The organism is Bacillus sp. NPDC094106, assembly GCF_044764345.1.
GTDB lineage: Bacteria > Bacillota > Bacilli > Bacillales > Bacillaceae_G > Bacillus_A.
In genome coordinates, this window is record NZ_JBIWHY010000008.1 from 1 (window position 1) to 56,404 (window position 56,404).

At 34.8% G+C, this 56,404-nt stretch carries 60 protein-coding genes and 4 pseudogenes; 38 read left to right on the plus strand and 26 right to left on the minus strand.

What is annotated here, in order from left to right:
• Positions 1 to 124: 124 nt before the first annotated feature.
• Positions 125 to 910 (minus strand): SDR family oxidoreductase, encoded by a 786-nt coding sequence (locus tag ACIQ7L_RS13335; RefSeq protein WP_400569765.1) that lies wholly within the window; start codon positions 908 to 910, stop codon positions 125 to 127.
• A 186-nt stretch (positions 911 to 1,096) separates the two neighbouring features.
• Between ACIQ7L_RS13335 and ACIQ7L_RS13340 the strand changes: the two genes are divergently transcribed.
• Both ACIQ7L_RS13340 and ACIQ7L_RS13345 read left to right on the plus strand, forming a co-directional pair.
• Positions 1,097 to 1,276: a hypothetical protein gene (locus ACIQ7L_RS13340; RefSeq protein WP_400569767.1), complete on the plus strand. Its 180-nt coding sequence runs from the start codon at positions 1,097 to 1,099 to the stop codon at positions 1,274 to 1,276.
• Positions 1,277 to 1,389: 113 nt separating this feature from the next.
• Entirely contained in the window at positions 1,390 to 2,010 is a 621-nt protein-coding gene (locus ACIQ7L_RS13345; RefSeq protein ID WP_400569769.1) for an NAD(P)-dependent oxidoreductase, read from the plus strand.
• A gap of 24 nt (positions 2,011 to 2,034) precedes the next feature.
• Here the strand turns inward: ACIQ7L_RS13345 and ACIQ7L_RS13350 are convergent, their stop codons facing one another.
• The 3 genes from ACIQ7L_RS13350 to ACIQ7L_RS13360 form a co-directional block, all read right to left on the minus strand.
• Complete coding sequence (locus ACIQ7L_RS13350; protein WP_400569771.1) at positions 2,035 to 2,517, minus strand: DUF456 domain-containing protein; 483 nt, start codon at positions 2,515 to 2,517, stop codon at positions 2,035 to 2,037.
• Between the two features lies 1 nt (position 2,518).
• A complete protein-coding gene (locus ACIQ7L_RS13355; protein WP_400569773.1) occupies positions 2,519 to 3,826 on the minus strand; it encodes a hemolysin family protein in 1,308 nt (435 codons plus the stop codon).
• A gap of 452 nt (positions 3,827 to 4,278) precedes the next feature.
• Positions 4,279 to 5,166, minus strand: a complete 888-nt coding sequence (locus ACIQ7L_RS13360) for a hypothetical protein (RefSeq protein WP_400569774.1) — start codon at positions 5,164 to 5,166, stop codon at positions 4,279 to 4,281.
• A 341-nt stretch (positions 5,167 to 5,507) separates the two neighbouring features.
• Here ACIQ7L_RS13360 and cbpA point away from each other — a divergent pair, with 341 nt between their 5' ends.
• The 4 genes from cbpA (at position 5,508) to ACIQ7L_RS13380 (ending at position 8,860) form a co-directional block, all read left to right on the plus strand.
• Complete coding sequence (gene cbpA, locus ACIQ7L_RS13365; RefSeq protein ID WP_400569776.1) at positions 5,508 to 6,155, plus strand: cyclic di-AMP binding protein CbpA; 648 nt, start codon at positions 5,508 to 5,510, stop codon at positions 6,153 to 6,155.
• A 438-nt stretch (positions 6,156 to 6,593) separates the two neighbouring features.
• The gene (gene brnQ4 / locus ACIQ7L_RS13370; RefSeq protein WP_400570136.1) at positions 6,594 to 7,931 is read left to right on the plus strand and encodes a branched-chain amino acid transport system II carrier protein BrnQ4; all 1,338 of its coding nucleotides are present in this window, start codon (positions 6,594 to 6,596) and stop codon (positions 7,929 to 7,931) included.
• A 66-nt stretch (positions 7,932 to 7,997) separates the two neighbouring features.
• On the plus strand, positions 7,998 to 8,327 hold the full coding sequence (gene csaA, locus ACIQ7L_RS13375) for a chaperone CsaA (protein ID WP_400569778.1): 330 nt from the start codon (positions 7,998 to 8,000) through the stop codon (positions 8,325 to 8,327).
• A gap of 17 nt (positions 8,328 to 8,344) precedes the next feature.
• Positions 8,345 to 8,860: a DUF1572 family protein gene (locus ACIQ7L_RS13380; protein WP_400569780.1), complete on the plus strand. Its 516-nt coding sequence runs from the start codon at positions 8,345 to 8,347 to the stop codon at positions 8,858 to 8,860.
• Here the strand turns inward: ACIQ7L_RS13380 and ACIQ7L_RS13385 are convergent.
• Both ACIQ7L_RS13385 and ACIQ7L_RS13390 read right to left on the minus strand, forming a co-directional pair.
• Positions 8,851 to 9,147 carry a permease gene (locus ACIQ7L_RS13385; RefSeq protein ID WP_400569782.1) on the minus strand — a complete coding sequence of 99 codons (297 nt, stop codon included), beginning with the start codon at positions 9,145 to 9,147 and terminating at the stop codon, positions 8,851 to 8,853. The two genes, ACIQ7L_RS13380 and ACIQ7L_RS13385, sit on opposite strands and share 10 nt — an antisense overlap.
• Positions 9,148 to 9,167: 20 nt before the next feature.
• Complete coding sequence (locus ACIQ7L_RS13390) at positions 9,168 to 9,461, minus strand: hypothetical protein (RefSeq protein ID WP_400569784.1); 294 nt, start codon at positions 9,459 to 9,461, stop codon at positions 9,168 to 9,170.
• Between the two features lie 89 nt (positions 9,462 to 9,550).
• Here ACIQ7L_RS13390 and spoIIP (ACIQ7L_RS13395) point away from each other — a divergent pair, with 89 nt between their 5' ends.
• From spoIIP (ACIQ7L_RS13395) to ACIQ7L_RS13415, 5 genes are all read left to right on the plus strand, one after another.
• Complete coding sequence (gene spoIIP, locus ACIQ7L_RS13395; RefSeq protein ID WP_400569786.1) at positions 9,551 to 10,705, plus strand: stage II sporulation protein P; 1,155 nt, start codon at positions 9,551 to 9,553, stop codon at positions 10,703 to 10,705.
• A 270-nt stretch (positions 10,706 to 10,975) separates the two neighbouring features.
• Entirely contained in the window at positions 10,976 to 11,473 is a 498-nt protein-coding gene (locus tag ACIQ7L_RS13400) for a GNAT family N-acetyltransferase (RefSeq protein WP_400569788.1), read from the plus strand.
• 11 nt (positions 11,474 to 11,484) lie between these two features.
• Positions 11,485 to 12,225 (plus strand): M15 family metallopeptidase, encoded by a 741-nt coding sequence (locus tag ACIQ7L_RS13405; RefSeq protein ID WP_400569790.1) that lies wholly within the window; start codon positions 11,485 to 11,487, stop codon positions 12,223 to 12,225.
• 23 nt (positions 12,226 to 12,248) lie between these two features.
• Positions 12,249 to 12,695 carry an NUDIX hydrolase gene (locus ACIQ7L_RS13410; protein ID WP_400569791.1) on the plus strand — a complete coding sequence of 149 codons (447 nt, stop codon included), beginning with the start codon at positions 12,249 to 12,251 and terminating at the stop codon, positions 12,693 to 12,695.
• Between the two features lie 214 nt (positions 12,696 to 12,909).
• Entirely contained in the window at positions 12,910 to 14,385 is a 1,476-nt protein-coding gene (locus ACIQ7L_RS13415; protein ID WP_400569793.1) for an amidase family protein, read from the plus strand.
• 242 nt (positions 14,386 to 14,627) lie between these two features.
• Here ACIQ7L_RS13415 and ACIQ7L_RS13420 read toward each other — a convergent pair.
• Positions 14,628 to 15,334, minus strand: a pseudogene (locus ACIQ7L_RS13420) (MFS transporter).
• Positions 15,335 to 15,769: 435 nt separating this feature from the next.
• On the opposite strand from ACIQ7L_RS13420, the gene ACIQ7L_RS13425 reads away from it, so the two are divergent.
• The 5 genes and pseudogenes from ACIQ7L_RS13425 to ACIQ7L_RS13445 all read left to right on the plus strand — a co-directional run bounded on the left by ACIQ7L_RS13425 (position 15,770) and on the right by ACIQ7L_RS13445 (position 19,846).
• A complete protein-coding gene (locus tag ACIQ7L_RS13425; RefSeq protein ID WP_400569795.1) occupies positions 15,770 to 16,198 on the plus strand; it encodes an NfeD family protein in 429 nt (142 codons plus the stop codon).
• A 2-nt stretch (positions 16,199 to 16,200) separates the two neighbouring features.
• Positions 16,201 to 17,169 (plus strand): SPFH domain-containing protein, encoded by a 969-nt coding sequence (locus tag ACIQ7L_RS13430; protein ID WP_400569797.1) that lies wholly within the window; start codon positions 16,201 to 16,203, stop codon positions 17,167 to 17,169.
• Between the two features lie 319 nt (positions 17,170 to 17,488).
• Entirely contained in the window at positions 17,489 to 18,640 is a 1,152-nt protein-coding gene (spoIIP, locus tag ACIQ7L_RS13435) for a stage II sporulation protein P (RefSeq protein ID WP_400569798.1), read from the plus strand.
• A gap of 145 nt (positions 18,641 to 18,785) precedes the next feature.
• A pseudogene (locus tag ACIQ7L_RS13440) lies at positions 18,786 to 18,995 on the plus strand (histidine phosphatase family protein); the annotation flags it as partial.
• A gap of 74 nt (positions 18,996 to 19,069) precedes the next feature.
• Positions 19,070 to 19,846, plus strand: a complete 777-nt coding sequence (locus ACIQ7L_RS13445; RefSeq protein WP_400569800.1) for a Cof-type HAD-IIB family hydrolase — start codon at positions 19,070 to 19,072, stop codon at positions 19,844 to 19,846.
• Positions 19,847 to 19,923: 77 nt separating this feature from the next.
• On the opposite strand, the gene ACIQ7L_RS13450 is transcribed toward ACIQ7L_RS13445, so the two are convergent.
• Positions 19,924 to 20,385 carry a DinB family protein gene (locus ACIQ7L_RS13450; RefSeq protein WP_400569801.1) on the minus strand — a complete coding sequence of 154 codons (462 nt, stop codon included), beginning with the start codon at positions 20,383 to 20,385 and terminating at the stop codon, positions 19,924 to 19,926.
• A gap of 172 nt (positions 20,386 to 20,557) precedes the next feature.
• On the opposite strand from ACIQ7L_RS13450, the gene alr reads away from it, so the two are divergent.
• A complete protein-coding gene (alr, locus tag ACIQ7L_RS13455) occupies positions 20,558 to 21,736 on the plus strand; it encodes an alanine racemase (protein ID WP_400569803.1) in 1,179 nt (392 codons plus the stop codon).
• 44 nt (positions 21,737 to 21,780) lie between these two features.
• On the opposite strand, the gene ACIQ7L_RS13460 is transcribed toward alr, so the two are convergent.
• Together ACIQ7L_RS13460 and pdxR are read right to left on the minus strand one after the other, a co-directional pair.
• Positions 21,781 to 22,500: a class I SAM-dependent DNA methyltransferase gene (locus ACIQ7L_RS13460; protein ID WP_400569805.1), complete on the minus strand. Its 720-nt coding sequence runs from the start codon at positions 22,498 to 22,500 to the stop codon at positions 21,781 to 21,783.
• 386 nt (positions 22,501 to 22,886) lie between these two features.
• Positions 22,887 to 24,287, minus strand: coding sequence for a MocR-like pyridoxine biosynthesis transcription factor PdxR (gene pdxR, locus ACIQ7L_RS13465; RefSeq protein ID WP_400569807.1), 1,401 nt, complete (start codon positions 24,285 to 24,287; stop codon positions 22,887 to 22,889).
• Positions 24,288 to 24,417: 130 nt separating this feature from the next.
• Here pdxR and ACIQ7L_RS13470 point away from each other — a divergent pair, with 130 nt between their 5' ends.
• Positions 24,418 to 24,840 carry a GNAT family N-acetyltransferase gene (locus ACIQ7L_RS13470; protein ID WP_400569809.1) on the plus strand — a complete coding sequence of 141 codons (423 nt, stop codon included), beginning with the start codon at positions 24,418 to 24,420 and terminating at the stop codon, positions 24,838 to 24,840.
• Between the two features lie 85 nt (positions 24,841 to 24,925).
• Positions 24,926 to 25,108 (plus strand): annotated as a pseudogene (locus tag ACIQ7L_RS13475) (SH3 domain-containing protein); the annotation flags it as partial.
• A gap of 115 nt (positions 25,109 to 25,223) precedes the next feature.
• On the opposite strand, the gene ACIQ7L_RS13480 reads toward ACIQ7L_RS13475, so the two are convergent.
• Entirely contained in the window at positions 25,224 to 25,844 is a 621-nt protein-coding gene (locus tag ACIQ7L_RS13480; protein ID WP_400569811.1) for a DUF1648 domain-containing protein, read from the minus strand.
• A gap of 165 nt (positions 25,845 to 26,009) precedes the next feature.
• Here ACIQ7L_RS13480 and ACIQ7L_RS13485 point away from each other — a divergent pair, with 165 nt between their 5' ends.
• The 3 genes and pseudogenes from ACIQ7L_RS13485 to ACIQ7L_RS13495 all read left to right on the plus strand — a co-directional run.
• Positions 26,010 to 26,576 carry a GNAT family N-acetyltransferase gene (locus tag ACIQ7L_RS13485; RefSeq protein ID WP_400569813.1) on the plus strand — a complete coding sequence of 189 codons (567 nt, stop codon included), beginning with the start codon at positions 26,010 to 26,012 and terminating at the stop codon, positions 26,574 to 26,576.
• Between the two features lie 58 nt (positions 26,577 to 26,634).
• Positions 26,635 to 27,024 carry a cupin gene (locus ACIQ7L_RS13490; RefSeq protein WP_400569815.1) on the plus strand — a complete coding sequence of 130 codons (390 nt, stop codon included), beginning with the start codon at positions 26,635 to 26,637 and terminating at the stop codon, positions 27,022 to 27,024.
• A gap of 18 nt (positions 27,025 to 27,042) precedes the next feature.
• Positions 27,043 to 27,168, plus strand: a pseudogene (locus tag ACIQ7L_RS13495) (GNAT family N-acetyltransferase); the annotation flags it as partial.
• Between the two features lie 27 nt (positions 27,169 to 27,195).
• On the opposite strand, the gene ACIQ7L_RS13500 reads toward ACIQ7L_RS13495, so the two are convergent.
• Positions 27,196 to 27,981, minus strand: a complete 786-nt coding sequence (locus tag ACIQ7L_RS13500) for a GNAT family N-acetyltransferase (RefSeq protein WP_400569816.1) — start codon at positions 27,979 to 27,981, stop codon at positions 27,196 to 27,198.
• A 132-nt stretch (positions 27,982 to 28,113) separates the two neighbouring features.
• On the opposite strand from ACIQ7L_RS13500, the gene ytfJ reads away from it, so the two are divergent.
• The 4 genes from ytfJ to ACIQ7L_RS13520 all read left to right on the plus strand — a co-directional run bounded on the left by ytfJ (position 28,114) and on the right by ACIQ7L_RS13520 (position 30,130).
• Positions 28,114 to 28,539, plus strand: a complete 426-nt coding sequence (gene ytfJ, locus ACIQ7L_RS13505) for a GerW family sporulation protein (protein WP_335359831.1) — start codon at positions 28,114 to 28,116, stop codon at positions 28,537 to 28,539.
• A 160-nt stretch (positions 28,540 to 28,699) separates the two neighbouring features.
• Positions 28,700 to 29,476, plus strand: a complete 777-nt coding sequence (locus ACIQ7L_RS13510; protein WP_400569818.1) for an oxalate:formate antiporter — start codon at positions 28,700 to 28,702, stop codon at positions 29,474 to 29,476.
• A 51-nt stretch (positions 29,477 to 29,527) separates the two neighbouring features.
• Complete coding sequence (locus ACIQ7L_RS13515; protein WP_400569820.1) at positions 29,528 to 29,848, plus strand: hypothetical protein; 321 nt, start codon at positions 29,528 to 29,530, stop codon at positions 29,846 to 29,848.
• Positions 29,849 to 29,917: 69 nt separating this feature from the next.
• Positions 29,918 to 30,130, plus strand: a complete 213-nt coding sequence (locus ACIQ7L_RS13520; protein WP_400569822.1) for a hypothetical protein — start codon at positions 29,918 to 29,920, stop codon at positions 30,128 to 30,130.
• A 28-nt stretch (positions 30,131 to 30,158) separates the two neighbouring features.
• Here ACIQ7L_RS13520 and ACIQ7L_RS13525 read toward each other — a convergent pair whose 3' ends face one another.
• Positions 30,159 to 30,497, minus strand: a complete 339-nt coding sequence (locus ACIQ7L_RS13525; protein ID WP_400569824.1) for a permease — start codon at positions 30,495 to 30,497, stop codon at positions 30,159 to 30,161.
• A 204-nt stretch (positions 30,498 to 30,701) separates the two neighbouring features.
• Here ACIQ7L_RS13525 and ACIQ7L_RS13530 point away from each other — a divergent pair, with 204 nt between their 5' ends.
• The 4 genes from ACIQ7L_RS13530 (at position 30,702) to ACIQ7L_RS13545 (ending at position 34,976) form a co-directional block, all read left to right on the plus strand.
• Entirely contained in the window at positions 30,702 to 31,379 is a 678-nt protein-coding gene (locus ACIQ7L_RS13530) for a class I SAM-dependent methyltransferase (protein WP_400569826.1), read from the plus strand.
• Between the two features lie 99 nt (positions 31,380 to 31,478).
• Complete coding sequence (locus ACIQ7L_RS13535; RefSeq protein WP_400570137.1) at positions 31,479 to 33,167, plus strand: formate--tetrahydrofolate ligase; 1,689 nt, start codon at positions 31,479 to 31,481, stop codon at positions 33,165 to 33,167.
• 92 nt (positions 33,168 to 33,259) lie between these two features.
• A complete protein-coding gene (locus tag ACIQ7L_RS13540; RefSeq protein WP_335359832.1) occupies positions 33,260 to 33,781 on the plus strand; it encodes a hypothetical protein in 522 nt (173 codons plus the stop codon).
• A 25-nt stretch (positions 33,782 to 33,806) separates the two neighbouring features.
• Entirely contained in the window at positions 33,807 to 34,976 is a 1,170-nt protein-coding gene (locus ACIQ7L_RS13545; protein ID WP_400569828.1) for a DEAD/DEAH box helicase, read from the plus strand.
• Positions 34,977 to 35,198: 222 nt separating this feature from the next.
• Here ACIQ7L_RS13545 and ACIQ7L_RS13550 read toward each other — a convergent pair whose 3' ends face one another.
• Both ACIQ7L_RS13550 and ACIQ7L_RS13555 read right to left on the minus strand, forming a co-directional pair.
• Positions 35,199 to 35,840, minus strand: coding sequence for a zinc dependent phospholipase C family protein (locus ACIQ7L_RS13550; RefSeq protein ID WP_400569830.1), 642 nt, complete (start codon positions 35,838 to 35,840; stop codon positions 35,199 to 35,201).
• Positions 35,841 to 35,869: 29 nt separating this feature from the next.
• Positions 35,870 to 36,856: a quinone oxidoreductase family protein gene (locus ACIQ7L_RS13555; protein ID WP_400569832.1), complete on the minus strand. Its 987-nt coding sequence runs from the start codon at positions 36,854 to 36,856 to the stop codon at positions 35,870 to 35,872.
• A gap of 199 nt (positions 36,857 to 37,055) precedes the next feature.
• On the opposite strand from ACIQ7L_RS13555, the gene ACIQ7L_RS13560 reads away from it, so the two are divergent.
• The gene (locus tag ACIQ7L_RS13560; RefSeq protein ID WP_400569834.1) at positions 37,056 to 37,634 is read left to right on the plus strand and encodes a sigma-70 family RNA polymerase sigma factor; all 579 of its coding nucleotides are present in this window, start codon (positions 37,056 to 37,058) and stop codon (positions 37,632 to 37,634) included.
• Positions 37,631 to 38,320, plus strand: coding sequence for a DUF3600 domain-containing protein (locus ACIQ7L_RS13565; protein WP_400569836.1), 690 nt, complete (start codon positions 37,631 to 37,633; stop codon positions 38,318 to 38,320). Before ACIQ7L_RS13560 ends, ACIQ7L_RS13565 begins: the two co-directional genes overlap by 4 nt.
• Positions 38,321 to 38,485: 165 nt before the next feature.
• Here the strand turns inward: ACIQ7L_RS13565 and ACIQ7L_RS13570 are convergent, their stop codons facing one another.
• Complete coding sequence (locus tag ACIQ7L_RS13570) at positions 38,486 to 39,457, minus strand: MBL fold metallo-hydrolase (RefSeq protein ID WP_400569838.1); 972 nt, start codon at positions 39,455 to 39,457, stop codon at positions 38,486 to 38,488.
• Between the two features lie 89 nt (positions 39,458 to 39,546).
• Complete coding sequence (locus ACIQ7L_RS13575; protein ID WP_400569840.1) at positions 39,547 to 39,768, minus strand: DUF3925 family protein; 222 nt, start codon at positions 39,766 to 39,768, stop codon at positions 39,547 to 39,549.
• A 213-nt stretch (positions 39,769 to 39,981) separates the two neighbouring features.
• On the opposite strand from ACIQ7L_RS13575, the gene ACIQ7L_RS13580 reads away from it, so the two are divergent.
• Entirely contained in the window at positions 39,982 to 40,461 is a 480-nt protein-coding gene (locus ACIQ7L_RS13580) for a glutathione peroxidase (RefSeq protein ID WP_400569842.1), read from the plus strand.
• Positions 40,462 to 40,523: 62 nt separating this feature from the next.
• Here ACIQ7L_RS13580 and ACIQ7L_RS13585 read toward each other — a convergent pair whose 3' ends face one another.
• The 3 genes from ACIQ7L_RS13585 to ACIQ7L_RS13595 all read right to left on the minus strand — a co-directional run bounded on the left by ACIQ7L_RS13585 (position 40,524) and on the right by ACIQ7L_RS13595 (position 42,104).
• Entirely contained in the window at positions 40,524 to 41,279 is a 756-nt protein-coding gene (locus ACIQ7L_RS13585; protein WP_400569844.1) for a hypothetical protein, read from the minus strand.
• Positions 41,280 to 41,428: 149 nt separating this feature from the next.
• Positions 41,429 to 41,761: a hypothetical protein gene (locus tag ACIQ7L_RS13590; RefSeq protein ID WP_400569846.1), complete on the minus strand. Its 333-nt coding sequence runs from the start codon at positions 41,759 to 41,761 to the stop codon at positions 41,429 to 41,431.
• A 22-nt stretch (positions 41,762 to 41,783) separates the two neighbouring features.
• Positions 41,784 to 42,104 (minus strand): hypothetical protein, encoded by a 321-nt coding sequence (locus ACIQ7L_RS13595; RefSeq protein WP_400569848.1) that lies wholly within the window; start codon positions 42,102 to 42,104, stop codon positions 41,784 to 41,786.
• Positions 42,105 to 42,357: 253 nt separating this feature from the next.
• Here ACIQ7L_RS13595 and ACIQ7L_RS13600 point away from each other — a divergent pair, with 253 nt between their 5' ends.
• Positions 42,358 to 42,801: a hypothetical protein gene (locus tag ACIQ7L_RS13600; protein ID WP_400569850.1), complete on the plus strand. Its 444-nt coding sequence runs from the start codon at positions 42,358 to 42,360 to the stop codon at positions 42,799 to 42,801.
• A gap of 59 nt (positions 42,802 to 42,860) precedes the next feature.
• Here ACIQ7L_RS13600 and ACIQ7L_RS13605 read toward each other — a convergent pair whose 3' ends face one another.
• The 3 genes from ACIQ7L_RS13605 to ACIQ7L_RS13615 all read right to left on the minus strand — a co-directional run bounded on the left by ACIQ7L_RS13605 (position 42,861) and on the right by ACIQ7L_RS13615 (position 48,299).
• On the minus strand, positions 42,861 to 46,505 hold the full coding sequence (locus tag ACIQ7L_RS13605) for a multicopper oxidase domain-containing protein (protein ID WP_400569852.1): 3,645 nt from the start codon (positions 46,503 to 46,505) through the stop codon (positions 42,861 to 42,863).
• A 91-nt stretch (positions 46,506 to 46,596) separates the two neighbouring features.
• Positions 46,597 to 47,856, minus strand: a complete 1,260-nt coding sequence (locus ACIQ7L_RS13610) for a copper resistance CopC family protein (protein WP_400569854.1) — start codon at positions 47,854 to 47,856, stop codon at positions 46,597 to 46,599.
• Between the two features lie 29 nt (positions 47,857 to 47,885).
• Positions 47,886 to 48,299 (minus strand): hypothetical protein, encoded by a 414-nt coding sequence (locus ACIQ7L_RS13615; protein ID WP_400569855.1) that lies wholly within the window; start codon positions 48,297 to 48,299, stop codon positions 47,886 to 47,888.
• Positions 48,300 to 48,378: 79 nt separating this feature from the next.
• Between ACIQ7L_RS13615 and ACIQ7L_RS13620 the strand changes: the two genes are divergently transcribed.
• Positions 48,379 to 49,131: a hypothetical protein gene (locus ACIQ7L_RS13620; protein ID WP_400569856.1), complete on the plus strand. Its 753-nt coding sequence runs from the start codon at positions 48,379 to 48,381 to the stop codon at positions 49,129 to 49,131.
• Between the two features lie 468 nt (positions 49,132 to 49,599).
• Positions 49,600 to 51,273, plus strand: a complete 1,674-nt coding sequence (locus ACIQ7L_RS13625) for a ribonuclease J (RefSeq protein ID WP_400569858.1) — start codon at positions 49,600 to 49,602, stop codon at positions 51,271 to 51,273.
• Positions 51,274 to 51,487: 214 nt separating this feature from the next.
• Here the strand turns inward: ACIQ7L_RS13625 and ACIQ7L_RS13630 are convergent, their stop codons facing one another.
• Positions 51,488 to 52,378 carry an excalibur calcium-binding domain-containing protein gene (locus ACIQ7L_RS13630; protein ID WP_400569860.1) on the minus strand — a complete coding sequence of 297 codons (891 nt, stop codon included), beginning with the start codon at positions 52,376 to 52,378 and terminating at the stop codon, positions 51,488 to 51,490.
• Positions 52,379 to 52,558: 180 nt separating this feature from the next.
• Here ACIQ7L_RS13630 and ACIQ7L_RS13635 point away from each other — a divergent pair, with 180 nt between their 5' ends.
• Both ACIQ7L_RS13635 and ACIQ7L_RS13640 read left to right on the plus strand, forming a co-directional pair.
• Positions 52,559 to 52,720: an exosporium protein G gene (locus ACIQ7L_RS13635; RefSeq protein WP_400569862.1), complete on the plus strand. Its 162-nt coding sequence runs from the start codon at positions 52,559 to 52,561 to the stop codon at positions 52,718 to 52,720.
• A 118-nt stretch (positions 52,721 to 52,838) separates the two neighbouring features.
• Positions 52,839 to 53,327, plus strand: coding sequence for a GNAT family N-acetyltransferase (locus tag ACIQ7L_RS13640; protein WP_400569864.1), 489 nt, complete (start codon positions 52,839 to 52,841; stop codon positions 53,325 to 53,327).
• A 351-nt stretch (positions 53,328 to 53,678) separates the two neighbouring features.
• Here ACIQ7L_RS13640 and ACIQ7L_RS13645 read toward each other — a convergent pair whose 3' ends face one another.
• Positions 53,679 to 54,323 (minus strand): GNAT family N-acetyltransferase, encoded by a 645-nt coding sequence (locus ACIQ7L_RS13645; RefSeq protein ID WP_400569866.1) that lies wholly within the window; start codon positions 54,321 to 54,323, stop codon positions 53,679 to 53,681.
• A 325-nt stretch (positions 54,324 to 54,648) separates the two neighbouring features.
• A complete protein-coding gene (locus tag ACIQ7L_RS13650) occupies positions 54,649 to 56,301 on the minus strand; it encodes a pyridoxal phosphate-dependent decarboxylase family protein (RefSeq protein ID WP_400569868.1) in 1,653 nt (550 codons plus the stop codon).
• Between the last annotated feature and the right edge of the window lie 103 nt (positions 56,302 to 56,404).

Sequence of the window (56,404 nt, forward strand, 5' to 3'; positions counted from 1 at the left end):
CCATAAAAACAGCCATCCTTTCATGGAGTATCCATGAAAGGATGGCTGTTTTTGTTTGAAATTATACATAGATAACCTTAACTTGATGGCTATGGGCTGCTATGCCGTCTTTTTTCTATAGAAATTATAAACTTTTCACCATTCCGCCATCCACAAGGAAAGATTGGCCAGTCATATATGTATTTGCATCAGATGCAAGGAATGTAGCAAATGCTGCGAATTCGCTAGGGCGGCCATATCTGCTGAGAGGGATAATGGCTTCATATTGTTTTTGAACATCTTCTACTGTAATTCCACGCTTTTCAGCAGCTGTTTCATCTAAAGAAGCAATGCGATCTGTAGCGATACGTCCTGGTGCAATGGTATTAATTAAAATGTTGTATGGAGCAAGTTCAGATGCTAATGTTTTTGCTAAGCCTGTAATGCCGACGCGGAACGTATTTGATAATAATAATCCAGGAATAGGCTCTTTAATAGAAGATGAAGCGATATTGATAATTTTACCGCCTTGTTCTTTCATATATGGAAGTACTTCACGAATTATACGGACATAACTTAATAAATTGAGCTCAAATGAATGATACCAATCTTCATCTGTTAGTTGTTCAAATGTACCTGGTTTAGGACCGCCAGCATTGTTAACTAAAATGTTAATTGTTCCAAAAGTTTGTACAGTATATTCTACCGCTTGTTTGATATTTTCTTTGTCTGTAACATCACAAACTGTATACATAACATTTCCTTTGTTTAGAGCAGTCAGCTCTTTTTGTAAGGACAATAGTTTTTCCTTATTACGGCTCAGTAGCATAACATTTGTTCCTTCTTTTACAAGCTCTGTAGCAATTGCTTTTCCTAAACCTTGACTAGAAGCAACAATAAGGGCTGTTTTTCCTGATAATCCAAGTTCCATATGTATCAACCTTTCTTTTTTATATTCCTTTTATTATAGATGAAAATGTTTCAAAAGAAAAATATACGATTTTGTTATCGGAAATTTTACAAATATTTACGGTATGTTTACTGTTTTCTAATATTCTCTTTAAAAATGAGAAGTAATATGAGATTGTACATATTCTATCAAAAGGAGGATAAGCAAATGAATAAATGGGTTAAGTCATTAACTGCTATGGCACTTGCGAGCTCTTTATTTATGGTAGGGTGCAGTAAAGATGAAGGTAAAAAGAAGGATGAGGATACAACAACGCAGCAAGACGAAAAGAAAGATCAGGGAACGAGCAAGGATAGCAATTCTTCAGATTCAAAAGAAAAGAAATAAGTTTGTTTTATAGTATATAGCAGAGCTTCCTCAATCAATGAGGAAGCTTTTTAGTTGTATATTTTCTGTTTGTACGAAAAAATAGAAGAAAAGAAATAGCAAGGAGAACACAGATGAGAGTATGTATATTTGGAGCAACGGGTAGAGTTGGATCGCGATTAATGAAGCTAGCATTACAAGCTTCATATCATGTTACAGTATTAGTTCGTGATTCAAATAAGCTTGAGATATCCCATGAAAATCTACAAATAGTAGAAGGGAATGTATTACATGAAGATGATATAAGAAAGGCATTAAAGAACGCTGATATTGTTATAAGTGCTCTTGGAACCGACGGTAATGGAACATTGTCAAAAAGTATGCCAAACATTATTAAACATATGGAAGAAGAGGGGATTGAGAGAATATTTACAATTGGAACAGCGGGTATTTTACAGGCTCGAATAGATCCGAATGCATATCGATTTCAATCAGAAGAGTCGAAAAGAAGATCGGCAAAGGCTGCTGAAGATCATTTAGCCGTGTATATGCTGCTTAAAAATAGTAGACTATGCTGGACGATTGTTTGTCCGACACATTTGCTTGATGGAGAAGGGACGAGGATATATCGAACGGAACGGGATATGTTACCGGTAGATGGATCACAGATTACAGTTGGGGATACTGCTCATTTCACGTGGGCCTTACTGAATGAAAAAACGTATGAAAATAGCCGTGTAGGCATTGCTTATTAAAAAACCATCCCTGAAAAGGGATGGTTAGAAAATAATATAACAAATAAAGATGATAATCATAATGATTTGTAAAATGGCTTTTGCTACTGTGCTGCTTAAAAATCCAACAACTGTCGCAATTCCGACCATAAAGGCTTCTTTTGGTGTCTTTTTATGCATCCTTTCTGTTATAAAGACAGACAAGAATGGGATGATAATGAGACCAAATGGCGGGAAGAAAAAGGAGCCGACAATAATGGAAAGCATCCCAACACGTTCGCCCCATTTTGTACTCCCATATTTTTTTAAGAAATATCCATTTGCAATGAAGTCAGCAATGAAAATAATAATCGTAAAAATGATTTGAATGACCCAAAAAGAAGTTGTTAATTCTTCAGCGTTTATACCAAAATGATAAATCAAATATCCTGCCCATAGAGCAAGTATGCCAGGGATAATCGGATAGATAAACGCGATAAATGATACGATAAAACAAGCAATAATACAAAGTGTTAATAAAACAGTCACCTTATAGCTCCTTTATACTATCTAGTTTATGTACAGCAATTTTTTTAATTTGATGGCCATCAAGCTCCAATGCTTTAAATTGAAAACCTGCGTATTCAATTGAATATCCAGGTTCAATATTTAAATCAATTGCTTGAGAAAGAAGCCAACCACCAATTGTATCTAAATCACTATCATCAATATGTAAGCCGAACATATCATTTACTTCAGAGATGAGCACTTTTCCATCTAGTACGGTGAGCTTAGGTGTTCGTTTTTCAATCATTGGTGATTCATCAGCGTCAAATTCATCTTGAATTTCTCCAATAATTTCTTCAATAATATCTTCCATTGTTAACAATCCAGCAGTTCCACCATATTCGTCCATTACAATTGCCATTTGGACACGATTCTTTTGAAGATGAATTAAAGTTTTGCGAATTGGAACGGTTTCAAAGACAGTTAAGACAGGATGAATGTATGCTTTTAACGGCTTGTGAATGCCTTTCGTTTGATCGTGAAAAATTTCTTTTGTATTTATCATCCCGATAATATCATCTTTATCTTTTTCAATAATTGGATACCGTGTATATTTTTCAGATGCTACGATGTCCATATTTTCTTCTAATGTGTTTTCAGTAGATAAACAAACCATTTCTGTACGAGGTACCATAATTTCTTTGGCAACACGATCATCAAATTCGAAAATATTATTTACATATTTATATTCAATCTGATTAATTTCGCCACTTTTAAAGCTTTCCCCTAAAATAAGTCGTAATTCTTCTTCTGAGTGAGCAAGCTCATTTTCCTTTGTTGGTTCTAAGCCGAATAGTTTTGTAAAGAATACAGCTGTACTATTAAGTGACCAAATGAAAGGATACATGATTTTATCAAACCAGATGAGTGGCTTGGCAAATTTCAATGTAATTGCTTCTGCTTTTTGAATCGCAAAAGATTTTGGAACAAGCTCACCTAATACAACATGGAAAAAGGTAATGACACTAAATGCAATGATAAAAGATAATGTGTTAGCCATTGTACCGGTAATATTTATTCTTTCAAATAATGGACGTAGTAAGTGTTCTACAGTTGGTTCACCAAGCCAACCAAGTCCTAAAGAAGTGATAGTAATACCGAGCTGACAGGCCGATAAATAAACATCTAAGTTAGAAATAACGCTTCTGGCAGCTAGTGCTTGCTTATTTCCTTCATTTGCAAGCTGATCAATTCGACTTTTCCGTACTTTTACAACCGCAAATTCGGATGCAACGAAAAAGCCAGAAATGAGAATGAGTACAAAAATGAGAAAAATATTTAATATGTCCAAGTGTGCTCTCTACCCCGAAGTGGGAATAAAGATGTCACCTCCTGCAAGTATGTTATACTTTTATAATAAATCGAAACGAAAATAATAGTCAAAGAAAATAAGTAAATATTAGCATGTTTTGTTAATTGTTTATAATTTTTTGTGTTATTTTGCCCTGATATACAAGAAATAACTCTTTACTTTAAGTTTTTAGAATGGAAGATTAAAGTGTATTTTCATTCTGTTATTTGTGCAATAATACGCCTATTTTAAAATTCAGTGGAAGCAAAGAAGTTTATTAGAAAAAAACTACAGTAAAAATTATGCTGCTGAAAAAGTGTCTATTTTGAGTAAATAACATAATTTTTACTAATATAAAGAAATCAAAAAGAAGATAACCCCTTATATATGGTAGGCAGTTATCTTCTTTTTTTAGGGACTTTTTCAGTGGCCTCTAAAAATTAGCATTTATTTTACTTTAACAGCGTTCTAGTGACAGCGTATGTTTGTTGTTTTGAATGGTTTGTTCTCCAAAGAGATTGGAAAAAAGAAAGAACGATGTATGGAATATAAAGAAGTAACAGACCAATTGTGACAACAGTTGGTGAATTTCCTCCAAATTGGATCATAAATTGCAGTAATCCATGCGTATGGAAAATACATTCCATAAAACAGAACGAAAGAATAATGGAGCTTAAAATAGATTTATGATTGGAGGCAAGCTCCATAAACAATGTGTTTACAAGAAAAGAAGAATCTCGTATTTCATGATCCTCTGTTTTACTTAAAAATGGTAACCATTTTTTTATTGCTTGCATAACGATAATCATTGATGTGCTAAATATGATGATAAGAGAAGAAAAGAATGGAACTGTTATGTATTTTGCTATGTAGAGAGAAAATAGTATGATTGAGCATTGTAATACAACGGTGCTAAATGAGTACGGTACCCAGTGTAATAACAAAATGTATTTCTTTAAAGATTTCGGTGCCTTTAAAAAAACACGGCCAATGGCTAAGCTAATGAAAAAACCAATTGCAAGCGTGAGTGTGAAACGAGTAATTGAAAAAAAATAAACTTCCCATATGTAAGGAAACAAAGGTGTAGAATGCCCTGAGGCATGTAATGCGGTCTTTGAGCTCATAATTGGCTGGGGTGAAAAAAGAATAGATTCATGCATCCAATCAATCATTGGAATCGATATAGAAGGAAAATGAACAGAATTATAAAAAATCCCAAGTAAGCCTTTCAAATAAGAACTTTCATGAGTTAATAATAAAGCGGGAATGGGACTTATAATAAGAACGATAAGAAATCCTATGAAAAAGCGAAATATGTAAGAACGGAATAAAGAAGTCATAAAAGCTCACCTACTCTTTGAATATTCAGAAAATTCTTATTCTTATTTTAACGCTTTTTCGAAGAACTTACAATATCTTTTTCTTTACATATTGGTATAAGCTGTAATCTCATATCATTTTTTCGTTTTCAACCTAAAGAAGGTATTGAGATATAATGGAGACTCCCCCCTTTACGTTGTAATAAGATGAAATTTCTCCATCTCTAAAAGTGAATCATTCATGGATAAATTATGACAACAATATGAAGAGTTTTCAGAAAAGTAAAATAAAATGTTTCTTTTTTTCTTAAAATATAATATAGTTATGGCACAGAAAGTATTTTAACATAAGGAGGCTTTTTATGAGAATAAGGGGAAATTATGTGCCAAAAAGAGAAGTTTTATATTGCTCTATTTCATTTACAATAGGTGAAGCATTGGATCATTTGAATAAAACTGGTTATCGCTGCGTTCCGGTTTTAGATGAAAAGAAAGAGAAATTTTTAGGAAATGTATATAAAGTAGATATTTTAGAATATAAAGGTTCATTAGAAGATGATTTATCAGAATTATTAAATGATAAAGAAGGCTATGTGAGAGAAGACTCTTCTTTCTTTAAGGTGTTCTTTACAATTAAGAAGCTACCATATTTGTCCGTTATTGATGAGAAAGGAACGTTTCTTGGCATCTTAACTCATAAAAAGGTATTTGAGCTATTAGAGGATGCATGGGGTGTTCATTCTAGCAAGTATTCCGTTATGGTAGGAACACAAGATTATAATGGAGCGATTCAAAAGCTATCTACAGTTTTGAAAAAATATAGTGGTATCCAAAGTTTAATGACATTTGATAATAATGCGTTATTAGTACGTAGAATTATGTTTACTTTGGGTGAAGAATTTAAGGCAGAAGAGCTAGAGAATTTATTAAAGGATTTAGAAGATCATGGATTTCGTGTTGTATATGTGGAAGAAATGAATAATCCACGTGAAGTAGAGATCATAGAGTAAACACGAAAAAGCCATCCGTTTTGATGTAGATGGCTTTTTCAATATATCAGTTAAGAAAGGATAAGCTTATTTTAGAATAACGAAATAAAGATGTGGGATTATTCTTTAGAAATATTTTTGCAAAAGAATAAAATGAAAGATACGTACATACTATTTCGTTTTTTGAAAAATTCCATATAAAAAATATGTTTCTATTTTTCAACTAAATGTGTTACTATATTTGTGACCAAAGTAAAGAGGTCTGACTTATTAACCCCAAGTTATAACACTCCTATGTTTTTAAAATTCAGAAAAAACAAATTATTAGTCAGAGTAAGAAAAATGGAGAAAAATATTGCCTTTTGAGGGCATATTTTATCATTATGAGCAGAGAGGAGGAGCATAGCATATTGTGAAAGAGAAAGAAATGATAAAGAACATGCTATGCAAAATAAAGAGATGAAGGGACGATTAAGGCCAGGAGATACGCTAGCGATTGGTTTAATGTTATTTGCATTATTTTTAGGAGCAGGAAATTTAATTTTCCCACCAGTATTAGGTCAACAAGCAGGTGAAAATGTTTGGATTGCCACAATTGGATTCCTTGTGACAGGAGTCGGACTTCCTCTATTAGCTGTAACCGCTGTAGCTTTTGTAGAGGGGGACTTGAAAGCGTTATCCTCTAGAGTGCATCCTATATTTGCGTTTGTTTTTCCACTTATTAGTTATTTAGCAATTGGACCATTCTTTGCAATTCCGCGTACAGGAGCAGTTTCATTTGAAATGGGAATGAAGCCATTTCTATCAGAAGCGTTTGTGTCAGAATGGTACATGCTGTTTCTTTACACAGCAGTTTTCTTTGGTGTTACTTGGTATTTATCATTAAATCCATCTAAATTAATTGATTGGTTTGGGAAGTTTCTTACTCCATTATTAGTATTAATTGTTGCTATAATTGTTGGGAAAGCGATTATTGATCCAATTGGGGTACCGGCTACGCCGTTAGATGCGTATAAAGATAATGCATTTTTTGGTGGATTTATTCAAGGGTATTTAACGATGGATGCTATTAGTGCTCTTGTATTTGGAATCGTTGTTGTACAAGTTATTCGTTCAAAAGGGATAAAGGAAAGTGGACAAATTGCGAAAACAACAATTGTATCTGGAATTATAGCCGTATTAGGCTTAACGTTAATTTATTTATCACTTGCTTATCTTGGTTCAACAAGTACCTCACTTGGTGTTTCGGATAATGGAGGTCTTATTTTAACGAAAGTTGCAAATGAGTTATATGGAACAAGTGGTAAAATACTGTTAGGGATTGTTATTACACTTGCATGTTTAACAACTTCAGTGGGACTAACATCTGCATGTGCAGGATTCTTTACAAATCTGTTTCCGAAATTTTCACATAAAACAATTGTAACCGTGGTATGTGTATTTAGTTTATTTGTATCAAATTTAGGATTAACACAGCTTATCGCAGTAACTTTACCAGTATTAATGATTATTTATCCTGTTGCGATTGTGCTAATTGTACTGTCATATTTCCATAAATGGATTGGACAACGTAATACAGTGTATATTGGTGCCATTCTAGGTGCTTTGTTAATTAGCATATTTAACGGCTTAGAAAGTGCAAATATTAAGTTCGATGCAATAACAAATGTGCTGCAAATGCTTCCTTTATACAAAGAAGGAATTGGTTGGTTACTACCATCATGTATTGGTGGGGTTATCGGTTACTTCCTATATAGACCAAATGAATCAAGTGAGTTGCAAGAGAAAGGTGCTTAGGCATCTTTCTTTTTTTAGAGGGAATTTGTATGTTTTGTCTAAATGATAATTGGGAGGGAGAATAAAATGGCTAATTTTGAAGACTTTTTACAGTTAGATTTACGTATTGGAACGATAAAAAAAGCGGAAGAGTTTAAAGAAGCGCGTATACCTGCAATTAAGCTAGAAATTGACTTTGGTGAACTTGGTATGAAGCAATCCAGTGCTCAAATTACGAAGAGGTATACACCAGAAGGGCTAATTGGAAAACAGATTATAGCTGTCGTGAACTTTCCACCCAAACGTGTTGCAGGTTTTAAATCAGAAGTACTTGTGTTAGGTGGAGTTCCAGAACAGGGGGATGTAATCTTACTGCAGCCTGATATAGAAGTCCCAAATGGAACATCTATTAGTTAAATAGGAGGGGACCAGGGGTGGAAGTTGGAAAAGTTTATTTAGAATGTGCTGTTTCAAACTTTAAGACGATTCAAAAGCAAGGTGAACGTACACTTTCACAGTTATCATATGAACAAATATATTGGAAACCTCATGAAGAAGCAAATAGTATTGCAATTATTATCAAACATTTACATGGTAATATGCGATCAAGATGGACAGATCTTTTGACAACAGATGGTGAAAAACTAGATCGAAATCGCGATGATGAGTTTGAAGGTGGTTATGCTTCAAAAGAAGAAGCGCTAGTAGCATGGCAAGAAGGCTGGGAGTATGTTTTTCAAGCACTGCAATCTTTAACTCCGCAAGACATTTTAAGGATTGTGCATATTCGCGGAGAGGAACATAGTGTGATACAGGCAATTGAAAGGCAGATTGCTCATTATGCATCACATATCGGACAAATTATTTATGCTGGAAAATTACTGAAAGAAAAAGAGTGGGAGTGTTTAAGTATTCCCAAAGGACAGTCTAATCATTATCTTCAAAAGTGACGTTCAATATAATAATAAGAAATAAACCGATATAGAGAAGGTGTTAAAAAAAAGATCCAAATTACTGATGGCTCAGTTATGGTTAAAATGCTCCCTATAGCAAGAGTATACCAAATGAAATATACTCCAAATAGAGTATTAATAGGAATAAAACGAGAAAAGAAAAATTGTTGGCTAAAACAAGTATTATGAAATAAGTAGATGCGTATGTAAAGTATTGAGGTAATAAGATCTTGCTTTCTGACAATTTTTTTCTGACATTTATGACATATAAAAGTTTGTCTCATTTCTACACTCCATTTAAGCATTAAGTTTTTCTTAAATTTGTTACTAGTTTATAAAAAAGAAGATATAGAGAGTATACCCCTACATAGGCACCTGTGATGAGGAATAACGGGTTTAATAATATACTGTGTATGGTTGTCATAAATACTAAACCACGTATTAACACATCGTATATGTGTAAAGCAATTATAGTACCGAGTATATACAAAGAGCAGTATGCACAAACGTCTAAAACAATACGGACTTTAGGATGTACTGCAAATAAAAGAAAAAGAAATGATAAAACAATAGGAAGTAAACCTATGATAAGCTTCAATTCATTTCACCTCTATGACAATATTGCCGAAATTTAGGCAGTCTATTCTCAATGGCTTGTACATAAGTTGAAATAGAGAGGGTGATGTTATGAATCGAGGCTTTTTTTATGTGAAATTAACAAGTGTACGCAAGTTAATCTTATTTATTATCATTACGGTGCTAGCGACTTTTTTTCTTATTAGTATGTTAGTTACTTCAATGAAAGAAACAAAGTCAACGTATTTATATAATTGGTTGAATGAGTTATCGATGAATGGGTATATGTATGTGATTGGAAAGGAAAATCATTATTTTACACAAGAATATCGAAATTTAAACCAAGAGTTTTCAATTTCATCATTTCTATTTTCGGTGGCGACGAATATTCGTTTTGATGATGTACGTAGCTTTGTTGGGAAAGAACTTCCGGGCTTTGGAAAGTACGATACGGAAATCGTTATCGCTGGTGAAGGGACGAACTATTCTAATTTGCCGATAGAATCGAGTGTTCCGCTTGAAGAAGTTGTGAAAGAACGGACAGGAGAAATAGGACAAGCTCCTAAGAAGGATGCAAATCAAGAAAAGAAACAACCAGCTCAAACAACATGGAAAAGACAAGTTGCTTTTATTTATCATACGCATAGTTGGGAGTCATTTTTACCATTATTAAATTTGACGAATGATCCAGATTCGAATAAAGCCACGAGCTCTGTGACGAATATTTCTATGCTTGGGGAACGATTCCGTGAACAATTAGAAAATGAAGGGATAGGAGCCGTTGATGATAAAACAGATGTCGGGAAAAAGTTGATTAGTAAGGGATTAAATAGTAACAGTTCTTATAAAGTGTCTCGAGAAATTGTACAGGAAGCAATGACGAGTAATAAAGAATTACAATATTTTTTTGACTTGCACCGAGATAGTGCTCGGAAAAATGTTACAACAAAAACAATCGGGGATAAATCGTATGCGAAACTTGCTTTTGTAATTGGAAAAGGGAATAAAAATTATGAGAAAAACTTACAATTAGCAACCGCGCTACATGAAGCGATTAATGCGAAATATCCTGGAGTAAGCCGTGGGGTTATTCAAAAGGGATTTCAAACTGGAAACGGTGTTTACAATCAAGACTTATCAGGACAAGCGATTTTAATTGAGGTGGGAGGTGTAGATAATACATCTGAAGAATTAAATCGTTCAATTGATGCGCTTGCCAAGGCGTTTAGTGAATATTTTTGGCAAGCTGAGAAGGTGAATGGATAAACGTAAGCTTGATGCTTACGTTCTTTTTTTGTTTAAAAAAGAACAAAGGGAAGATTATCTTTATTCTACTGTTGCGAGCAATAAGCTTCTTATCTCAAATTTAAGGGGGAATGAAAAGTTCACTTTATTGACACAATTTTTCTTTCATTATACTAATATCGAAATTTGTCTATTTATCCTGAAGAAAATAGAAAGGGATTTTCTGGTGAAATATCGAAATTTTCTTTATAAATAAAATTTTTATACTATAAAATTGATAGGGTGGTAGGAATGATTCGAGAAATTCGAGTAGAGGACGCAGCAGCATTTTTACAATTAGGAAAACGATTGGACGAAGAAACGACCTTCATGCTATTAGAACCAGGTGAACGGAATATGACAGTAGAGCAACAAGCGAAGATGATTCAACGTTTTATAGAAAATAATAATTCTACAATATTTGTAGCCACTCATGAAGAACAAGTGGTAGGGTTCATTTTAGCTAACGGCGGGAATGTGCAAAGAAAAAAGCATGTTGCAACAATTGTGATTGGGATTTTACAAGAATATAGTGGCCAAGGTATTGGAACATCTTTGTTTAAAGAAATAGAAAACTGGGCAAAATTACATGATGTATGGCGTTTGGAATTAACAGTAATGGCCCACAATACAAGAGCGCAGGCACTATATAGAAAAGCAGGGTTTGAACAAGAAGGTGTCAAGAAAGCTTCTCTTATCATCGATGGAAAGAATGTCGATGAGTATTATATGGCCAAATTATTAAAATAAGAGGTCGTTTTATGAAAAAAAGATGGGCACTACTGAGTGTCGTATTAGTTGTAGTTGTGATTGTAGTAGCAGGCATGAATTATAAAATGTATAAGGATAAGCAGGCGCAAGAAGTCAATGCTAGTGTAGCGTTTCCAAAAGAACAAGAAACCATTACTAAAATGGAAGGAGATATTGCGGTTGTAAATAATCCTGATTCCATACTTGTACTTGTAAATAAAAACAGACGGTTACCAGATCGCTATAAACCGCAAGATTTAGTCATTCCGAAAGTACGTTATTCGAATGAAGGAGATCAAGAGAAGAAGAAGATGCGGAAAGAAGCGGCTGTGGCGCTTGAGAAAATGTTTCAGCAAGGAGATCAGGAGAGGATTTTTCTCTTTGCGGTCTCTGGCTTCAGATCTTTTGACCGGCAAAAGGCATTAAATACAATGTATAAAATACAAGATGGGGAAGCGAAAACAGCGATGTCTAGTGCGATTCCAGGAACGAGTGAACATCAGACGGGACTTGCAATGGATATTACATCACAATCTGCTAAATTCCAATTAGAGTCTATTTTTGGTGATACAAAAGAAGGGAAATGGCTTGCTCAAAATGCACATAAGTTTGGATTTGTTATTCGATATACAAAAGAGAAAGAATCTATTACTGGCTATCGGTATGAGCCTTGGCACGTACGGTATGTAGGGAATCCACAGGCTACGTATTTATATGAGAATCAACTCACCTTAGAAGAGGCAATGAAGTAATCAATTGAGGGGAGACGGATCAGATGGCGATGTTATATAAGAAAAAGGTATACGCATATATTACAAGGGAAAAGGAAGGCATGATGCAATTACTTGTTTTTACACATCGTAATATGCCAGAAGCAGGTATACAAGTTCCGGGTGGTACAGTTGATGAAGGAGAAAAATTAGAAATAGCACTACTGCGTGAAGTGATGGAAGAGTCAGGACTGCGTCATTTGTGCATAGAACGTTTCATTGATGATTATATCATCTACGTGAAAGAAAAGCAGGAGTATCAAAAATGCCATTTCTTTCATATTTCTTTACTAACGGACGTTAAGGATACATGGGAACATATAGTAAGTGCGGGAGAGGAAGATGAGGGCCTGACATTTTGTTATAAATGGATTGATATAACAAAATGTCCTATGTTAGCAGGGAAACAGGGTGAATTTGTACATTTGCTAGAAGAGATGTATGTGAAATGAAAATTTGTTTATACACTAAAAACGTTTTAGACGGATTTTGTTCGTCTAAGACGTTTTTTTATTTTCCTTGAAAAGGAAGGTTTTTGAAAGTGAAAGTTGAAATTCTAAGTAGAGTTTTTATTTGTCGAAACGAGGAGAGAGCGAAATGATTAAAGTTAATAAGTAATAAGATAAGATTTGAAACTAGGGAAGAACTAGTAAGGGGAGAAATTTGATGGAGATTCAATTTAATAAACTACTAAAAAGAGAATTAACAATTCATGATATACAAACAGCGATGGAAAATGGGGAATTTACTTCGAAAGAGCTAGTTATGTATTATCTTCATAGGATAGCAAAGTATGATCAAGACGGTCCGAAAATAAATTCTATCCTAGAAATCAATCCAGATGCAATTTTTATTGCGGAAGGATTAGATCATGAAAGAAAGATAAAGGGTGTTAGGGGGCCTTTACATGGTATTCCTGTTCTCCTAAAAGATAATATCGAAACAAAGGATTCTATGCATACAAGTGCAGGGACAATTGCTCTTGAAAATTATGTGAGTAGTCAAGATGCATTTCTTGTTGAAAAACTACGTGAAGCGGGTGCAGTCATATTGGGGAAGGCGAATATGACAGAATTAGCAAATGGAATGTCTTTTGAAATGTGGGCTGGATATAGTTCAAGAGGAGGCCAAGTCATTAACCCATATGGCCCAGGTAATGATAACCTTTTTGTTGGTGGTTCGAGTACAGGATCGGCAGTAGCTGTTGCTGCAAACTTTACCGTTTTATCTGTTGGGACAGAAACGGATGCTTCTATTTTAAGCCCAGCCGTGCAGAACTCTGTAGTTGGTATTAAGCCTACTGTTGGTATAATAAGCCGAAAAGGGATTATACCTTTCACATATGCACAAGATACAGCGGGACCATTTGCTAGAACAGTAACAGACGCGGCAATTCTATTAAGTAGTTTAGCTGGGATAGACCAGCTCGATCCTGCAACTTATAAAAGTGAAGGGAGAGTTCCGCAAGATTATACAATATATTTAGAGTCTAATGGTCTAAGAGGAGCTAAGATTGGCGTATTCAACAAAGCACCTGTAGACTATTATGAATCTGGCGAGTATGATGAAGAGCTATTTCAGAATGTGATACAAACATTGCAGGATGAAGGAGCGACAGTAATAGAAGGTATAGATATTCCATCTTTTCATAGGGAATGGAGCTGGGGAGTTTCATTGTATGAATTAAAGCATAGCTTGGATAACTATCTTTCTAAGCTACCTCCAACTATTCCGGTGCATTCTATTTCTGAATTAATAGCATTTAATAAAAGTATAGAAGAAAAAGCATTAAAATATGGGCAAAATAAGTTGGAATTAAGAAAGGATTTTCCTAATACGTTAAGAAATCATGAGTATTTAAATGCAAGGTTAGAAGATTTATATTTTTCCCAGGAGCAAGGGATTGATCTTGCCTTAAAGAAATACGATCTTGATGCTATTCTTTTTCCTTCATATATAGGGTCAACAATATGTGCCAAAGCTGGTTATCCTTCTATAGCGGTACCAGCTGGATATATGAAAAACGGAAGGCCTTTTGGAATTACTTTGGCAAGTACCGCTTTTAGCGAAGGGACTTTAATTAAACTTGCATATGCGTTTGAACAAGCTACAAAGCATAGAAGAACTCCGAATTTGTCGTAAATATATATACATCAATTAAAAAAATGACATAAACCCCCTCTTTTTAGGTGGGAGAGAGCATCTGGCCATGCATAGAAGCGGTCAGGGCCTTTTTCTGCCACATGCGAAGTAAGAACAGAAAGAGCAAACGAGTGTAGGTTATTTTTTATTCTGTATAGCAGGGATTTAGATGGCGAAAAATTAAAATGGATTTATATAGTAAAAAAGGATAGGGCGCCCTATCCTTTTTCTACTATATAAAGTTAAAGAGAAACGTCCTTTTCTTGCTGCTTCGTGTGTTTTAGTAAAATAAAAGATAAACAAGCAGAACATAAAATAAGAAAAGAAGCAATGATATAAATCGTACGTACACCGAAAATATCGGTGATGATACCAACGCTTAGCATTGAGAGACCTGAAGCGGTTGAAGTGAGTGTACCGTGAGCGGTATACATTTTTGATAATAAAGAAGGTGATACACTTGTTTGTAAAACAGTTGTTTGAGAAATATCTCTCATTTGATGAGAAGGACAATTATACTTGTAAAGGAATAAGCAGCAGCTTGAACGATTTGTGTTGAAAAAGAAAAGACACTATTTACTTTTACTAACTTTTCTTGTGGTGTTAGGCGTGGAATAACAGCGTATAATAAAGGAGAACTCCAGCCACCGCATAATGAAATAAGGATAACGAAAGTTAAAAGAACAGTAACGTTTGATGATAAAATAGGAAATAAAATTGTTAAGAGAATTAAAAAGATTGTTTTGATCCATTGTAGTGTAAAGAGTAATGAATAAGACGGAAAACGATTTATTAGAAGTGGTGCAGATGTATTAGCAATTAGGTTTGCAATAACTTGTAATAATGGAAAAAGGGCTGTGATAGTAGATGATTTGGTTGTCATATATATATGAGTAGTAAGAATCATAACATAAACAACATCAGCGAGAGTAATACATATTTTAGACATCCAATAAAAAGATAAGGGGTGTTTGTGCAATAAGGATGCCTCCTTTGAATAATTATTTTTTCTTTATATTTAATATAATCTGTAAAATGAATTTTGGAAAGAATTTTATTTTTGTAACTTTTACACAAGGATTTTCATGTATAATGAAGAATATATTAATATACTATTTTATTAATACCCATTGCGACAGTGAATATGTATAATAGCTTCTAGTAATGGACCCCGTATGGAGTAGATGAGTGTGATTTTTTATCTACTATTGATGGTTAGTCTTCACGGATTAAGCTTTTATGGATAATTATTTATCCGTTTACACAAGTCTACCTTGTTTTCTCTGAATCTTTAGACGGGGGAGTTGCTGCTCGCGAATAGCGGGATAAACAATTCTTTTTCTCATATACATGTAGAAAATAGAAAAGAAAGTGAGGGTGGCATATGAATGGATGGGTAGTTTGGTTTATTATAGCTGGAATTTTATTTATTGCAGAGATGTTATCAATTACTTTTTACATGCTGTGGCTTGGAATTGGAGCTGTTGTCGGAGGTCTTATTGCACTATTTGCCCCAGAGGCATTATTTCTACAAGTTGTTGTAGGTGCAATTGTGAGTTTAACTTTAACTTTCTTTACGAAAAGAATCTCCAAAAATTTTCGAGAGGCAAAAGGGTTTACCGACACTGTCGATAAACTTGCTGGCAAAAAAGGTATCATCATGCAAGCGATTACAAGTGAGGGGAATGGGATTGTGAAAGTGGATGGAGATATTTGGACTGCTATTTCAAATGTCCCCATTTCTGCTGGAGAAAGAGTCATCGTTATAAAGAGGAGCAGTACTGTTTTATATGTGAAAAAGGAGAGTGAATAAGGATGGTAGCATTAACATTAACGATTATTTTTGCATTAATTGTCGTTGTATTCGTAGCGTTAGCAATTAAAATTATTCCACAGCAAAAAGTTGGGGTTATTGAAAGATTTGGTAAATTTCAACGTATTATGCATCCGGGGTTAAACCTTTTAATCCCAATTGTAGATCGTGTTCGCGTGTACCATGATTTACGTATTCAACAAACGAATGTACCACCGCAAAAAGTTATTACAAAAGATAACGTACAAGTGGAAATCGATACAATTATTTTCTATCAAATTGTTGAACCAGAACTAGCAACATATGGTATTTCTAACTACGAATATGGTGTTCGTAATATTACTTCTGCAACAATGCGCCAAATTATTGGTAAGATGGAACTTGATGAAACATTATCAGGCCGTGAGAAAATTTCAACGGAAATTCGTTTAGCTCTTGATGAAGCAACAGAAAAATGGGGCGTGCGTATCGAACGTGTGGAAGTGGTTGATATTAATCCGCCGAAAGACGTGCAAGTATCGATGGAAAAACAGATGAAAGCAGAGCGTAATAAGCGTGCGATTATCTTAGAAGCGGAAGCGGCTAAACAAGATAAAGTCCTTCGTGCTGAAGGAGAAAAACAAAGCAAAATTTTAATGGCTGAAGGGGATAAAGAAGCGCGTATTCGCGAAGCAGAGGGTATAAGAGAAGCAAAAGAACTAGAAGCACAAGGGGAAGCAAGGGCAATCGAAACAATTGCGAAAGCGGAACAAAACCGTATTGAATTAATACGTGAAGCGAATTTAGATGAGCGCGTTCTTGCTTATAAATCATTTGAATCATTAGCTGAAGTTGCAAAAGGGCCAGCTAATAAAGTCTTCATCCCATCAAATGCAATTGAAACACTCGGCACACTTGGTGCAATCGGTGAAATTTTTAAAGAAAAACAAGCGAAGAAATTACCTTCTTCTGATACACCAAAAGAACAATAGAAACGAGAAAGAGAAATGGGCTGCCATTTCTCTTTTTTTTTAGGGGGATTCCATGAAACGATTTTTACATGTTTTAAAGATTTGTATGGTGGGTGTATTTGTTTTGATTTGGTGTTGGGTAATGAAAGATATCATTTTCAATTCATACTTAAACTATTCTGTTTGGTTACATTGACTATATATTGTTTGTTTCTCGTTAAGTTCTATCAACGCGTATAGATCAAATAAAAAGGTATTTGCTTTCCTATTCTTTTTAGCAGTTGCACTAAATGTAACAAGTGTATTGAAAATGTATATTACATAAAGCTTGTACATATCAATGTATAAAGAAGGTGATACATTGAAAAAGTATGCAACTCGTATACGTGGGAAGAAATTACTGCTGTTTATTTTATCCTATGCATTTGTAATAGTAGCAACGGCGTCTATTGTGACTTCGCTTTTACATACAATGAAATCTTATTATGTGAATCAGTGGTTTGGGAAGGTTTCGATGCAAGGTTTTGTTCGAATGCTGGAGAATGAAAATCATTATTTTGCATTTGATTATTTTAAAACAAATAAGCGAGAATCAGTTGGGAATTTGTTATTTTCTATTGCGACGGATCTTAAAATACAAGATTTAAGAACGTTCGTTGGAAAAGAAGTGCCTGGGATGTCAAAGTACTATTCTAATATTATCGTAGCTGGAGAAGGAACAGATTATACGAATATTCCCAATGAATCTAGTGTGCCAATTGAAGAGGTAACGAAAGAACGTGAAGTAGCGAAGGAGAAAGTTAAAGAAGCAGACGAAAAGAATCCTGTACAAAAAAATAAAAGCGATGTAAAAGGTGAAAGTGCTATATTTATTTATCATACACATAGCTGGGAATCTTTCTATCCATTATTACCTGGAGCGAAAAGTCCATCGAGTCCAGATGTAAATGTTTCGCTTTTAGGAGAGCGTCTAAAAGAACAATTGGAGGGACAAGGAATACCAGTTTTTCATGATAAAACAAACATGGGAGATTTACTAGCGAATAAGAAATTAAAATGGTATCAAGCATATAATGCATCTCATGGTTATGTGAAAGAAGCGTTAGCGCAAAATAAAAAAATTATGTTTCCAATCGACATTCATAGGGACGATCAACGAAAGAATGTTACGACAAAAGTGATTAATGGAAAATCCTATGCAAGGTTGTATTTTATAATAGGAATGGAAAACGAAGGGCATTCCAATAATGAAAAGATTGCAAGAGCGATAAATTCATATCTAGATGAAAACTATTACGGATTAAGTCGAGGGATTTTCCCAAAATATAAAAAGGATGGAAATGGCGTTTATAATCAAGATTTATCAAAAAATGCAATGCTTATCGAAGTTGGTGGCGTTGATAATACTTTAGAAGAGCTATATAACACGATTGATGTACTCGCTGAAGTGTTTAGTAAATATTATTGGGATGCAGAGAAAGTGAATGGATGATGTGAAAGGAACAGGAGACTGTTCTTTTTTGTTTAAACAGCATACGAAACATGGTAGAATTTTCTTTTGGGAATATTCCGAATAATAGAGGGTAGGAATGCAAATACTATTAATCTGGCACGGAGAATCAGAAGCAGATATTTTAAATGTACATGAACAAATTGCGATTGTTGCACATGGTGGAGTAATGAACAGTATATTACGTGCTTTTTTCCAAATGCCAATCAATAGGGATTATTATTTTAAAACAGGAGATACAGGCATTAGTTTAATTGAACTTAGGGATAAAGAGAGAATCATTCATTTTATTAACGGAGTCATTTGGCAGGCATATAGGATATTTATTACTGAATAATACAATTAATCGATAAGGATGTCATTAGAATGAGAGAAGCATAGAGTTATTTAGTAATGAGACAGGGGGATAATATGTACAAAGTTGTATTTTTTGATGTCGATGGCACTTTATTAAGTGAGATTGATAGGAGCATACTAGTAAGCACGAAAGAAGCGATTGAGAAATTAATTGAAAAAGGAATAAAAGTAGTGGTTACAACAGGAAGGCCGCACAATTTGTGTGAAGAGTTTAAGACAATGGGTATCGATACGTTTATTTCTGCCAATGGTGCACTAATAAAATATAATGATAGCGTTATACATAAATCAGTGATTTCAAGAGAAACAGTTCAAGATATCTCGGTTTTTGCTGAGGTAAATGGGTATGGTGTTTCTTATCTTACTGAAATATTCGCAATGAACGGAATGGCTTCTGATGATGAAAGGGTAATGAAAGCATTAAAAGAGACTTTAAACTTACAACAATATCCTAAAAAAATGAAATCACTTTCAGAAGAAGTTTATTGCGTGTGTTTGTATGCAAATGAAACAGAAGCTCAAAAATTTCTAGAAAGATTTCCAACACTCAAATTCGAACGTTTTCACGGTTACGTTACGAATGTACTTGAAGATACTGAAGTTTCTAAGTTAACGGCTATTAAAAAGGTGTTGGATTATCTCAATATTTGTAGATCGGAAGCGATCGCTTTTGGGGATGGTGGAAATGATATTGATATGTTGGAGTATGTAGGTTTAGGAATTGCCATGGGAAATGGTGGGGAAAAGCTAAAGCAAAAGGCAGATTTCGTTACAAAAAAGGCAAGCGAAGGTGGGATAGACTACGCATTAACGAAATTTGGTATCATTTAAAAGGCAATCACCAGTTAAGTAATTTTAATTAAGGAATTCTTCGTGTTCTTATTGATTTCTTTATTCGAATGAAAAAATCATTCGAATAAAGAGATTTTGAGGTCCTTAACATGTTCAATTAATAAAATATGAATTTGTCCACGATGATGATAAATGTGAGCAACAATTTCAAGTAACCACTCGAATCGAGAATAAGAAACACCCCAATATGCGGTCATAACTTCAGCTAGTTCATTATTTGAATAAGATAAGAACGTTTTAGAAAGAAGTGCATATCCTTGGAGTAGCATTTCTTTCATTTGAGGAATTGTTTTTGATGTTTGTTCTAAATAAAAGGTATTTAACTCTTCTTGTGTAGCGCCATTTAAAATAAGTAAATCAGCATGACAAATAAGTGAGAGATGAGTACACATTTCAAATAGCGATCTTTTGTTTTGCAGTGGTTTAATTTGTAAATCTTTTTCGTCGAATTGATTAAGTATTTGTATAAATGTATCAATGGCAACTTTAAGTTGATGCAGCGCAGCTTGAACAAACATTGTAATTCCCCTCATTTTCGTATATAATGGTGTCTTAAGAGTATTATATCATACTCAAAATTCCGAAAATTCTAGTAGTTTGACTAAAAAAATGAAAAATATTATATTGTAAAAGGTCATATTAAACGAGAAATAGAATGGAAAGCAATTATTGAGTTAGGAGTTTAGATCGATGAGTTCGATATATGGAAGAGATACAATTGTTGAAGTGAATTTAGATGATGTAAAACATAATGTGAGAGAATTTAAAAAACGTGTGAACGATGAAAATATTACAATGATGGCAGCTGTCAAAGCAAATGGGTATGGCCATGGATCAGTTGAAGTGGCAAAAGCGGCAATTGAGGCAGGAATTCATCAACTTGCTGTTGCATTTGTAGATGAAGGAATTGAACTGCGCGAGGCAGGAGTGACTGTACCGATTTTAGTTTTAGGCTATACGCCAGTGGATGCTGTTAAAGATGCGATTGAGCATGATATTATGATAACGGTATATAGAGTAGAGGATTTAAAAGGTATCAATGAAATTGCCAATCAGCTTGAAAAGAGAGCTCGTATTCAAGTGAAAATCGATACAGGAATGAGCCGGATTGGTCTACAAGAAGAAGAAGTCTTGCCGTTTTTAGAAGAACTAAAAAATATGAAATATATAGAAGTAGAAGGTATGTTTACACATTACTCTACAGCTGATGAAGTTGATAAAACGTATACAAATATGCAAATGAATTTATTTGAGAAAGCTGTAAATACAGCAAAAGAACTAGGAATTCATCTCCCGTATATCCACAGTTCAAACAGTGCTGGATCAATGGAGCTTGGTAATACGTTTCAAAATATGGTTCGTGTTGGGATTGGGATTTATGGTATGTATCCTTCAAAAGAGGTAGATCATAAAGCCGTGTCTTTAAAGCCCGCATTATCATTAAAGTCGAAAGTAGCTCATATTAAGCATGCGAAAAAAAATCGTGGTGTAAGTTATGGGAATACGTATATGACAACGGGTGAGGAATGGATTGCGACTGTACCAATTGGATATGCGGATGGTTACAATCGTCAATTATCTAATAAAGGATCTGCACTAATTAATGGAATTCGTGTGCCGGTTCTTGGCCGTGTTTGTATGGATCAATTAATGCTGGATGTTACAAAGGCAATGCCTGTACATGTAGGAGATGAAGTAGTTTTCTACGGGAAACAAGGTAAGGAAGAAATTTCTGTAGAGGAAATTGCAGATTTACTAGGAACAATTAACTATGAAGTGACTTGTATGTTAGACCGAAGAATTCCACGTGTGTATAAAGAAAATGGTGAAATAACTACCGTGGTGAATATATTAAGAAAAAATAAATGAGGAAAAGGCTGAATCATATTGTTATGATTCGGCCTTTTTACGTATTAGTTCACTTTATGACATATAAAGATCATTCTATTTACACCATGAGATTGGATGTTTTTAAAACCGGCAGATTGCAGAGAAGAGATAATTTCTTCTTTTGGATAACAAGCTTCTGTGAAAGAGAAATCGCTTCTCCGCCAAATATCTTCTCTATCATATTTAAAAAGTATAAAATCCATCCTCCCTATTTTTTGTATATGATCATAGCTGGGATTTACTGTACATATATAATTAGGTTCTACAATATGAAAGGGATTTTTCCAGCCGTCAATAAATGCATTTTCCATATTGACATCAAATGCGAAGATACCATTGTTTTCTAATATAGAGTAAACGTTACAGAATACATTTGTCAGTTCTTCTAAATTCATAATATGATTTAAGCTATCTCCAACAGATAGGACGTAATTAAATTTTTCCTCGGTACTAAAAAAACGAGCATCGTCTACGATGAGAGATGCTTCGGGTACATTTTCGCGTGCGTGCTGAATCATTTTGGATGATCCATCTATTCCTGTTACGGTGAACCCTTTATCAACTAGTTTTCTTGTAAGATGACCAGTACCACAGCAAAGATCTAACACATGAGCATTTTGTGGTGCGTTGTGCAAAAGTAGTTTTTCATACGCAGGGTAGGCTTGCTCGGCAAAGTGTCCCCAATGCTTATTATAAATAGATGCGAAAATATCATAATCAGAATAAATGACTTTGTTTGGCATATGTATCCTCCTTGTATTCCGCCAAATTATAATTGTTCGTAAAGTTTTAGAGCATTGCGGTTTTTTGTTTCAACTTCTAATACAATCTTTGTATGTCATTCAGCGACTCGTGTATATACGATATATTCTAGGATGTTTCTTCTGTATCCTTTTTCTGGATAAAAAGGATGCACAGCGAAGCCGGATAGGGGGAGTGTATTTTGGGTATTCATGGTAATTATTCCTACCGACTGTTTATCATTTTAACCGAGAAGCCCCCCTCCTCTAAACGGAGTGAAGGTGGGGGATGAATCGGTTTTTTCTTTTGTAAAGAAAACGTCTCTTTTTTATGGAACGTATGTTTGTTTTGGCGTATGCTAATCGTATCAAATAAATTGAAGCTACTTTTAGTTTGGAAACCAAGCTTCTTTCAGTAATTTTACAACAGTTTCAATACAATTTTCTTGAATACCGCCGAAGCCGAGTAATACATATGATTCCTTTCGTAAATCATGCACGGAATCGTATATAGAAAGAGGATACAGTTTGATTCGTTTTGTTGCAGCAGCGTCAATAAGTGCTTGTTCGGTCATGCCGTTATGAACATGCAGTACGATATGAAGTCCTGATTGTTCCCCGAGTATATGAACGTGAGTCCTCATTTCACTCGTGATGGATTTAACTAACGCGATGTGTTTTCTTTTATATAACGTACGAATTCGATTTATATGCCGATTCCAGTCTCCTTTTTGAATAAAGGTGGCAAAAGCAAGTTGTTGCATCGTTGAAACAGTTTGTTTAAAGATGCCCCCGAGTTCTTTATACGCTTGTAACAGATGATTTGGTAATACGATATATCCCATTCGTAAAGAGGGTAAAAAGCATTTTGAGAAAGTTCCCATATAAATAACACGTTCGTTTGAATCGAGTCCTTGTAAGGAGGGAATGGGTTTTCCTACGTAGCGAAATTCCCCATCATAATCATCTTCAATAATATAGCCGCCACAATTATTGGCCCATTTTAATAATTCAAGTCTTCTAGATAAAGGCATAATCATTCCGTACGGAAATTGATGCGATGGAGTGACGTATGCTACGTTTGCATGTGATTTACGTAAAGCTGAAATATCAATTCCTTTTTCATCTAATGGAATAGGATGAATTGAGAGCCCGCAACTTTTAACAATCGCATTTACGCGATGAAATCCAGGGTTTTCGATCCCATATTCCTTTGTAGGACCAAGTAGTTGAAGAAGCAGCCAAAGAAGAGGTTGTGTACCAGCTCCAATAATAATTTGATCAGGTGAAGAGTTTACGCCGCGAGCATGATATAAATATTTTGAAATATGCTCTCGAAGAATGAATTCGCCTTGTGGATCTTCTCTGGAAAATAAATGTTTTTCGTATTGGAGTAAGGTTTCTTGTAATGCTCTTTTCCAGTTTGAAATTGGAAAAGCTGTTTGATCAATGATCCCTTGACTACAATCGAAATCGTATTGTTCCTCTTTTCGTTTGCTAGTTTCGTACGACAAGCTATTTTGTTTAATTGGAATCACATCGATATCAACTTTTGCAACGAATATACCGCGCTTCGGTTTACTTTCTACGTATCCTTCTGCAGATAATTGCTGATAAGCAGATTCAACTGTAATACGGCTAACGTTAAGCTGTGATGCTAAGTTTCTGTGTGAGGGAAGACGGGTTCCAGCAGGAAGCATTCCCTTCAATATTTCTCGTTTTATATGGTCGTAAATTTGTATATAAATGGGTGTTGTGCTTTTTAGTTTTAGCGGAATCGTAAAATCCATCGTATACAGTCCACCTTCCTAACTGGCCTTATAAAAAATAGATAAACTGTCACTTAAGCGAAAGGCAGTTTCTGCTTATAATGATGATATAACATTTGGAAAATTTTATAAATAGTTAGGGGAGAGTATAATGAATATTAGAGAAGTGAAAACAGAAGCGCAGTTACATGAGGTATTACCTGTTTTGCAACAATTACGAATTGCACTTTCAAAAGAAGAGGTAAGTTCTTTATTCCAACAAATGAAAGAAGAAAATTACAAACTGTTTTCATTATGTAATAACGAAGATGAAGTTGTGAGTCTTGCTGGTGTAGCAGTTTGTACGAACTTTTATAATAAAAAACATGTTTTTGTTTATGATCTTGTAACGGCGGAAGCACATCGATCAAAAGGATACGGAAAGGTTCTTTTGTCATATATAGAGAAATGGGGGAGAGAAAAAGGGTGCAGTTCTATCGTTCTGACATCCGCATTTTCGAGAGTTGACGCGCATCGATTTTATGAAAGAGAAGGATATGACAAGGTAAGTTATTCTTTTCACAAAGAATTATAATTGATAAGGAAAAAAGTAGATTCTACATGTAATAGAATCTGCTTTTTATATTGTAGAGTAAATGATTTACCAAAAAGGTGTAATAGGCGATTTTACTGCTCGAACAGATATTTCTTGTGCGCAAATAAGTGTAAGGAAAGGTGATATGGTTTCTCTTATTGATAACAGCTGTACAGGATATGATTTAATAAAAAAAGATGGTTTGGAAGGTTGGATTAAGAAAGGTCTTCTTAAATTAGATGAGAAGGAGTTAAAGGTGTTTAGCTAATAAAAAATAGGAGGGAGATCCTCCTATTTTTTATACCGTTCATCTCTTCTTGAAAACGTTGGTACATTTTTTGAATTTGTTGCCTACTAAGTGCCTCCTTAATTATCTAAAAGAATTAAAATTTAGAAGATTGTTTTTGATCTTGTATAAGTAAATATATAGTGCTAGGTATTATAACTATAGTCATACTTAAAATGATTACAAGGATACCGTATTCCCTATATGGAGCGGGAATAGTTAAGGGAAGAAGGCAAATGAAAATACCAGCTATTATAAGTGATACGCTACAAATTTTTGTTGCTTTCCTCTCAAGATGTTTATGATTCCATTGAAATGATACAGTTGATTTTGTAGTATCAATTTTTGAGCTGAAGTAGCCGGTTAATATAAGAAGTAAACCTACTGCGAAAAAGACAAGAGTTTCAAGTGGGATAGGGAAGCCAAGGGCGATTAAAGCAATCATAGTGTCTGTAAAAAATAAAAAAAGTAGCATCGTATTTCCCATCCATAAAAAGAATTTTGGATTTTCCATTGCTTGTGAAAAACACCAAAATAGAAAGGCTAAAAAAGAGCATAATATTAAATTAATAATGATAAAAGTACTCTTATCCATAGATGAAGTAGGATTGCCATTAAAGTCCCACTTCGTTACAATTTCTGAAGGTAAAAAGAAATATAAAGCGATGTTTGTTGCGATAATAATAAGCAAGAGGATAATACCGAAAGGATTTTTCATCGTTTCACCTGCTTTCTACATACTAAAAAAGTGATGATTTAAGTATTTATGAAATATTAGGGTTTCTTACAAAATTATACAATACAATTAAGGTTTTTGTTTTGATTTTTCAGAAAAAACATTATAATTGTATATATTAAATAACAAAGTGTGTAGGAGGAGCTTATGCAAAAAGTCATGTTAAAGGGGAATAAAATTACGATTCGCACAATTGAAGAAAGTGATATAAAGCTATTATGGGATCTCGTATTTAAGGAAGAAAATCCAGAGTGGAAGAAATGGGATGCACCATACTTTCCGTTTTCTATTCAAGAGTATTCAGTGTACAAAGAAAACTTACAATTACGATTAAAAGAAGAACCATTATCCCAGCTTATTGTTGAAAATGAAGGTGAAATAATCGGAACGGTAAGTTTTTATTGGGAACATAAGCCGACGCGTTGGCTAGAGATGGGCATTGTCATTTATGACCCAGCATATTGGAATGGCGGTTACGGTACAGAAGCTTTACGATTGTATAGAGATTTGCTATTTGAAAATATGGAGATTGGTAGAGTTGGGTTAACGACTTGGTCTGGAAATGAACGAATGATAAAAGTAGCTGAAAAAATAGGGATGCAGTTAGAAGGAAGGATGCGGAAATGTCGCTATTATAACGGTACATATTATGATTCGATCCGTATGGGGATGATTCGTGAAGAATGGGAAGCGTTACATGTAACAAAGAAATGAAGAAAGATGTATGCTGCAAACAATGAGGATGGTCTTATACATATAAGGGGGATAATGAATGAAAATATTTGATTTCAGTGAAAAAATAGGGAATCACATATCGATATTTCAATCTGATTTTGTTATGTCAAGAATATTAAGACATCAAGGTAATACACATATCGGTTGCATGCATTTACAAGCGGAGGGAAGTATCGGGTATCATGAAGCAGTTGTATCTCAACTGCTTCTTATCGTAGAAGGAGATGGGTTTGTTTGTGGCGCAGACAAAGAAAAAGTGAAAGTAAAAGTAGGGCAAGCTGTTTTTTGGGAAAAGGGGGAGTTTCATGAGACAAATACGGAAAATGGACTTATGGCAATTGTGATTGAGTCAGAGAATCTTGAACATGGTATTTTAATGCCGATTGGAGAGCTGGAGGGAGAAAAGAATGATTACGAAGGCGGGTGAGAGAGAGAGACGGAGCAAATATTAAATTGTGCTGCATAATCGCTTTTTGAAGGAACAAGAGAAAATTGTCAGTTAAGCATAGAAAAAGCAATTGAAATTACAAAGCTTTTATTGGAAAAAGGAGCATATTATTTAGTTGAAAAGCCGATTTTTTAAAATCGGCTTTTCAACTTATCGATACATCGTCCACATCCCAATGTCCTTAAATCCTAACCGCTTATAAATTCGTCCAGCTGCTGGATTGTTATAAAATAAACAAAGTGTTCTTCCTTCTTTAATAAAATCTTGTATCATTTTTTGTAATATGAGTGAAGCGTATCCGTTCCCACGATAATTTGGATGTGTACATACTCCAACAACCATTGCGGATAAGGAATTTTCGGCAGAGGTAGAGGCGGAAGCGATGATTTCTCCATCTTTTTCAATATAGTAAGTGCGTCCTGTATTCGTTTCAATGGATTGCCTTAAAATTTTTTCTGATTGGTCTGCGCTAGGGAATTCTTCAATGTTACTTCGCAGCTGCATAATTCGTTCCACATCATCTATTGAAGCAATTTTAATTGTTTCGTGAATTGGAGTAGTTGGTAAGCTGGTATCATCTTTACATTCGCAAAAATACATTTTATTTTTTAGACCTAGTTGTATGCTTTGTATGTTTTCAAATTTTTCTACAACGTCTGATTTACCGGAGATTTTTAAGGGGTTATAAGTTGAAAGAATCCCTTCATAGTCGTCTCCAGAAAAGTCTGCTTTTCCATATGGTATAAATGAGTCATGAAAGCGTAGTAATACTGATTGTATTTTGTCATTCTCTGCAAATTTCCCCCATAATTCTTGGAAATCTGTATCGTAACCAAATGCCTCAACGTCTCCAATGATAAATAAGTTAATTGCGGATTCTTCCTTTAGAAATGCAAATACTTGTTCATGATCACTCGTTGTCAATTTCCGTATCATAAATAACCCTCTCTTTATTTGTTTTTTCTAAATATTATTACTTATTGTTTTTGAATTCAATATAAAATTTTATGTTTAGTTCATAAAGTTTCGGAAAAACTAGGAAAGATATGACAAAGGAGGTTATGAACGGTGGATCATCCAATTCAAGGATTAATGAAAGCAGCAATGGAGAATTTAAAGGAAATGGTCGATGTTAATACGATTGTTGGAGAGCCTGTTCAGACGGCTGACGGCGGTGTGGTGTTAACTGTTTCCAAAGTCGCATTTGGATTCGGAGCAGGGGGATCAGATTTTCAAGCGAATGACGGGCAAAGAACACAAGGAAATCCAGCATTTGGCGGCGGTAGTGCGGGTGGTGTTTCGATTACGCCGGTAGCATTTCTTGTTGTGAACAAGGATGGCGTAAATATTCTTCACTTACAAAATGCGACACACTTAGCTGAAAAAGTGATTGAACTTGCACCACAAACGATTGATAAGATTCAATCTATTTTTCAAAAAAATGAAAAGCATGATGAACCTCATCGTCCTCAAAATCCAGACGAAATTGCATAAAAAAGCCTGTTTTTTAACAGGTTTTTTTTCTTGTAATCACTATGTAATAAAACTCATGAAATTGTAAATAGTTTTTGAAGTTTTTTCTATGTTTCTAAAATTTTTCATGTTAAAATATGCTATAGAATTGAAACATATAAAACGAAGGTGGCTAGGTGCTTTGTCTGGAGGATCTGACCAAGTAAAAAATATGATATATATTAATGGTAATCGTCGGGGTCATTGTTTTATTACATCTGGAATTACATTTGAAGAGTTTGCAAGTAATATCCCTTCACCGCTTCATCAAGTGTTGCTTTTAAAACATAATTTTGAGTGGACTGATTTTCATTATCATACTTTATTCGAATATGTCGAAGAAGAAAACATACATAAATTAATGAAAGCAGAGATTGATGAATTTGATGAGTTCTGTTGGGTAGATTTTGATGATGCAAATGATTTAGATGAATTAGAGCCAAAAGAAATTGCAGAATTGTTATATTTGGCTCACAAAAAAGAACCACTTGGAAGAGCGTTCTTTCCGCTGTTGAAAAATAGATTTGTTTATTTTTCACATGATGACGGCTGGTACAACAAAGTGTATTACCGTAGAATCTCTGATTTTGTAGGAATGCTTAGTAAAGTGATTCCTTATAAACTCGGTTCATTTGGAAAAAAACGTTTCTCTTTCTTTCAAAAATCAAAAATTTTCCCTGCAATTTCAAAAGAAGTTATTCTTGGACTTGTCCCGTTAATGGAAGATGGAATGTATATTGATTTAGCAGGGAAAATAGAGTCAAGAAGAGGTCTGGAGATTCCTGTATATGTAGTTGGTTCGTATGAAAGTACGGATGAAGTACTAGATAATATTGAGGAATTAAAAGGAGAAGCAACAGAAACGGGCTGGCTTATTTTTGATAAGAAAGAACAAGAATGGCAATGGGCTGTGGACTAAGAAAACTTGACGAGTTTGGTCAAGTTTTCTTGTTTTTTGAAAGGAGAACAAATGAAGAAATATTATACAATCGTGGGTATTGTAAGTATTATCCTCGTTGCAATACTACTTTTAACTTGTCCGAAAGAATCTGATTTTTGGTTGTATATAGAGGATAAGTATAATTTAAGCTGTAATCAAAATAGCTTTGAATGCACACAAAATGTAGGGAAAACAGAAGAAAAAATGAAGTTTATAAGTACGGATACACGAAATGGTGTATTCTTTATGACAGTGAAACAAACATTTGAAACAGAGACTGGCAAAAAGAAAGAGTATAGTGGAGTGGGGATATTTGGTACATTTCTTTTTGTTTCGGAAAAGACTTTCTAATGATAGAAGGTCTTTTTTTTATGTTCATGTTCATATAGATGAAGTAAGACAAGCATAGGAGGGATAGGGTTGAAGAAAACATGTATTGTTTGCGGGGGAGAAGAGTTTTTTTCATCAACATTATATGCTCGTACGAAACAAGATTGGGCATACGCACCAAATATGTATCGCTTTGAGAAAGTATTTATTGAACACCGAGATGAAGAGAACTATCCCGTATTTCAAGAGATTACAGCACAACATTGCTGCGGATGTGGACATATTATGCTATACCATGAATGAACACACCAAGTATAACTTGGTGTGTTTTTTATAATGCTGACAAAGCAAGCGGATATAACAAAGTAAATAAGATAGAAAAACTACCAAACCCAATTGCTGTATATCCGAGGGTTCTTGCCCCGAAATTGATAGCTAATAAGCCAATTAAAATGGAAAGGGAGCCGAGTGTAACAGGATAAAAGGCAATCGAAAATAAAGACAGAAATAGTGCAACATAACCGATGAGTGTTCCAGTATTGGTACCTTCTATTTCATGTGCGATTTCTTTACGCCTTTGTCTAATCGGAAGATGTTGCGGTGAGATTTCAACTGCATACTCTTCGTTTTTTTGACCACTTTTAAAGTGATGTGTTCGCTTTCTAGGCATGTACATCCCTCTCTTTCAATTGGGTGTACTCTTATTATTCTTCATAAAGAAGAGAACATGAGTATGAGTTATATCCAAGTCAAGAAAAATTTGGAGAATACAGAGTCTGGTGCTACCTGATCCATCTCTTCATGAGAATAAACAGGAATTAAGGAAATTGATGTAGAATGAAATGAATGAAAACGAGTGAAGGTAGGGGAAGGTATGACAAAGTTTAATTGGCATGAATCAGCAGAAAGAAAATGGGATTATAATGCAGAATCTTGGAATCAAAATAGTCAAGAAATGTGGGATCATGGGAGCCGCAGTACAATCGTCCCATTTTTTGAAAAGTATGTAGAAAAAGGTACTGCAGTTTTAGATGTTGGATGTGGTGACGGATATGCTACATACAAATTAAGTGTTGCTGGATATAAAGCGTGCGGAATCGATTTATCTGAGAAAATGATTCAAAAAGGGAAGGAGCGCGGAGAGGGGCCTAATTTATCTTTTATAAAAGGAGATCTTTCTTCGTTACCTTTTGAAAATGAACAATTTCCAGCAGTATTAGCCATTAATTCATTAGAATGGACAGAAGATCCATTGCGGGCATTACAGGAGATAAAACGTGTTTTGCAGCCTGCTGGATATGCATGTATTGCTATTTTAGGACCAACAGCAAAACCACGTGAAAATAGCTATTCTCGCTTATATGGAAAAGATGTTGTTTGTAATACGATGATGCCGTGGGAATTTGAAAAGCTTGCAGAGGAGCAAGGATTTCAAATAGTGGATGGAATTGGTGTATATAAACGAGGTGTAAATGAAAAAATGCTCGGCCAATTGTCAATAGAACTCCAGCAAGCATTAACTTTTTTATGGGTATTTATGCTAAAAAAATAACATCTGAAGAAATGCACAAATTTAGGAGGGAAATAAGTGCAGAAAATACAAAAAACTGATACAATATGGGCAGAACCAATTAAAGGGGGACTAGGGTATATGACAACTACTACAACAGTGAAATCCGATATTGAAATTGCACAAGAAGCAAGCATGAAAAAAATTCAAGAAATCGCAGCTGAGTTAAACATTCTAGAAGAAGAACTAGAGCCTTATGGTCACTATAAAGGGAAATTATCTCTTGATATTTTTAAGCGCTTACAAACTGCGGAAGACGGAAAAGTTGTTTTAGTAACAGCGATCAACCCAACTCCAGCAGGAGAAGGTAAATCAACAGTAACAGTTGGTTTAGGTCAAGCTTTTAACAAAATTGGTAAAAAAGCAGTGATTGCACTTCGCGAACCATCTCTTGGACCAACAATGGGATTAAAGGGTGGTGCAGCAGGTGGCGGTTATTCACAAGTAGTACCAATGGAGGATATTAACCTTCACTTTACTGGTGATATTCATGCGATTACAACTGCAAATAACGCACTAGCAGCGTTTATTGATAACCACATTCAACAAGGAAATGTACTTAAGATTGATACACGTAAAATCGTTTGGAAGCGTTGTGTTGATTTAAATGACCGCGCACTGCGAAATGTTGTAATTGGTCTTGGTGGACCAGTTCAAGGTGTGCCGCGTGAAGATGGTTTTGATATTACGGTAGCATCTGAAATTATGGCTGTATTCTGCCTTGCGACAGATATTCAAGATTTAAAAGCACGTCTATCCCGCATTGTAGTTGCTTATAACTTGGATAATCAACCAGTAACAGTGAAAGATTTAGGCGTTGAAGGGGCATTAACGCTTTTATTAAAAGATGCATTAAAACCAAACTTAGTACAAACATTAGAAAATACACCAGCAATTATTCACGGCGGTCCATTTGCTAATATTGCACATGGTTGTAACAGTGTTATTGCTACAACAATGGCAGCAAAATTAGGTGACTATGTGATTACAGAAGCCGGTTTCGGTGCAGACTTAGGCGCTGAAAAATTCTTAGATATTAAAGCACGTGCTGCGGGCATTAAACCAGAAGCAGTAGTTATCGTTGCAACAATTCGTGCGCTTAAAATGCACGGTGGTGTGGCAAAAGATCAGTTGAAAGAAGAAAATGTAGATGCATTAGCAAAAGGAATGGAAAATCTACAAAAACACGTTGAAACAATTCAAAGCTTCGGTGTTCCATTCGTAATTGCAATTAACAAATTCATTACAGATACAGATGCAGAGGTTGCATACTTACAAGAATGGTGTAACGAGCGTGGCTATGAAGTATCCTTAACAGAAGTTTGGGAAAAAGGTGGCCAAGGCGGTGTAGACCTTGCTGAGAAAGTATTAAAAGTAATTGAAAAAGGTGACAACAAGTATGCACCACTTTACGATTTAGAATTATCAATAGAAGAAAAAATTCGGACAATTGCTCAAAGAGTATACGGTGCAAAAGATATTGAATTTGCTCCAAAAGCTCGTAAGCAATTGGTTCAATTTGCAGGTGAAGGCTGGAATAATCTACCAGTGTGTATGGCGAAAACACAATATTCTCTTTCTGATGATGCAACAAAATTAGGTCGACCATCTGACTTTATTGTTACAATTCGTGAACTGAAGCCATCTATCGGTGCAGGATTTATTGTTGCATTAACAGGAACAATGTTAACAATGCCAGGTCTTCCAAAACAACCAGCTGCACTTCAAATGGACGTAAATGAAGAAGGAAAAGCAGTAGGTTTATTCTAAAAGGTTGTAATTCATCTCATTTATCTGTAAACTATATATATACATCAAGTGGCGCCTTTCCATCGAAAGGCGCCTGTTTTTTGGAGGAAATTATGTTTGATCCAACTGCTTTTGAAAATTTAAAAGTAATCGTTGAAGGAGCTGTCTATGATTTTGATTTACATGGTGACATTCTTGTAACGAATCGAAAAGATATGATGGACCTTGCCTCATTAAGCCGTATATATAATATTTCATTTCAATTAAATGAATCGTTTGAAACGCTAGTAGAAGCAACATTTTCATTATCCGTAGATGCGAAGAATTTATCGGGTGAGATATTGGAAGTACCTCAGTTTATACCGGGGTGCGAAATGAAACTAGGATTTACATTTCCATTGCAGCACCCAGAAGCACAGTGTCAAGAAATTGAAAATTTGTTGCAATCTATCTGGGGAAAAGAACGAATGATTACGCAACAAATTTCATACGAATATAATAAGCAAGCGATTTCATATCATAATAAGGTAGAAGTTCTATTTCAAAAAGCGATTACAGAAGACCATGTTGATGATTTAATAGCTGTTATTTCTCACATGATAGAAACAGTGCGAACAATACAACATTTTCTTTAAAAATAGAGATAAAGGAGAAAAACAAATGATAAAAGATATGCAACCATTTTTGCAACAAGCTTGGGAGAAGGCTGGTTTTAAAGAGTTTACTGAAATCCAAAAACAAGCGATTCCAACTATTTTAGAAGGACAAGATGTTATAGCTGAATCTCCGACTGGGACAGGAAAAACATTAGCGTACTTATTACCCCTTTTACATAAAATTAATCCTGAAGTGAAACAACCACAAGTTGTCATTTTAGCACCAACGCGTGAACTTGTTATGCAAATTCATGAAGAGGTCCAAAAGTTTACAGCAGGAACTGATATTTCAGGTGCATCTTTAATTGGTGGCGCAGACATTAAGCGCCAAGTAGAAAAGCTAAAGAAACATCCAAAAGTAATTGTTGGTTCACCAGGACGCATTTTAGAATTAATTCGCATGAAAAAATTAAAAATGCACGAAGTAAAGACAATTGTATTTGATGAATTTGATCAAATTGTCAAACAAAAGATGATGGAAGCTGTGTTTGATGTCATTAAATCAACAATGCGCGATCGTCAGTTAGTATTCTTCTCTGCAACAATGACAAAAGACGCGGAAGAAGTGGCACGCGATTTTGCGGCCCAGCCAGAGGTAGTTCGCATAAAACGTGCAGAAACAAAGAGTTTGGTGGAACATACGTATATCGTTTGTGAGCGACGTGAAAAAAATGATTATGTAAGAAGGATTATGCATATTGGTAATGTAAAAGCGGTTGCCTTTTTAAATGATCCGTATCGTTTAGATGAAATTGCTGAAAAGTTAAAGTACCGTAAAATGAAAGCAGCAGCACTTCATGCAGAAGCAAGTAAACAAGAGCGTGAAGCAACGATGCGTGCATTCCGTCAAGGTAAAGTAGAAATTCTACTTGCGACTGATATTGCAGCACGTGGATTAGATATTGATGATTTAACACACGTGATTCACTTAGAATTACCAGATACATTAGACCAATATATTCATCGTTCCGGACGTACAGGACGTATGGGGAAAGAGGGGACTGTTGTTTCCCTTGTTACTCCGCAAGAAGAACGCAAACTACTTCAATTTGCGAAGAAATTAGGCATTCAGTTTAAGAAGCAAGAAATGTTTAAAGGAACATTTGTAGAATCTAAACCGCAAGCGCCAAAGAAAAAGAAACCAACATTTACTGGGAAAAGAAAACCTAGATAAAGTGAAACTTCCATCAGTGGAGGTCTTACTGCCCGTTAATGGGGGATAAATCATAAAAAAGACGTAACTATGGGTATAACATAGTTGCGTCTTTTTTATTTTGCCAGAAGGAACAGTATAGTGAATGGCGAATATTACTGCTGAATGGATTATATTAAAATGATAAAAATGAGCTGTTTCATAAGTCTAATTTCCGACTATGCAACAGCTTCTTTAAACTTATTAAAAAATATTTGTAGTAGGTCTATCGCTAGAGAGCTGTTTTATATAGAATACCCCTTTCTCAATTACGGTTTCTATATAGCCAACAATTTGATCAAATGTAAACACTTGTAAGTCTGTATATAAATCTTGCTTTGGATACAGCATATCATCAAAAATAAGCTTTCGAAAAGCTAAAACATTTTCTGCGGTGACTTCTTCAATTTTTACTATATTTGCTTCCTGATTAAGGAGGGATAAGAATTGCTGATCGTTATCATAGTGATGTAACAATTTGCCGTTTAACAATTTAAAATCATTATGGTACATAGATAAAATAGTTTGGTTATTCTCTATTCTATTTTTGAGCCAAGGAAGAAAAAATCCGTTTAGCCAATTATCATCAGCAATAAGGTGAGTATAGTAGCCTAAAAGAAAAGCGGAATCCATATGTGTTTTATATTTATGAAAAAATGAATCATAATCGATTCTTCTTGTATAGTTCTTTGTTGTACCAGCGTAAAAATGTGAAGCTTCTTTTTCCTTTTTTGAATGAACTGCATCAGGAGCTACGCCTCCTAACAAAAAAGAAGTTTTATCTTGGATGGATAGTTTCTCGGCAATACCATATGCAATAATTAAATGCATAATGCGTGATCCCATAAATGACACCTCTATTTCATGTATTCATTTTAGGGAGTAGACTGGACGTTTAGTATAACTTTCCCCACACTCTGTCTACTTTCGACCCATTCATGTGCTTTCCCTGCATCTTGAAGTGTAAAATGTTTACCAATTTCAATTTGCAGGCTTCCATCACGTAAATAATGAAAAACTTGATCAGCGGTATGACGGAGTAATTGAGGACGTTTCTTTCGAGTTGTTCCAAAGCTAAAGCCAAGAATAGAACGACAGCTTGCATGTAAATCTTTTGTACGGAATGTGCCAATTTCACCGCTCGTATTACCAAAATGGACAAGGCGACCGTAGTAAGCTAAACACTCCAAGCTTTTTTCTGATACTGTACCGGAAATCGAATCCAAAATAACATCGGCACCTTTACTATCAGTAAGTTCATTTACCTTTTCACTAAAATCTTCATCTTGATAACAAATAACATGATCAGCCCCAGCTTCTAAAGCGATTTTCTTTTTTGCTTCACTTCCGACTGTTCCGATGATTTTTCCAGCGCCTAATAGTTTAGCTAATTGAATAGCCGTTGTTCCAATTCCTCCGGCAGCTGCATGAATGAGGACTGATTCACCTTGTTGTAATCTTGCGACATTTGCAAGCAGGTTATAACTCGTAAAAGATACGATAGGACAAGCGGCTGCAGTTGTAAAGTCAATTTCATCAGGTAATACAAAGGTAAGGTTTTCATTTGCGACAACATATTCAGCATACGAACCAGTAAGAGGAAAGGCGATTACACGCTGTCCTACACGAATATTTTTCACATCTGAACCTACTTGTTCTACAATTCCTGCCGCATCTATACCCGGAATAAATGGGAGTTGTCCATTCCCTTTTTTGCCATAGCGCGATTTAATATCGGAAAAATTGACGCTTGTCGCGATAACGCGAATTAATACTTGCTTTTCATTAAAAGTCGGCATATCTATTTCTGTATACTTCATTGTTTCAGGTCCACCAAATGCAGTTACAATAATAGCCTTCATAATATATCCTCCTAAAATAGATTCTATATATGATTTTAAAGACCCATCACAAAATAGAAAATTATATAATTGTTATAAAAGGCTATAAGTAGACGTTATAAAGCGATTTATTCGTGTATATAAAAATTTATGTTAAAAAAATCGAACGAAATGTTTTTTACTTGCCAATATATAGTATAAGACAAAGGAGGGATGATAAATGGACGGAGAAACAGACTATCAGCGTCTTATTCAATTAACTCTATCAGGAAATCAAGAAGCATACAGTGAACTATATGATAAAACAATTCAAGATGTTTATAAGACAACCCATTTTTTGATAGAGGAAAAGACAGATGTAGATGATGTGGTTCAAGAGATATACATACAGTTATATCAATCACTTAGTAGATATGATACAGAAAAACCTTTTCGGCCATGGTTAATAGGGCTTGCGATAAGGCAAATTCACTCATATAGGAGAAAAAGGTGGATGCGCTTACGCATTGTCAAGAAAGCTGAGGAACAGAGACAGCCAATTGAATTTGATTTTTCTAGTAATGTTGTGAACAAGCTTTCGAATCAAAAGCTTATTGCGCTCATTCATAAATTACCTTACAAATTGAAACAAGTTATTATACTACGATATTTACATGATTATTCACAGGAAGAAGTAGCAAATATTTTACATATTCCAGTTGGAACGGTTAAATCACGAATTCATGCGGCATTAAAGAAATTACGTCAAAAAGAGCAAGTGGAAGAAATCTTTTTAGGAGAGGTAGGGGATATGAAATGAGTTTAGATTATCAAGTAAAAGAATCGCTTCAAGAAGAAGCAAAAGAGATTGTACCACCACCTGAGTTGAAAGAAAAAGTAATGATTCAAATAAAAATGAAGCGCGGAGGGAAAACAATGAAAAAGCGTCTTATTACAGGAGTACTTGCAGCGGCACTATTAATTCCAACGACTGGATTTGCATATCAATCTATTATGGCTGATGGAGTTTATGGATCGTTTGAGAATGTGAAAAAACATGTAGCAAATGCAACATTAGAAGGGTATATGCGATTAGATGCTAAGCTATCGCAAGCAAAAGGAGAAATGGGAGAAAAGGAATATAAAAAGTTTACAAAACTTTTAACCGCTATTACAGATGCGAAACTAAAATACGGAGATTCAAATGGTAATATCGATTATGATCAATTATCACCATCAAAAAAAGAAGAATTGGAGAAGGTATCAATGGAGATTCAACCATACTTTGATAAATTAAACGGGGAGAAGTCCAGTAAAGAAGTGTTAACTCTTGAAGAATTTAAACAATATATAGATGCACAGATGACATATGAAAAAATACAGGCGAAAATTAAATCTAGCGGAGATGTAACAGTAAAAGACGTACCCGAGGCGTATAAAGAGGAGTTTGTAAAAGCGGATCAGTTTATGAATTATGTAAATGAAAAAGTACAAAAGATTAATTAAGTCTATGAAAAAAGAACTCATGTTATAGAATGGGCTCTTTTGCAGTATTTGCTAAATGTAATACGCCGATCGAAATACCACCAAATTTGTATGTTTATGATTGAAAAGTACATTCGAAAAAGAGGATACATGCTTGGAATGTATCCTCTTTTGGCCCCTATTCATTTAGTTAGTAGTTGTTTCTGTTTTCTCTTGTTTTGTAAGATAATCAATAATCCCCATCGCACTGATCTCCATATCGAGTTTGATAACATCGTAAATAGAATGGGGTAATGGTACACCCTGTTTTGTAAGATGTGAGGATACATTTTCAAGCAATAAAGTATACAGTTCATGACTTGCTGTTTCAAAATCTTGATTTTTTTCAAAAACTTTCTTTCCTAAGTCAACAAAGATAGGTAGCCAGTATTCAAGTTGTTTATATACTTCAGAAACATGGGAGGATGCACCATAATGCCCAAAATAGATGGAGTCAACATTCATATTTCGAATGCGGTCTTTTGCTGCAATCATCGCATCAGGTTGAAACTGTGATGGAGATGTGGTCGGTAAATATAATTCAACACCAAGTTTAGCTAATTCTCGATAATAAATACCAATTGTATCGCCTGTGAAAATACCGTTTGTTAAAGAATCATGGATGCTAATATGGTGTTTTGCATGCCCTGGTGTATCATGAAATGTTAGTATCCGGTTGTCAGAGATTTGTAATGTTTCTCCATCTTGTACGACATGGACTTGGTTCTCTGGAACCGGCAGGATTGGATGAAAGAGTTGATCAAAGGTATCACCATATACTGCTTTTGCACCTTGAATAAGTTTTGTAGGATCAACCATATGACGAGCCCCGCGCGGATGGACAAATAAAGTAGCATTTGGACATCTTTCCATCATTAAGCCAGCAGCACCAGCATGGTCAAGGTGAACATGTGTCACAATAATATTTTTAATATCTGTTAAATTAATACGTAATTGTTGTAAACCATTTAATAGATAGGGAAGAGAAGGGGCAGCACACGTTTCAATTAAAGTAATGTTATCGCCTAATAAAACGTATGTACCTGTACGTTCGTCATGTTGCAAATCGTGATCGTCGATAAGGTATAACTGAGAAGATAATTGCTCTACTTTTTTCACACTTACCACTCCTTGTAGTCTAGTATTCTTTTATTATAAAAGAAAAAAGCAGAAAACGAAAAATCGTTTTCTGCTTTTATGTAATGTTGTTATTTATTTTGGTCTTTACTAATTGACATAATGAAGAATCCAACAATGCCTCCAACGATTGGAAGAGTGATCATTCCTGCTAAAGTAAAGTATTTACTTAAAAATAGTCCATTTACATCCATTACCCAACCAGCGACAAATAGTAACATCATATATAGTACGAAATAAAACTCGCGATTCGAAAGCATTTTACGTTGTGCAGTTCTCATTATCAACACCATCCTTTATCAATTTATAATGGAATTGAAAATGTCACAATTTAGAAGGTAAACTGTCACATTTTGTTCACAACTCAATTGTAAAACTTTCCAAGGAAAATGTCTAGTAGTTTGTGTCGATTTTTTGAACAAAAATAAAGCGTTGTCATTAGACGAGAAAACTAAATACATATATGATTAGAATAAATAAGAAATAATAGAGAGGAGCAGGTATATATGACAGTTTATGATTTTTCTGCAAAAACAATTACAGGAGAAGAAAAATCGCTGAGAGATTATGAAGGAAAAGTGCTTCTCATTGTAAATGTCGCAAGTAAATGTGGGTTTACACCGCAATACAAAGGGTTACAATCAGTATATGAAAAATATAAAGAACAAGGATTTGAAATCCTCGGCTTCCCATGTAACCAATTTGGAGGTCAAGAACCAGGGACAGAAGACGAGATTACAAGTTTTTGTGAATTAAACTATGGTGTATCCTTTCCGATGTTCGCTAAAGTGGATGTGAAAGGGAAAGAGGCTCACCCACTTTATACATATATGACGGAGCAGGCACCCGGGATATTTGGAATGAAGGCAGTAAAGTGGAACTTTACGAAGTTTTTAGTAGGACGTGACGGCAAAGTGATTGATCGTTTTGCACCGAAAACGAAGCCGGAAGATTTAGAGAAAGAGATTGAAAAAATACTTTCATAAAGTGAATAGGAAATAAACTACATAAGTAACGGTAGTTTATTTCCTATTGTTTATGAGTGCTATTAACGAGGGCGGACGGAAATGAAACATACGTCATCTAAATTAATTGCTACAATTTTATTTGTATTTTTTATTTTTATTTTGATTTTAGCTGGGGGTCTTAAATCATTATCAACATCTTCTTCTTGAACAGAAATTAATGTACCTTGAATAGGCTTTTCCTCATCTTGCAGCCGAATCGTAATTTTATTTCCAATAAAACCTTGTAAGTAAAGTGCTAAAGAAATACCGAAGAAAGTGTTAATTAAAATAGGATTAGCTGCTACTGTCTTTCCAAAATGTAGTATTAAATCTAGTTGCAGTAGTGGAGTAACGTTAAATGGAAAAGGCTGAGGAGAAGGTTTTTGATTATGATTTCGCATTAATAAACAAAGCTGTAAATATGGGATGAGTAATCGTCCTTCTTTTTCGTTAGTTAACTCAATAAAATCTTTTCCTGCATTTGTTAAAGTTCCAAACAATTTTTCTTTTGTAGTGTCACATGCAACAATTGCTTGTACTTCTAAATTGCGAAGTGTTAAGAGAAACAGCTGTAAAGCTCTTGTGATTTCTGTATTTCTTGGATTTGAAATAACATGAAGTAAGTTATTGGCTTCCTCAATGCACGCTTGTAATTGATCTAATTTATCTTGTGGAAGTGAACTGTTAGGAGAAGGGAAGCTTGGTGTAGTATTAGAAAAGCAAGTGGATAATGGATGGCAAGGGGAGACATCAAAATGAGCGGGAAACCCAACTTGGCCTCGGTTGTCCGTTTTCATTGTTTGTAGAATGCTCCTTTCATATCAAAAAATATAGCTAGTATAATAGATGCAATTTCTATGCATTATGTGTCATTATTCACCCCATTGCAATTGAAAAAGGCTACCACCTACTCTTTGTAAGAAGGGTAGGTGGTAGCCCTTTGGGGTTACTTTCCTGGTATTTGTTGAATGTTTGGAATCTCAAACTTACCATCTTCAATAAAGAATACTTCAATATCATCAATGTGTACACGTACGGTCATATTGTCAAATTCATTAATATGAGTTGTTTCTACTTTAATGAAAGCATAATCACCTTGCACATCAACAATGGTACCGATAATCATAAATGGAAATTGTGCAATGAGAATGAATACGCGGCGACCGATATGACTTTCAAATTCTTGTGCAACGTTAGCACGGCGTAATTCATTAATTAAAGGATTGTTAATTGAACTTTTACACACCGGAGGAAGCGGTTTTTGATCTTGATCTGTCATGTTTATACCACCTTTATCATTATTATGGAATTGGAAAACGTGTTTCCGGATCAAATGGTAAGAAGAAGGCAATCATCTCAATTGCAAAATTAAGAGGTGTAGGAAATTGGAAAAATGGTGCATTGCTCATTTTAATTGTGACAGGATAGAGTGTAATGAAGCCATCTGTTACTTTTATAATTCTTCCAGTAAAAATAGGGCGAAATGTTTGCCCTAATAGATTTAACTGATCAGAGCGAGTAGTCAATAAAATATTCTTCCCTAATAGATCGCCAAATACTTGGTTTTCAGGTAATGTTGCATTGTTTTCTAAAGGGATTTTTTTCTTTTGTGAATTTTCCAATTCAGTCGCTCGTTTTTCGTGCTGATATTTTAAATTGTTTTTTTGCATACGTATGGCGTGAGATCTCGTGGTATGTACCAGGAGAACAGACGCATATGCCCCCTTTCATTGTGAAGTTTAACTACCAATCTATTATTATGCGAATCATTTTCCTTTTATTTCTTTAAAAGGAAAATGATTACTATTTTTTGTGTGTCTTTTTATTTCTCTCCTTCATACGCTAAAGAGAATAATTGAAAGGAGATGTTGTCTTTTGTGGATTAATAAACAAAAAACAGCGGTATCACGTCCATATTTTAATGTTCCAAGTGTGGTACAAAAGCAGAACAGTCTGGAGTATAAAGAACAAAAAACAAAATTTCCAATTGTTAAGGAGGCACAAGTTAAAAAAACGATAGGTAATAGAGATCCTGTATGTGAAGAATTGACCCCATTGAATTTTAATGGTTTAAAGGATAGATTGAATTTCCGCCTTTTAAAAAATATTGGAAATGTAATAGAAGTGACAATACGATGTGATGGGAATGAGGAAGAAATCATTGTTGGGACGATTCAAGAAGTAGGTACGGATTTTATCGGCGTACTACAGGAGCAAAAAGTGATAGTGACAATATTATGGGAAAATATTAGAGAGATTCGTTTTAAAGATGGAGAAGTGATAGTGATTGAGCAACCTGATGCAGAAGAAGTGATTTAACTTGTGCTTTAAGCAGGAAATATGAAGGCTATCCCAATAAAATAGGGATAGCCTATTTTTTAAGAGTTACATAAAGGTGGTAGTTTGCTATTTTCTTTTTTTAGTACACGAAGGATGCCCCACATTCCGAGTTCAATATCCCAGCGAATATTGCCAGAGCGGTACATATAATCTCCTGGTATTCCATATAGCCCCCCAGCTCCATGTGCAATGACTAAATTTGCTCTGGAACCAACACTGTTTTCTCCTTGGACAGCGGTAAAGGTTGAGTTTAAATTATTCTCGTTTCGAAGCCATGAATGACCATGTATTGTCAAAGTATGCGCTCGCGGTTTATCAGCAGGGCAAGTAAAACGAAAGATAATTGGATCATCTACATGTGCAAAAAATATTGGTGTTGCAGGATCTCCATGTATTTTCGAATTAAATACTTTTGAGACATTAGGATTTCTTTTTAAACGATGGATAATACGCTCAGAGCGATAGTTAAAACCACGAGATCCTTGATCTTCGGCGTCTTCCAGTTTTTCTTCCGGTATTATAAAGATTGGCTCGGGATCGATAATAAGATTTCCGTTTTTATCTACAAGGCGAACACCGTCATGCATTAATAAAGCAAATTCACGAAATTCTGGGAAAAGAGCATGTGAAATAATTGCTTGATTGCCAATTCGTATTGGAGTACGTGTTATAGGATCTAGATGAGCAGCCCCGGTTTGTTCTGTAATTAGCATACCAAAAGCTCCGTGGTGCCGGTGACTACGTAAATCAGCCATATCCCATAGATTACAAGCGCCAACATTACGATCAATAAACCAACGATACGTAATACTTTCCCCTGGTGCTACGGTTTGATCGGGATTAAATCCAACTGTAGCACCGTCTGAGCCAAGGATGTCATATGCGACCATTTGCGCATGAAGGGAAATTCGTCTTGATGGTGTGAAAATAACATCTTCATCAGGCACTTCTGGATAACCATGAAATTCTCCTTCATTATGAAATGGCTCTGTTAATTGGTTGTGAAGTGTAATTTCTACACACTCACCAGTATTTGCACGTATTATAAATGGTTCAGGATTTATTTTCCCGTTTCTAATATTCTCAACATCGTTTTTTAAAGCAAAAATAATGCCAAATGGATCGTGATCACCAGCTTTGTTATATTTAATCTTCGATTGAAATGCAACGACTTCAAATCTTCGAACTGGTGCACCTGGGGGACAAGGATCACCAGGCTCTGTTGCTGGTGGAGGGTGTTCCCCAGTAGGTTTTGACAATGGTTTTGTTCTTTTTGGTGGTTGCGGTCGGTCTGGTAGAGGGAATAGATCAGGAACCCGCTCTTTAAATGTCCGGAAAATCCCCCAAGCTCCGAGCCAAATATCATCAATTCCACCGTAATAGTACAGCATATCAGAGTCGCCATCGCCTTCAACCGCAAATTCAGCGGTAAAAGCTTCTGAAATTCCAAGGATTTGTTGCTGAGTAAACTCTGATTCTAAATCCGGACGATTTCTACGCCAACGTTGTCTGTGCAAGTTAAAACTATGAGATTCCTCATGGGCGCCTTGAAATAATCGAATGCGTACCGGATCACCATTATAAGTTTGTAATAATGGTGTCACAGGATCTCCGTGAACGAAAGAGCTAAAAACAAAAGCTGGGTCAGTTTTAGGATTTCTTAATCGTGCTGATAGCGGTTCATTTCGGTAATTAATTGCCATAACGCCAGGGTCACCCTCGGAACCTGAAAATCTAGGTGGATTAAGTGGTTGATCCTTACGATCAAATAAAAGCGAAAAGTCATGAACAAACAAGGCAAATTCACGAAAATCAGGTATGAGCGGATTTGTAATAATAGCTTGTGTACCAGATGCTAAGGTGTCTCCTGAACGAGGATCGAGAAATTTTGATCCTTTGGGTTCGATACATATTCCTGCAAATACCCCATGTTGTTGGTGTGAATTTGCAAATAAATGATCATGAAAGAAGACTGCTTTCAATTCAACATCTGCAAACCATTGCATTTGAATTGTTTCGCCTCGCAAAGCGCTGCTATCATAATTCCAGCCAACATTAGCACCATCGGCAACAAGAGGATCGAATTTGACGAAGTGTACATGAGTAGCTGATTCATATGTTCGTTCTACAAGCTGAAATGCATTTCCACCTAATGTTTCTGGAAACTTATTTGTATAGTTAATACGAATACATTCGCCAGCATTCGCACGTATGACAAAGGGTTCTGGTTTTTTACGACCAGATAACACATCTTTTTCATCTTCTTCTAATACAAATATACGACCTTCTGGATCATTCCAGCCTTCTTCGTTATATATAATAGGTACTTGAATACCAACAACATTAAAAACACGTTCTACTCTTGAACCTTTTGGACAAGGATTCACAAATACGGCACCCGGACGAGCGTTTGGATCAAATTGATTAATTTCAAGCTCTGTTGACTCGCGGCCGCCTACAATTCCAAGTGGTGGACGGGGGGCTTTACAACCAAACACACCAGGAATAAAGTTTGGAAATCCGGGTTTTTCGCGTGTAGGCGCAGGTGGAATTGGTCGATCAGGAAGCGGCTGTAATGCTGCAATTGGTACACCATTCGGATAAAACTGGCTACCGTCCTGTAGTGTATTGAAAATACGATTCATTCCCCACATTCCCTCACCAAAATGAGGATAAAGATGACAATGAATAATAACATCGCCAAATGCGCCTTGTAAGCTGCCTGCACCGTATAACGGGGAAACAGTCAACGCATTTTGTGGGCTGATAGATAATGAATCAACCTGCAAGGAATTAACATTATTACGTTCAAACAACCACTGATGAACATGATAATGAAATACATGTGTTTCTTTTACCCCCCCATGAATAACACGGATTTTAAGGGGATCACCTACATAAGTACGTAAAATAGGAGTGGGTGGATCACCAAATACCCAAGCATCATGGTGAACTTCTTCACCCTCACAATCAGGACAAACTATACCTTCTTGGATGAGACGAACGCGATTTCGCATCGGTTCGGATCGATAATTAATGGAGTGTGTTGCGCTATTTTGTAATGTATGAGGGTCAATTGGTTTTGCTCCTGTTAAATCTTTCACCTCCATTTCATCATGAAAAAACCATGCGAATTCTCGAAAGGAAGGTAAAAGTGGGTTATGAATATCAGCGTAAACTCCGCTGTTAATAGGCAAGCCTGTTATAGGATCTGTCCATGTAGATCCTTTTGGTTGTGCGATTAGTGCTCCAAATAAACCATGTACATTACTTCCTTCCTCACTGGAAAGTGTGTTGCCTAAATCAGAGAAAAGGTGAATCTCTTCACGGGTGATTTCCCAAGTGTAAATCCTTTTTTCGCCGGATGGAACAGTCGTGTTTTTGTTATTTCCAACAAATGCTCCATCTGAGGTCTGCACATCGTACTCTGCTAACTGAATATGCATGGAAGTGCTAAAAGACAATTGATTTTCGAAAGTGACTTTTACTGTATCACCTACATTGGCACGAATAACGAGTGGCTGTACGAGATCTACAGTTGAAAAAGGATTTTCCTCTACAAGCTTTTTTACTTTGCGGACATTTTCTTTTAAAACATACATCTTGCCTTCTGGATCGTGATCGCCAAAGTTGTTAACAACAATTCGAATCGGAATGGCAACCACATGGTACTCCCTCAGCATTATATCAAGCCTCCTTCTAAATTAGAAAGAATCGCACTCTATCTCAAATATAAAAAACAAATACGAAAATATTCATATTTTATTTATTTTTTTACAAAAAAAGGTAATTAAAACCCCGTATCCATTCATGAAATATAATATTACATAATAGAATGCTTACCTGAAAACAAAGTAAAAGTATATTGTGTTTTCTTTGTTTGATGAACATGTATAGATGTATCAAGAAAAGGAGAATGGTTAGTAATTGAATAACGAGGAATGCTGCTCCAGATGTATATAAATTCATATAAATAAAATAGGTAAACATATTATAGGTGAATAAGAGACATATCAAAATACAAGCATACAGATGAAATCTAGAGAGAAGCGGCTGTAAGAGTTGTTTTTGAAAAGCAGCCATAAATAAATAACTTCCTCCTAAAATAGTAACAATATATAAATAAATGTTTTCCAAAATGATTGTGAAAGGAGAAGGGAATATAGTTAGAGAATACGCTGTCAAACTTTTTACAAAAAGAAGGGAGATTACCCATAAAATACAGACTAAGCTTGAGCGAAATAGACAGAAAAAGCTAACAAAAGCTAGCAAAACTAAAAAAATCCAGGACCCTCCATATATAATATCAATTGGTATTGTGAATATTTCCCCATCTAGATCAAAATCAATTGTACTAATGGATTGGACTATGAGTAAAAGTAATGTCGTTAGCAAGAAAAATAATTGAAAGATAAAAAGATTAGCTTGATAAAGTTTAAAATTTGTAGATTCAGCTGGTTTAAACAGTAATCCCCATATAATCCAGCCGATTAATATAATGATGCCAAAATAATGAAACACACTAGTAGAATAAAGAAGTGTTATCCAAGTATGTTCTGAAATAGTTGCGAAAATATTTCCGCAAAATTGCGAATCATACTTGAGCTGGAAGAGAGAACGAAATGAAAAGATGGATTGACTAGCTGTCTCTTTTGAATATACGTCAATTGTAAATATGTAAGAATCACGAACGATTTCTCCGGTATTCATTGGTATATAATAAATGACTGTATATACACCGTTTTCTAATAAAGGCAGACGTAAAGATAAAGTCGTTTCGTTATTAGAAAATTCAAGTGGATTGTTAACCATGTTTGTTCCTTTTTCATCAAAAATTTGAACGGTAGCTTTTTCTTTATTAATGTGAGTTGGAAAAGTCATTGAAAGTTCTGATGGAGAACTTGAAAGTTTCTGGTTTGGCATTGGACTTGTTTGTATGATATTCGTTTCTGCAAAAACATGTTTTGTTTGAAAAAAAAGACAGATAACACTTAATAAGATAAGCATATGTTTCCATCTAAGAAGTTTGCACATAACTGAATCGCTCCTCCACTAAACCTTGATTAATTCCGAACGGAAAAGCGTAGTAAGATGAAAGATAAAAATACAACTATTGTTGTGCAAATTATTAAGAAAGCAGGTTGCGTCGAATGTAAACCGAGCATCGGCCCCATAAGTCCGGACATAATACCACTTGCGACACCAGTTAGTAGTGTTTGATAATCAACTAACGCTCCAAACACAACGCCGACAACAACAGCAATTATTGTCGTTACAATTGTAATAACCGCTTCATCTAAGGGGAACTGTGATCCGAGAACGGTACCAACAGCTAAGCCAATGGCTGTACTGGATAGCATTGCGATATTCATACCTAAGTGATAGCCTATGAGATGCCGAGATTTGTACAAATGGTAGTATGAAATAGCTGCAATAAAAAAGTAGCTAAATAAAATAATTCCACTTAAAAAATTCATTTGTGTTTTCACCCCCATAATAAACTATGAGTTACCATCATAAAATATTTATGATGAATGAAGAAAAAAGGAGGTTTGTATGGGGGAGAAGGGTATAACAAAGGCTCGGGCTGAGGATCCGCTTGTTTTAGACTATAAGGAAAAAAGGGGAGAAGGATATACATCTCCAGCTAGCGCTTTGCCGACATACGAATTAAAAATGCTTCAAGAATATATGCATGGGGCTAATTTAAAAGTACTAGGTGAATGCTTACCAGAGCGAAAACAAGTAATGATGCTAATGAAATTTTTTAAGCATAAACGTTATCAGCGTGTGGAAATTTTTTCGAATCGAGGCGGGGGCACTGTACATACATTAGCGAAAGTAAATGAAATCGGTAGAGATTTTGTTGTGCTTACAACATTAACGGAACGCATTTTTATCCCGTACGTAGCGATTCAAAGTGCGAATATTCCTTATGCGCTTCCTAATATTTCTACATCGCATCAGCATTTAATATATGATGAAACCCTCCGAAAGAAATTGATGCTACAGTTTGGGAAAACCGTAGCAGAACAAGTGAATTTGAAACAGCAGTTTTTTGAAGAAGCATTTATGAATCATTTGCAATTATGGGAAGGTATGTATATAAAACTATACGACCAAAAAGAAATGTATACAGGACGAATTACGAAAGTGACGAACAAATATATTTACCTAAAAAAACGTAGTAAAACAGAAGCAATATTAATAAAAGATATTACCTTTATTAATATCATGCGTGTTTTTACTATGTGTGCAGGTTTTATAAAAGGGGTAAAGAAAAGAATTCATCAATTGCGTAAAAAATAGATCACTCTAAAGTAAAAAAAGTATATTCACCTGAAAAAGTGGCTGACGGCCACTTTTTTATTTATTTGATTTTCAATGGTATAAACCCACCCATACTAGAGAATTGTTATCTATGAATCAGTAAGTCGACTTAGTAATTTTTATCCCATGAGATGAATTGATGACAAGTCGATTCTACTCTTGTTTCGTTAGAAGTTATTTCATTAAAATAACAAGATGATGTTGAATGTGAAATTCAAATTTTGTTGATCGTATCCCGTCACCATCAAATTAAGATATATTTGTACCCCCTATAATGGAAAAAAATTTTTCTTTTCTATTTAAGATATGCTCCTACATTAGGGGGATAAAAGGAAAAAATATTCATTTCACTATAAATTGGAATAACATTTAGCTAAATGGGTTAATCATAAAAAAAGAATTCCATATTTCTTCGGACAGAATGTTTTAAAAAGGAGGATATTCATTTTGAGTACAGTAGAAAATACACTATCTATTTTTGCTTTAGGCGGCGTAAATGAAATAGGCAAAAATATGTATGCAATACAATATTCAAACGACATTGTGATAATTGATTGCGGTTCTAAGTTTCCGGATGAAAGTTTATTAGGGATTGATTTGATTATACCTGACATTACATACTTGCAAGAAAATAAGAATAAAATTCGAGGTTTAGTTGTTACACATGGACATGAAGATCATATTGGAGGTATCCCGTATTTATTAAAACAATTAAATGTACCAATTTATGCAACAAAATTAACGCTAGGGCTAATTGAAATTAAATTAAAAGAACACGGACTTCAAAATCTAACACAGTTATCTGTTATTGACTCTGAATCGTTAATTGAGTTCGGACAGATAAGTCTAACTTTTTTCAAAACGAATCATAGTATTCCTGATTGCCTTGGTATTGCTTTTCATACACCAGAAGGAACAGTCGTACATACAGGTGACTTCAAATTTGATTTGACTCCTGTAAATAATCAATATCCGGATATTCATAAAATGGCTAAAATTGGGAGTGATGGTGTTTTAGCTCTACTCTCTGAAAGTACGAATGCAGAACGTCCTGGATTTACTCCATCAGAACGATCTGTAGGCGAGCGTATTGAAGAAGCGTTCATCAAAGCTCGCAGAAAAGTTCTTATCTCTACCTTTGCTTCTAACGTGAATCGTGTACAACAAGTGGTAAATGCAGCTTTAAAAACGAATAGAAAGCTTGCTTTGCTTGGAAGGAGCATGGTAAATGTAGTGTCTGTTGCACTGGAGCAAGGTTATTTGAATATTCCTGAAGGCATGTTAATTGAGGCAGATGAAATCAACCGAATGGATCCAGAAAGAGTAGCTATTCTTTGCACTGGGAGTCAAGGTGAACCACTGGCTGCTTTATCTCGTTTAGCAAGTGGAAACTATCGGCAGGTAGACATTTTGCCTGACGATACAGTCATTATAGCTGCAACTCCTATCCCAGGAAATGAACGCAATGTTTCACGTATTATAGATAATTTATTCCTATTGGGAGCTAATGTTATTTATGGGACGGGAAGTTCAACAGGAATGCATGTTTCTGGACATGCCTATCAAGAGGAATTAAAATTAATGCTTACTTTAATGAAACCTAAATATTTCATTCCTATTCATGGCGAATTTAGAATGTTACATCATCATAGTCTATTAGCAGAGTCCGTTGGTGTGAAGAAAGAGAATATTTATGTTATTAGTAATGGTGATGTTGTCGATATAAAGAATCAAATTGCTTATCAAACGAGACGAATACCTGCCGGGAATATATATGTAGATGGATTAGGTATTGGTGATGTTGGAAAGGCTCTTTTACGTGACCGCAAACAACTTTCTGAGGATGGTATGCTTGTTATAGTTATTACTCTTAGTAAAACAGAAGGGAAAATTATTTCTGGTCCGGACACGATTTCTCGTGGATTTATATATGTTCGCGATTCGGAAGATTTCTTGAAGAAAATGAATCAACTAGTTGTAACAACTATTAACAAATTACAACAAGAAAATATTAGCCAATGGAATGTTCTTAAAAGAGACATAAGAGAAACGCTAGGCAAGTTTATATACGAACATACAAAAAGAAAACCAATGATTCTTCCTATAATAATTGAAGTTTAAAAAATTAATCTAAAGAAAAGCTAAAAGAATTATAAATGTTTAATTTAAATTCAACATAAATTCGAGAGTTTTTACAGCAGCTAAGTTGAATTGTTGTTACCATATATATAAGGGTGTTACATATTATCCATGATTAATATGTGACACCCTTTATTTTTTATGACTTTTTACGATTTAGGTCTTGATAAATTTGGAGAGCTTTTTTTCATGTATATTATCTCTCACATGCAACACCGTCGCCATCACGATCTAGCTTGCGACTATATCCCGGTTGTCCACTATATAGAGGAGCTTTACCTGCATTTTTGACTTCTGTGCAGTTTTTATATTGTACATTACTGTTATTTTCAGCAGCAGGTTGTGTTTGCGAAGCGGTATGTTGCTCTTGTTGTTTACGAGCTTGTTCCTCAGCTTGATGTTTTTGTTGTTCTTGTTGCTTTTGCGCCTGTTCTTCAGCTTGACGTTTTTGCTCTTCTTGTTGCTTACGAGCTTGTTCCTCAGCTTGACGTTTTTGCTCTTCTTGTTGCTTTTGAGCTTGTTCCTCAGCTTGACGTTTTTGCTCTTCCTGTTGCTTTTGAGCTTGCTCTTCAGCTTGACGTTTTTGCTCTTCCTGTTGTTTTTGCGCCTGTTCTTCAGCTTGACGTTTTTGTTCTTCTTGTTGCTTTTGAGCTTTTTCTTCGGCCTCTTTCTTTTCAGCTTCTTTTTTATCTTCGTTTTCAGCTGCAATTTTCTTATCTTTTGCTACTGCTTTTTCAGTAGAAGGAGTTGCAATACTTGATAGTGCTCCAAAAGCTACAAATAAAACAGCTGTAATCAAAAATTGTTTCTTCGCCATACCAGTTTTCTTAATAATAGATAAGATTGCTAGAATGAGGAAGCAAAAAAATAGAATTAAACATAAATTAGCGAAAAAGCCAATAATCGGATGATTCGTTTCTGTGGTGCTTGTTGCTGTTATTAAGAATGAAATAATAAAACAAATAACCGCAGGTCTACCATATCTCATTGCTTTGCCATTTTTCTTAAAGAATGAAATGATACATAAGATGAGTAAAATAAGAGCTATTAAAAATAAAAATGTGCCAATATTACTCCAAAATGCCATGTTGATACCCCCATTTGTAAGATTTTCTTTATTGATTATATAGGAACATACTAGAAATTACATGATTTCTAGCTGAAATAAGAAAATTCTATTTCTTTTTGATGAGTATAAAAATTCTTATTACATTTTTACAATTCATAGATTATAATTGACTCCTCTGAAAAAAGGGCTCTAATAGACTTGCAATTATTAGTAATTTTTGTTTTAGAAGAGAACGGTGTTTTCTTTTTAGTAACAAAAGTAGATGATGTTATCACATTAAAAATGCCAATCACAGCAAACTTAGTAGCTTTATTTTTAGCAGTAGGAGTTCTAAGATGCGAGTCGTGTAATGTAGGATAGTAGATAGGCGGGGAAACTCTTCGTTTATCGAATGGGATAATATAATATTATTATGTAAATAAAAAGGTAATTAAAATATCTCTAATAGAGAAAGTTTACTATCCAAGGAGGGGAATATATGATTCGTCAAGCAAAACAAGAAGAAATTAAAATGATAAGAAAGTGGTTACAAGAAACAGCAATTTCTTTTAAGAAAAAAGGTATTCAACAGTGGAGACAATTTTTACGATATGAAAATACTGAAATAGTAGAGTCTGATTTTGAAAGAGGTTATTTATTTGTTTTTGAAAACAATCAAAATCAAGTAATCGCATCCATTTCGCTATGTGATAAGGAGAAGTGGGATGAGAGCTTATGGAACGATGAAGTAGATGCGTATTATATACATAGAATTGTTGTTTCGAAAGAAGGTAAGGGATTAAACGTCGGTAGTCAGCTCGTACAATGGGCAAAGAATAGAGCGAGAAAGTCCGGAAAGAAATTACGATTAGATTGCATTGCTAGTAATGATTTTTTACAAGAGTTTTATCAAAAGCAAGGGTTATCATTTAGAAGTTTTGTGAATAGCTTTGCCGTGTATGAGTGGGAGAAGAGCAAGGAAAAATAGAATTCATTAACATTACACACTGGGTATTAGAATAAAATAGTGGTTGAAATCAGGAAGAGGTGCTCATTGGGAGCTATTTTATTTAAATAAAATAGACATTAGGATTTTCTTAGAAAAGGATTTGAGAGGAGCGGTTACCTTTCTTATCAAAAGATGAACGGGATTCAACATAAAAGAGATAAAGAGTGTAATTTCTCAAGGGGTGTATTGAGCTACATTAGTGTGAATCAATATGTAAATAATTATAGGGATGAATATGGTTATAGCATGGTATTAAGGTGTTCAAGATTCAGGTGTAAATAGGGTAGAATTTGCATCTGAATCTTGAAATATATATTTGTCTCTAAAAGTTTAAATAGCTTTAGCCATTAATTGTGATTGAGGTATATATAGTAATTGAGCTGTTAAAGAAGCTGTTATATTTGTAAAAGGATATGTTCCTTTATACGGAAAATTACTATATACTATTTCGTTAATTTCCATAGGTATATAATGTTTTTTGAGTATTTGTTGAGAAATTCTATTTGTACAAGCACCAATTAAATCAAAATCTCTCTTAGCTATTTCTTGAATTGCATGTGAGATAAGAGCAGTGACTACTCCGTTTCCCATCCAATCTGGATGACAAGCTCCCATATCTAGGTAGACCAATTTTTCTTTATCTAGACGGGAGAATTCTATTGAATCTGTTTCTAACGCATCTAGTAGATGAAAAATTGGATCCATTTGAGGACAGATTTGGGTTGCTGTTTCTTTATCGATTAGTGGCTGAGTTACTTTCCTTGCTAAAAGAACGCCTATTATTTGAGAGTTTTTCATTGCTACAAATGACATAGATTGAGAAACAGCTTGATTTACCATCTCTTCACACATTTTTTGAAAAGGTGTAAGAGGGATTTGCAACCCACTCACAAGGGGTTCACTTTTTACAAAAGAATGTGCAATTAAGCTAGCTGCCTCTTTAATATGGGGTGTTTCTAGTGTTTCTATATTCATATGTTTTTCCTCTTTTCATAATATATATATCCATTTTGATTTTCCAACATATAAGTCACGGCTATGAAGAACAAAAGGTGATCTACACTCGTTTTCTCTCTTGTTTTCACTTGGCATGGGGCAGGAAAAGGATCTGACCGCTTCTATGCATGGTCGGATTCTCTCTCCCACCACCTAAAAAGAAAGGTTTTATGTCAATTTTTCAATTTGTACTTATATAGATAAGAAATGAGCTGAAATTAACAATCTATGTAAAGCTATTAATAACATTTCTTAAATAAAATAAAGTGAAATTTAAATATTATAACGATAACGAATGCAGTTATTAAGCATATGAATGAATCTGATTTGTAGCAATAAAAACATGTTTTTTAAGAAATGTGACAACCTCATCTAAACATTCAACAGTTGTATATGGCGAGATAGCAAAGAATTTAATAGTGGAAATTGGTTTTCTATCATTTCCGTTTATCACATTCACTAAACAAGAACGAGTTGTATCTCCTAAAAATATTTGATCTCGATTTTTTCCTAGATGATTAAATATTTCCATATTCAATCGATTTGTATCTTCGATTTCTTCTTGTGTTGCTAAACCTGTACGTTCTTTTCTCCAATTCTCTTGGCCATCTCCATTCATATAGAAACGAAATGTTGTAATTGGACCATACGTAAAATCATTTGTCACTGCTACTTGAGGGAGAGCAGTGTTCAATTTCTCTCTAAATAGCAGATTTACACGTATATAATTTGCTAATAATTTTTGATAACCTTCGATTCCAAATGCTAATAAATTTATATACATTGGAATGGCACTACCAGCTCGTGAGCATTCTAATGTATAGCCTGTATGGTAACTACCATACGATCTGTTACCAAGATAAGGTGTGTCATTTTGTTCGACGTCCATGATTTGCAAATCGGTATGATTTTTAACAATCCAAATACTTGAAGCATAAGGTGTTTGTCCTAATTTATGAAAATCAAAGCATACACTATCTGCAAGATACATGTACTGCATTTTTTCTTGAGTTTGTTGTAATGCATCTTTCACAGTTGGCTCAAATAAGAGTGGATTTTGTTCAAAGTCATAATTATTAAAGAAACTATAGAATCCCCCCATAGCAGAATCAGCGTGAATATAAATAGGTTCTAAATTATATTTATCTTGTATTAGTTCGGCAATTTCTTTGATTTTCTTTATACTATCAATTGCAAATGTATCTGTTGTGCCCATAGTAGCTAGAATATAAAGGGGGATACCTCCATTTTCAATAACTTCTATCATTTTATTTTCTAAATCTTCTATATCCATAGAATTCGTATAAGGATCAGTTGTTACTTTAATTAGGTGATTTGTGCCAATGCCCGCTGCCTCAGCAGATTTTAGTAAACTATAATGTGCATTTTCAGAGGCAAAACAATATACATTTTGTGGAACACCTTGTTCCTTTGCCAGTGGAAATTGTTTAGAAATAGCTAAGCGTAAGCTCGAAAACACACAGCCTTGTCCACCCCATGTTGTATAACCACCGCTATTATGCGGATTATAGCCAATCAGTTTCGAAAGCATAGATACAACTTTTACTTCCGCTTCTGCTGCTGCTGGACCATATACATCCCAAACACCATTACCATTCAAAAGTGTCATGGTAATCGTACCTAATAATGATGGAATACTTGGGAGCGGTACAGCATTAGACAAATAATATTTATTTGGATAGGGGTGACCATTCATAAATTGGTTTAGTTCCTCTATAACATCAGACATCGTAATTCCTGTTTTCGGTATATGACTTTTGTGAATTAAGTCATTGTAGTGCCCATTTGATTTTTCCTCAATGTTCCCTAAAGTTGCTTTGTTTTCATTCTTTAAATTTCCAAGATTTTCAATTATTTTTTGTATAGATTCTAAAAATAGTTTTTGTTTTTTCTCATTTCCATCAGCACTTGGAAATAAATTTAAAATATCTTGCATGTGGTCACGTCTCCTTGTAAATATATAGATTTTGTTTAGAGTAGTTAAATATACGAATTAAGCAATTTTTTGTTTATCCTTTTAAATATTTGTGATTAAGGAG

Bases quoted from the DNA above. Each gene is read 5' to 3' on its own strand.
- ACIQ7L_RS13640 (WP_400569864.1), top strand. From the start codon at position 52,839: ATGATTCGTCAAGCAAAACAAGAAGAAATTAAAATGATAAGAAAGTGG.
- ACIQ7L_RS13645 (WP_400569866.1), bottom strand. From the start codon at position 54,323: ATGAATATAGAAACACTAGAAACACCCCATATTAAAGAGGCAGCTAGC.
- ACIQ7L_RS13385 (WP_400569782.1), bottom strand. From the start codon at position 9,147: ATGAGACAAACTTTTATATGTCATAAATGTCAGAAAAAAATTGTCAGA.
- ACIQ7L_RS13535 (WP_400570137.1), top strand. From the start codon at position 31,479: ATGACAACTACTACAACAGTGAAATCCGATATTGAAATTGCACAAGAA.
- ACIQ7L_RS13450 (WP_400569801.1), bottom strand. From the start codon at position 20,385: ATGTTTGTTCAAGCTGCGCTGCATCAACTTAAAGTTGCCATTGATACA.
- ACIQ7L_RS13425 (WP_400569795.1), top strand. From the start codon at position 15,770: ATGAATGGATGGGTAGTTTGGTTTATTATAGCTGGAATTTTATTTATT.
- ACIQ7L_RS13615 (WP_400569855.1), bottom strand. From the start codon at position 48,299: ATGAATTTTTTAAGTGGAATTATTTTATTTAGCTACTTTTTTATTGCA.
- ACIQ7L_RS13500 (WP_400569816.1), bottom strand. From the start codon at position 27,981: ATGATACGGAAATTGACAACGAGTGATCATGAACAAGTATTTGCATTT.
- ACIQ7L_RS13650 (WP_400569868.1), bottom strand. From the start codon at position 56,301: ATGCAAGATATTTTAAATTTATTTCCAAGTGCTGATGGAAATGAGAAA.
- spoIIP (WP_400569786.1), top strand. From the start codon at position 9,551: ATGAATCGAGGCTTTTTTTATGTGAAATTAACAAGTGTACGCAAGTTA.
- ACIQ7L_RS13515 (WP_400569820.1), top strand. From the start codon at position 29,528: ATGAAGAAATATTATACAATCGTGGGTATTGTAAGTATTATCCTCGTT.
- ACIQ7L_RS13630 (WP_400569860.1), bottom strand. From the start codon at position 52,378: ATGGCATTTTGGAGTAATATTGGCACATTTTTATTTTTAATAGCTCTT.
- ACIQ7L_RS13560 (WP_400569834.1), top strand. From the start codon at position 37,056: ATGGACGGAGAAACAGACTATCAGCGTCTTATTCAATTAACTCTATCA.
- ACIQ7L_RS13400 (WP_400569788.1), top strand. From the start codon at position 10,976: ATGATTCGAGAAATTCGAGTAGAGGACGCAGCAGCATTTTTACAATTA.
- ACIQ7L_RS13620 (WP_400569856.1), top strand. From the start codon at position 48,379: ATGGGGGAGAAGGGTATAACAAAGGCTCGGGCTGAGGATCCGCTTGTT.
- spoIIP (WP_400569798.1), top strand. From the start codon at position 17,489: ATGTATAAAGAAGGTGATACATTGAAAAAGTATGCAACTCGTATACGT.
- cbpA (WP_400569776.1), top strand. From the start codon at position 5,508: ATGAGAATAAGGGGAAATTATGTGCCAAAAAGAGAAGTTTTATATTGC.
- ACIQ7L_RS13485 (WP_400569813.1), top strand. From the start codon at position 26,010: ATGCAAAAAGTCATGTTAAAGGGGAATAAAATTACGATTCGCACAATT.
- ACIQ7L_RS13415 (WP_400569793.1), top strand. From the start codon at position 12,910: ATGGAGATTCAATTTAATAAACTACTAAAAAGAGAATTAACAATTCAT.
- ACIQ7L_RS13585 (WP_400569844.1), bottom strand. From the start codon at position 41,279: ATGAAAACGGACAACCGAGGCCAAGTTGGGTTTCCCGCTCATTTTGAT.
- ACIQ7L_RS13480 (WP_400569811.1), bottom strand. From the start codon at position 25,844: ATGAAAAATCCTTTCGGTATTATCCTCTTGCTTATTATTATCGCAACA.
- alr (WP_400569803.1), top strand. From the start codon at position 20,558: ATGAGTTCGATATATGGAAGAGATACAATTGTTGAAGTGAATTTAGAT.
- brnQ4 (WP_400570136.1), top strand. From the start codon at position 6,594: ATGAAGGGACGATTAAGGCCAGGAGATACGCTAGCGATTGGTTTAATG.
- ACIQ7L_RS13360 (WP_400569774.1), bottom strand. From the start codon at position 5,166: ATGACTTCTTTATTCCGTTCTTACATATTTCGCTTTTTCATAGGATTT.
- ACIQ7L_RS13565 (WP_400569836.1), top strand. From the start codon at position 37,631: ATGAGTTTAGATTATCAAGTAAAAGAATCGCTTCAAGAAGAAGCAAAA.
- csaA (WP_400569778.1), top strand. From the start codon at position 7,998: ATGGCTAATTTTGAAGACTTTTTACAGTTAGATTTACGTATTGGAACG.
- ACIQ7L_RS13605 (WP_400569852.1), bottom strand. From the start codon at position 46,505: ATGCTGAGGGAGTACCATGTGGTTGCCATTCCGATTCGAATTGTTGTT.
- pdxR (WP_400569807.1), bottom strand. From the start codon at position 24,287: ATGGATTTTACGATTCCGCTAAAACTAAAAAGCACAACACCCATTTAT.
- ACIQ7L_RS13545 (WP_400569828.1), top strand. From the start codon at position 33,807: ATGATAAAAGATATGCAACCATTTTTGCAACAAGCTTGGGAGAAGGCT.
- ACIQ7L_RS13540 (WP_335359832.1), top strand. From the start codon at position 33,260: ATGTTTGATCCAACTGCTTTTGAAAATTTAAAAGTAATCGTTGAAGGA.
- ACIQ7L_RS13460 (WP_400569805.1), bottom strand. From the start codon at position 22,500: ATGCCAAACAAAGTCATTTATTCTGATTATGATATTTTCGCATCTATT.
- ACIQ7L_RS13340 (WP_400569767.1), top strand. From the start codon at position 1,097: ATGAATAAATGGGTTAAGTCATTAACTGCTATGGCACTTGCGAGCTCT.
- ACIQ7L_RS13610 (WP_400569854.1), bottom strand. From the start codon at position 47,856: ATGTGCAAACTTCTTAGATGGAAACATATGCTTATCTTATTAAGTGTT.
- ACIQ7L_RS13410 (WP_400569791.1), top strand. From the start codon at position 12,249: ATGGCGATGTTATATAAGAAAAAGGTATACGCATATATTACAAGGGAA.
- ACIQ7L_RS13490 (WP_400569815.1), top strand. From the start codon at position 26,635: ATGAAAATATTTGATTTCAGTGAAAAAATAGGGAATCACATATCGATA.
- ACIQ7L_RS13335 (WP_400569765.1), bottom strand. From the start codon at position 910: ATGGAACTTGGATTATCAGGAAAAACAGCCCTTATTGTTGCTTCTAGT.
- ACIQ7L_RS13470 (WP_400569809.1), top strand. From the start codon at position 24,418: ATGAATATTAGAGAAGTGAAAACAGAAGCGCAGTTACATGAGGTATTA.
- ACIQ7L_RS13345 (WP_400569769.1), top strand. From the start codon at position 1,390: ATGAGAGTATGTATATTTGGAGCAACGGGTAGAGTTGGATCGCGATTA.
- ACIQ7L_RS13530 (WP_400569826.1), top strand. From the start codon at position 30,702: ATGACAAAGTTTAATTGGCATGAATCAGCAGAAAGAAAATGGGATTAT.
- ACIQ7L_RS13590 (WP_400569846.1), bottom strand. From the start codon at position 41,761: ATGACAGATCAAGATCAAAAACCGCTTCCTCCGGTGTGTAAAAGTTCA.
- ACIQ7L_RS13445 (WP_400569800.1), top strand. From the start codon at position 19,070: ATGTACAAAGTTGTATTTTTTGATGTCGATGGCACTTTATTAAGTGAG.
- ACIQ7L_RS13405 (WP_400569790.1), top strand. From the start codon at position 11,485: ATGAAAAAAAGATGGGCACTACTGAGTGTCGTATTAGTTGTAGTTGTG.
- ACIQ7L_RS13580 (WP_400569842.1), top strand. From the start codon at position 39,982: ATGACAGTTTATGATTTTTCTGCAAAAACAATTACAGGAGAAGAAAAA.
- ACIQ7L_RS13525 (WP_400569824.1), bottom strand. From the start codon at position 30,497: ATGCCTAGAAAGCGAACACATCACTTTAAAAGTGGTCAAAAAAACGAA.
- ACIQ7L_RS13550 (WP_400569830.1), bottom strand. From the start codon at position 35,840: ATGGGATCACGCATTATGCATTTAATTATTGCATATGGTATTGCCGAG.
- ACIQ7L_RS13555 (WP_400569832.1), bottom strand. From the start codon at position 36,856: ATGAAGGCTATTATTGTAACTGCATTTGGTGGACCTGAAACAATGAAG.
- ACIQ7L_RS13430 (WP_400569797.1), top strand. From the start codon at position 16,201: ATGGTAGCATTAACATTAACGATTATTTTTGCATTAATTGTCGTTGTA.
- ACIQ7L_RS13575 (WP_400569840.1), bottom strand. From the start codon at position 39,768: ATGGTGTTGATAATGAGAACTGCACAACGTAAAATGCTTTCGAATCGC.